The organism is Flindersiella endophytica (assembly GCF_054779015.1).
In genome coordinates, this window is record NZ_BAAGYY010000019.1 from 448,659 (window position 1) to 505,038 (window position 56,380).

At 70.1% G+C, this 56,380-nt stretch carries 54 protein-coding genes (2 of these 54 only partly in view); 33 read left to right on the plus strand and 21 right to left on the minus strand.

What is annotated here, in order from left to right:
* The 4 genes in view from ACYVF6_RS22745 to ACYVF6_RS22760 are tightly spaced (at most 14 nt apart) and all read left to right on the plus strand, a layout consistent with a single transcriptional unit that may run on beyond the window.
* Nucleotides 1–36: the final stretch of an ABC transporter permease gene (locus ACYVF6_RS22745; protein ID WP_460524488.1), read on the plus strand. The gene continues 996 nt to the left of window position 1, outside the view; 36 of the gene's 1,032 nt are visible here — the last part of the coding sequence; the start codon falls outside the window, past its left edge; it ends in the stop codon at nt 34–36.
* The gene (locus ACYVF6_RS22750) at nt 33–848 is read left to right on the plus strand and encodes a sugar ABC transporter ATP-binding protein (RefSeq protein ID WP_460524489.1); all 816 of its coding nucleotides are present in this window, start codon (nt 33–35) and stop codon (nt 846–848) included. Before ACYVF6_RS22745 ends, ACYVF6_RS22750 begins: the two co-directional genes overlap by 4 nt.
* 14 nt (nt 849–862) lie before the next feature.
* Complete coding sequence (locus ACYVF6_RS22755; protein ID WP_460524490.1) at nt 863–1,741, plus strand: IolE/MocC family protein; 879 nt, start codon at nt 863–865, stop codon at nt 1,739–1,741.
* A 9-nt stretch (nt 1,742–1,750) separates the two neighbouring features.
* Nucleotides 1,751–2,782 carry a Gfo/Idh/MocA family protein gene (locus tag ACYVF6_RS22760; RefSeq protein WP_460524491.1) on the plus strand — a complete coding sequence of 344 codons (1,032 nt, stop codon included), beginning with the start codon at nt 1,751–1,753 and terminating at the stop codon, nt 2,780–2,782.
* A gap of 23 nt (nt 2,783–2,805) precedes the next feature.
* On the opposite strand, the gene ACYVF6_RS22765 is transcribed toward ACYVF6_RS22760, so the two are convergent.
* The gene (locus tag ACYVF6_RS22765) at nt 2,806–3,195 is read right to left on the minus strand and encodes a RidA family protein (protein ID WP_460524492.1); all 390 of its coding nucleotides are present in this window, start codon (nt 3,193–3,195) and stop codon (nt 2,806–2,808) included.
* Nucleotides 3,196–3,259: 64 nt separating this feature from the next.
* Here ACYVF6_RS22765 and ACYVF6_RS22770 point away from each other — a divergent pair, with 64 nt between their 5' ends.
* Both ACYVF6_RS22770 and ACYVF6_RS22775 read left to right on the plus strand, forming a co-directional pair.
* A complete protein-coding gene (locus tag ACYVF6_RS22770) occupies nt 3,260–4,129 on the plus strand; it encodes an endonuclease/exonuclease/phosphatase family protein (protein ID WP_460524493.1) in 870 nt (289 codons plus the stop codon).
* A 60-nt stretch (nt 4,130–4,189) separates the two neighbouring features.
* On the plus strand, nt 4,190–4,588 hold the full coding sequence (locus tag ACYVF6_RS22775; RefSeq protein ID WP_460524494.1) for a VOC family protein: 399 nt from the start codon (nt 4,190–4,192) through the stop codon (nt 4,586–4,588).
* Here ACYVF6_RS22775 and ACYVF6_RS22780 read toward each other — a convergent pair.
* On the minus strand, nt 4,534–5,574 hold the full coding sequence (locus ACYVF6_RS22780; protein ID WP_460524495.1) for a helix-turn-helix transcriptional regulator: 1,041 nt from the start codon (nt 5,572–5,574) through the stop codon (nt 4,534–4,536). The genes ACYVF6_RS22775 and ACYVF6_RS22780 overlap by 55 nt on opposite strands.
* Nucleotides 5,575–5,673: 99 nt before the next feature.
* Here ACYVF6_RS22780 and ACYVF6_RS22785 point away from each other — a divergent pair, with 99 nt between their 5' ends.
* Genes ACYVF6_RS22785 through ACYVF6_RS22805 form a run of 5 tightly spaced genes read left to right on the plus strand, consistent with a single transcriptional unit; the run spans nt 5,674 to nt 11,138 of the window.
* A complete protein-coding gene (locus ACYVF6_RS22785; RefSeq protein WP_460524496.1) occupies nt 5,674–6,702 on the plus strand; it encodes a LacI family DNA-binding transcriptional regulator in 1,029 nt (342 codons plus the stop codon).
* Nucleotides 6,703–6,710: 8 nt separating this feature from the next.
* Complete coding sequence (locus ACYVF6_RS22790) at nt 6,711–8,033, plus strand: ADP-ribosylglycohydrolase family protein (protein WP_460524497.1); 1,323 nt, start codon at nt 6,711–6,713, stop codon at nt 8,031–8,033.
* Between the two features lie 23 nt (nt 8,034–8,056).
* Nucleotides 8,057–9,421, plus strand: coding sequence for an ABC transporter substrate-binding protein (locus tag ACYVF6_RS22795; protein ID WP_460524498.1), 1,365 nt, complete (start codon nt 8,057–8,059; stop codon nt 9,419–9,421).
* A 2-nt stretch (nt 9,422–9,423) separates the two neighbouring features.
* Complete coding sequence (locus tag ACYVF6_RS22800) at nt 9,424–10,290, plus strand: carbohydrate ABC transporter permease (RefSeq protein WP_460524499.1); 867 nt, start codon at nt 9,424–9,426, stop codon at nt 10,288–10,290.
* A complete protein-coding gene (locus ACYVF6_RS22805) occupies nt 10,287–11,138 on the plus strand; it encodes a carbohydrate ABC transporter permease (protein WP_460524500.1) in 852 nt (283 codons plus the stop codon). Before ACYVF6_RS22800 ends, ACYVF6_RS22805 begins: the two co-directional genes overlap by 4 nt.
* A gap of 11 nt (nt 11,139–11,149) precedes the next feature.
* Here the strand turns inward: ACYVF6_RS22805 and ACYVF6_RS22810 are convergent, their stop codons facing one another.
* Nucleotides 11,150–11,599 carry a hypothetical protein gene (locus ACYVF6_RS22810; protein ID WP_460524501.1) on the minus strand — a complete coding sequence of 150 codons (450 nt, stop codon included), beginning with the start codon at nt 11,597–11,599 and terminating at the stop codon, nt 11,150–11,152.
* 47 nt (nt 11,600–11,646) lie between these two features.
* Nucleotides 11,647–12,081 carry a DUF2000 domain-containing protein gene (locus ACYVF6_RS22815; protein ID WP_460524502.1) on the minus strand — a complete coding sequence of 145 codons (435 nt, stop codon included), beginning with the start codon at nt 12,079–12,081 and terminating at the stop codon, nt 11,647–11,649.
* Nucleotides 12,082–12,174: 93 nt separating this feature from the next.
* Here ACYVF6_RS22815 and ACYVF6_RS22820 point away from each other — a divergent pair, with 93 nt between their 5' ends.
* Complete coding sequence (locus ACYVF6_RS22820) at nt 12,175–12,990, plus strand: TrmB family transcriptional regulator (RefSeq protein WP_460524503.1); 816 nt, start codon at nt 12,175–12,177, stop codon at nt 12,988–12,990.
* A gap of 19 nt (nt 12,991–13,009) precedes the next feature.
* Here the strand turns inward: ACYVF6_RS22820 and ACYVF6_RS22825 are convergent, their stop codons facing one another.
* A complete protein-coding gene (locus tag ACYVF6_RS22825) occupies nt 13,010–13,900 on the minus strand; it encodes a hypothetical protein (RefSeq protein ID WP_460524504.1) in 891 nt (296 codons plus the stop codon).
* 2 nt (nt 13,901–13,902) lie between these two features.
* On the minus strand, nt 13,903–14,724 hold the full coding sequence (locus ACYVF6_RS22830) for an alpha/beta hydrolase (RefSeq protein WP_460524505.1): 822 nt from the start codon (nt 14,722–14,724) through the stop codon (nt 13,903–13,905).
* Nucleotides 14,725–14,869: 145 nt separating this feature from the next.
* Between ACYVF6_RS22830 and ACYVF6_RS22835 the strand changes: the two genes are divergently transcribed.
* The 4 genes from ACYVF6_RS22835 (at nt 14,870) to ACYVF6_RS22850 (ending at nt 19,453) form a co-directional block, all read left to right on the plus strand.
* Complete coding sequence (locus ACYVF6_RS22835; RefSeq protein WP_460524506.1) at nt 14,870–15,676, plus strand: lysophospholipid acyltransferase family protein; 807 nt, start codon at nt 14,870–14,872, stop codon at nt 15,674–15,676.
* A gap of 6 nt (nt 15,677–15,682) precedes the next feature.
* Nucleotides 15,683–16,870, plus strand: coding sequence for a MacS family sensor histidine kinase (gene macS / locus ACYVF6_RS22840; RefSeq protein WP_460524507.1), 1,188 nt, complete (start codon nt 15,683–15,685; stop codon nt 16,868–16,870).
* Between the two features lie 796 nt (nt 16,871–17,666).
* A complete protein-coding gene (locus tag ACYVF6_RS22845) occupies nt 17,667–18,338 on the plus strand; it encodes a response regulator (RefSeq protein WP_460524508.1) in 672 nt (223 codons plus the stop codon).
* A gap of 89 nt (nt 18,339–18,427) precedes the next feature.
* Nucleotides 18,428–19,453 carry a 6-phosphofructokinase gene (locus ACYVF6_RS22850; RefSeq protein WP_460524509.1) on the plus strand — a complete coding sequence of 342 codons (1,026 nt, stop codon included), beginning with the start codon at nt 18,428–18,430 and terminating at the stop codon, nt 19,451–19,453.
* Between the two features lie 11 nt (nt 19,454–19,464).
* Here the strand turns inward: ACYVF6_RS22850 and ACYVF6_RS22855 are convergent, their stop codons facing one another.
* Nucleotides 19,465–20,118, minus strand: coding sequence for a transcriptional regulator (locus ACYVF6_RS22855; protein ID WP_460524510.1), 654 nt, complete (start codon nt 20,116–20,118; stop codon nt 19,465–19,467).
* Complete coding sequence (locus tag ACYVF6_RS22860; RefSeq protein ID WP_460524511.1) at nt 20,115–21,293, minus strand: sensor histidine kinase; 1,179 nt, start codon at nt 21,291–21,293, stop codon at nt 20,115–20,117. Before ACYVF6_RS22860 ends, ACYVF6_RS22855 begins: the two co-directional genes overlap by 4 nt.
* A gap of 120 nt (nt 21,294–21,413) precedes the next feature.
* Between ACYVF6_RS22860 and ACYVF6_RS22865 the strand changes: the two genes are divergently transcribed.
* Nucleotides 21,414–22,436 (plus strand): DUF418 domain-containing protein, encoded by a 1,023-nt coding sequence (locus ACYVF6_RS22865; RefSeq protein WP_460524512.1) that lies wholly within the window; start codon nt 21,414–21,416, stop codon nt 22,434–22,436.
* Between the two features lie 274 nt (nt 22,437–22,710).
* The gene (locus ACYVF6_RS22870) at nt 22,711–23,253 is read left to right on the plus strand and encodes a hypothetical protein (RefSeq protein ID WP_460524513.1); all 543 of its coding nucleotides are present in this window, start codon (nt 22,711–22,713) and stop codon (nt 23,251–23,253) included.
* A gap of 16 nt (nt 23,254–23,269) precedes the next feature.
* Here the strand turns inward: ACYVF6_RS22870 and ACYVF6_RS22875 are convergent, their stop codons facing one another.
* A complete protein-coding gene (locus ACYVF6_RS22875) occupies nt 23,270–25,795 on the minus strand; it encodes a DEAD/DEAH box helicase (RefSeq protein ID WP_460524514.1) in 2,526 nt (841 codons plus the stop codon).
* Between the two features lie 66 nt (nt 25,796–25,861).
* Between ACYVF6_RS22875 and map the strand changes: the two genes are divergently transcribed.
* Together map and ACYVF6_RS22885 are read left to right on the plus strand one after the other, a co-directional pair.
* Nucleotides 25,862–26,641: a type I methionyl aminopeptidase gene (map, locus tag ACYVF6_RS22880; protein WP_460524515.1), complete on the plus strand. Its 780-nt coding sequence runs from the start codon at nt 25,862–25,864 to the stop codon at nt 26,639–26,641.
* Nucleotides 26,642–26,653: 12 nt separating this feature from the next.
* Nucleotides 26,654–27,988 (plus strand): 3-deoxy-7-phosphoheptulonate synthase class II, encoded by a 1,335-nt coding sequence (locus tag ACYVF6_RS22885; protein WP_460524516.1) that lies wholly within the window; start codon nt 26,654–26,656, stop codon nt 27,986–27,988.
* A 31-nt stretch (nt 27,989–28,019) separates the two neighbouring features.
* On the opposite strand, the gene ACYVF6_RS22890 is transcribed toward ACYVF6_RS22885, so the two are convergent.
* Nucleotides 28,020–28,436, minus strand: coding sequence for a MerR family transcriptional regulator (locus tag ACYVF6_RS22890; protein ID WP_460524517.1), 417 nt, complete (start codon nt 28,434–28,436; stop codon nt 28,020–28,022).
* 81 nt (nt 28,437–28,517) lie between these two features.
* Between ACYVF6_RS22890 and ACYVF6_RS22895 the strand changes: the two genes are divergently transcribed.
* Both ACYVF6_RS22895 and ACYVF6_RS22900 read left to right on the plus strand, forming a co-directional pair.
* Nucleotides 28,518–29,537 carry an aldo-keto reductase family protein gene (locus ACYVF6_RS22895; RefSeq protein WP_460524518.1) on the plus strand — a complete coding sequence of 340 codons (1,020 nt, stop codon included), beginning with the start codon at nt 28,518–28,520 and terminating at the stop codon, nt 29,535–29,537.
* A 13-nt stretch (nt 29,538–29,550) separates the two neighbouring features.
* Nucleotides 29,551–30,261 (plus strand): SDR family oxidoreductase, encoded by a 711-nt coding sequence (locus ACYVF6_RS22900; RefSeq protein WP_460524519.1) that lies wholly within the window; start codon nt 29,551–29,553, stop codon nt 30,259–30,261.
* On the opposite strand, the gene ACYVF6_RS22905 is transcribed toward ACYVF6_RS22900, so the two are convergent.
* Entirely contained in the window at nt 30,262–31,518 is a 1,257-nt protein-coding gene (locus tag ACYVF6_RS22905) for a PQQ-binding-like beta-propeller repeat protein (RefSeq protein ID WP_460524520.1), read from the minus strand. It lies immediately after the preceding gene.
* Nucleotides 31,519–31,566: 48 nt separating this feature from the next.
* Nucleotides 31,567–34,698, minus strand: coding sequence for an AfsR/SARP family transcriptional regulator (locus ACYVF6_RS22910; RefSeq protein WP_460524521.1), 3,132 nt, complete (start codon nt 34,696–34,698; stop codon nt 31,567–31,569).
* Between the two features lie 326 nt (nt 34,699–35,024).
* Between ACYVF6_RS22910 and ACYVF6_RS22915 the strand changes: the two genes are divergently transcribed.
* The 3 genes from ACYVF6_RS22915 (at nt 35,025) to ACYVF6_RS22925 (ending at nt 41,062) form a co-directional block, all read left to right on the plus strand.
* Nucleotides 35,025–36,065, plus strand: a complete 1,041-nt coding sequence (locus ACYVF6_RS22915) for a threonine aldolase family protein (RefSeq protein ID WP_460524522.1) — start codon at nt 35,025–35,027, stop codon at nt 36,063–36,065.
* A 296-nt stretch (nt 36,066–36,361) separates the two neighbouring features.
* Complete coding sequence (add, locus tag ACYVF6_RS22920; RefSeq protein WP_460524523.1) at nt 36,362–37,378, plus strand: adenosine deaminase family protein; 1,017 nt, start codon at nt 36,362–36,364, stop codon at nt 37,376–37,378.
* A 12-nt stretch (nt 37,379–37,390) separates the two neighbouring features.
* Nucleotides 37,391–41,062: an ABC transporter ATP-binding protein gene (locus tag ACYVF6_RS22925; protein WP_460524524.1), complete on the plus strand. Its 3,672-nt coding sequence runs from the start codon at nt 37,391–37,393 to the stop codon at nt 41,060–41,062.
* A 338-nt stretch (nt 41,063–41,400) separates the two neighbouring features.
* On the opposite strand, the gene ACYVF6_RS22930 is transcribed toward ACYVF6_RS22925, so the two are convergent.
* The 6 genes from ACYVF6_RS22930 to ACYVF6_RS22955 form a co-directional block, all read right to left on the minus strand.
* On the minus strand, nt 41,401–42,060 hold the full coding sequence (locus tag ACYVF6_RS22930; protein WP_460524525.1) for a molybdopterin-dependent oxidoreductase: 660 nt from the start codon (nt 42,058–42,060) through the stop codon (nt 41,401–41,403).
* A gap of 67 nt (nt 42,061–42,127) precedes the next feature.
* The gene (locus ACYVF6_RS22935) at nt 42,128–43,090 is read right to left on the minus strand and encodes a DMT family transporter (protein ID WP_460524526.1); all 963 of its coding nucleotides are present in this window, start codon (nt 43,088–43,090) and stop codon (nt 42,128–42,130) included.
* A complete protein-coding gene (locus ACYVF6_RS22940) occupies nt 43,087–43,947 on the minus strand; it encodes a deoxyribonuclease IV (RefSeq protein ID WP_460524527.1) in 861 nt (286 codons plus the stop codon). Before ACYVF6_RS22940 ends, ACYVF6_RS22935 begins: the two co-directional genes overlap by 4 nt.
* Nucleotides 43,948–43,949: 2 nt before the next feature.
* Nucleotides 43,950–45,920 (minus strand): Stk1 family PASTA domain-containing Ser/Thr kinase, encoded by a 1,971-nt coding sequence (pknB, locus tag ACYVF6_RS22945; protein ID WP_460524528.1) that lies wholly within the window; start codon nt 45,918–45,920, stop codon nt 43,950–43,952.
* Nucleotides 45,921–45,994: 74 nt separating this feature from the next.
* On the minus strand, nt 45,995–46,777 hold the full coding sequence (locus ACYVF6_RS22950; protein ID WP_460524529.1) for a class I SAM-dependent methyltransferase: 783 nt from the start codon (nt 46,775–46,777) through the stop codon (nt 45,995–45,997).
* Between the two features lie 9 nt (nt 46,778–46,786).
* A complete protein-coding gene (locus ACYVF6_RS22955; RefSeq protein ID WP_460524530.1) occupies nt 46,787–47,386 on the minus strand; it encodes a pyridoxamine 5'-phosphate oxidase family protein in 600 nt (199 codons plus the stop codon).
* A 47-nt stretch (nt 47,387–47,433) separates the two neighbouring features.
* Here ACYVF6_RS22955 and pdxR point away from each other — a divergent pair, with 47 nt between their 5' ends.
* Nucleotides 47,434–48,789 carry an aminotransferase-like domain-containing protein gene (gene pdxR, locus ACYVF6_RS22960; protein ID WP_460524531.1) on the plus strand — a complete coding sequence of 452 codons (1,356 nt, stop codon included), beginning with the start codon at nt 47,434–47,436 and terminating at the stop codon, nt 48,787–48,789.
* Here pdxR and ACYVF6_RS22965 read toward each other — a convergent pair.
* Entirely contained in the window at nt 48,779–49,060 is a 282-nt protein-coding gene (locus ACYVF6_RS22965) for a hypothetical protein (protein WP_460524556.1), read from the minus strand. The two genes, pdxR and ACYVF6_RS22965, sit on opposite strands and share 11 nt — an antisense overlap.
* On the opposite strand from ACYVF6_RS22965, the gene ACYVF6_RS22970 reads away from it, so the two are divergent.
* The 6 genes from ACYVF6_RS22970 to ACYVF6_RS22995 all read left to right on the plus strand — a co-directional run bounded on the left by ACYVF6_RS22970 (nt 49,059) and on the right by ACYVF6_RS22995 (nt 53,731).
* Nucleotides 49,059–49,193 carry a hypothetical protein gene (locus ACYVF6_RS22970; protein WP_460524557.1) on the plus strand — a complete coding sequence of 45 codons (135 nt, stop codon included), beginning with the start codon at nt 49,059–49,061 and terminating at the stop codon, nt 49,191–49,193. The two genes, ACYVF6_RS22965 and ACYVF6_RS22970, sit on opposite strands and share 2 nt — an antisense overlap.
* Before the next feature lie 174 nt (nt 49,194–49,367).
* The gene (locus ACYVF6_RS22975; RefSeq protein ID WP_460524532.1) at nt 49,368–50,354 is read left to right on the plus strand and encodes an ABC transporter substrate-binding protein; all 987 of its coding nucleotides are present in this window, start codon (nt 49,368–49,370) and stop codon (nt 50,352–50,354) included.
* Nucleotides 50,351–51,241 (plus strand): sucrase ferredoxin, encoded by an 891-nt coding sequence (locus tag ACYVF6_RS22980; protein ID WP_460524533.1) that lies wholly within the window; start codon nt 50,351–50,353, stop codon nt 51,239–51,241. The genes ACYVF6_RS22975 and ACYVF6_RS22980 overlap by 4 nt, the downstream gene beginning before the upstream one ends.
* 25 nt (nt 51,242–51,266) lie before the next feature.
* Nucleotides 51,267–52,442 (plus strand): NAD(P)/FAD-dependent oxidoreductase, encoded by a 1,176-nt coding sequence (locus ACYVF6_RS22985; protein ID WP_460524534.1) that lies wholly within the window; start codon nt 51,267–51,269, stop codon nt 52,440–52,442.
* Between the two features lie 5 nt (nt 52,443–52,447).
* On the plus strand, nt 52,448–52,804 hold the full coding sequence (locus tag ACYVF6_RS22990; RefSeq protein ID WP_460524535.1) for an Rv2175c family DNA-binding protein: 357 nt from the start codon (nt 52,448–52,450) through the stop codon (nt 52,802–52,804).
* Between the two features lie 99 nt (nt 52,805–52,903).
* A complete protein-coding gene (locus ACYVF6_RS22995) occupies nt 52,904–53,731 on the plus strand; it encodes a membrane protein (protein ID WP_460524536.1) in 828 nt (275 codons plus the stop codon).
* 85 nt (nt 53,732–53,816) lie between these two features.
* Here the strand turns inward: ACYVF6_RS22995 and ACYVF6_RS23000 are convergent, their stop codons facing one another.
* On the minus strand, nt 53,817–54,875 hold the full coding sequence (locus tag ACYVF6_RS23000) for a polyprenyl synthetase family protein (protein WP_460524537.1): 1,059 nt from the start codon (nt 54,873–54,875) through the stop codon (nt 53,817–53,819).
* Between the two features lie 178 nt (nt 54,876–55,053).
* Here ACYVF6_RS23000 and metF point away from each other — a divergent pair, with 178 nt between their 5' ends.
* Complete coding sequence (gene metF / locus ACYVF6_RS23005) at nt 55,054–55,977, plus strand: methylenetetrahydrofolate reductase (protein ID WP_460524538.1); 924 nt, start codon at nt 55,054–55,056, stop codon at nt 55,975–55,977.
* On the opposite strand, the gene dapA is transcribed toward metF, so the two are convergent.
* A protein-coding gene (gene dapA, locus ACYVF6_RS23010; RefSeq protein ID WP_460524539.1) for a 4-hydroxy-tetrahydrodipicolinate synthase family protein crosses the window boundary here: on the minus strand, nt 55,974–56,380 show its end. 460 nt of this gene lie beyond the right edge of the window; 407 of the gene's 867 nt are visible here — the last part of the coding sequence; the start codon falls outside the window, past its right edge; it ends in the stop codon at nt 55,974–55,976. The two genes, metF and dapA, sit on opposite strands and share 4 nt — an antisense overlap.

Here is a 56,380-nt window from a genome sequence, read left to right on the forward strand (position 1 = left end):
ACGTTCGTCCGCAAGCAGGCGGAGGTGAGCCGATGACCGCGGTGCTGGAGGCGCGCGGGCTGTCCAAGCGGTACGGCAGCATCTCCGCGCTCGAGGACGTCTCGACGACGGTCGAGAGCGGGCAGGTCACCTGCGTGCTCGGCGACAACGGCGCCGGCAAGTCGACGTTCATCAAGATCCTGTCCGGCGCGCACCAACCGTCGAGCGGCGAGCTGCTGCTCGACGGCTCGCCGACCACGTTCAGCAGCCCGAGACAGGCGCTGGACAAGGGCATCGCGACGGTCTACCAGGACCTGGCCGTCGTACCGCTGATGCCGGTGTGGCGGAACTTCTTCCTCGGAAGCGAACCCACCAAGGGATTCGGGCCGTTGCGGCGGCTGGACGTCCGGTCGATGCGGCTCACCACGCACGGCGAGCTGGCGAAGATGGGCATCCACCTGCGTGATGTGGACCAGCCGATCGGCACGCTGTCCGGCGGTGAACGTCAGTCGGTGGCGATCGCGCGGGCCGTCTACTTCGGCGCGCGGGTGCTGATCCTCGACGAGCCGACGGCGGCGCTCGGCGTCAAGCAGTCCGGTGTCGTGCTGAAGTACGTCGCCGCCGCCCGCGACGCCGGTCTCGGCGTCGTGCTCATCACGCACAACCCGCACCACGCGTACCTCGTCGGCGATCGGTTCGTCCTGCTGAAGCGCGGGCGGATGGCCGGAGCGTACGAACGGGCGGACCTGGCGCTGGACGACCTGATCCGCGAGATGGCGGGTGGCGCGGAGCTGGAGGCGCTCGGGCACGAGCTGCGTCAGGTCGCGCCGGAACAAGTAGTTACAGAAGTAACAGGAGAAAGCAGTTGAGCACCTTAGGACCATTGGCAGGACGGGTGGCGGGAGCACCGATCTCGTGGGGTGTGTGCGAAGCGCCCGACTGGGGTTACGAGCTCACCGCCCAGCGCGTGCTCGCCGAGATGGCGCGGCTCGGCCTGCCGGCGACCGAGCTCGGTCCCACCGGCTACCTCGGTCCCGATCCGCTGACTGTACGAGAAACCCTGGCGGCCAACGACCTCTCGCTGGTCGGTGGGTTCCTGCCGGTCGTCCTGCACACCGCGGAGCAGGCCGACCTGACGCAGGCGGAGTACGCCATGCGTACGCTCGCCGACGCCGGTGCCGAGGTCGTCGTGCTGGCGGCCGACGCCGGACCTGCGGGCTACAACGAGAAGGTCGTGCTCGGCGACACGCAGTGGCGGTGGTTGCTGTCGAACCTCGACCGCACCCGCGAGCTGGCCGCGGAGCTCGGCCTGGCCGCGTCGCTGCATCCCCACGTGGGAACGGCGATCGAGGCCGCCGACGTCGTGTACCGGCTGCTGGCCGACAGCGACGTACCGCTGTGCCTCGACACCGGTCACCTTGCGATCGGGGGAGCGGACCCGCTGGAGCTGGTGCGGAAGTACGCCGACCGGGTCGGTCACGTCCACCTCAAGGACGTCCGGCTCGCGGTGGCGCAGGCGGTCGCGGAGGGGACCGAGACGTTCATCGACGGCGTGCGCAGCGGCCTGTTCGTGCCGCTCGGCGACGGTGACCTCGACATCGCCGGCATCGTGCGGGCGCTGGAGGACAGCGGCTATCGCGGCTGGTACGTCCTGGAGCAGGACGCCACGCTGGACGAGGTTCCCGAACCCTGGACCGGGCCGATCGACGACGTCCGGCGCAGCATCGCCTATTTGAGCCAAGACAGCCTGGCGAAGGTGTGAGCGGCGCTTATGAACGACATGGTGAGGATTGGTGTGATCGGCACAGGCGTGATGGGTGCCGATCACGTACGCACGCTGGCGACCGCGGTCGCGGGTGCTCAGGTGGCGGCGGTGTCCGACCTCGACACCAGCCGCGCGGAGGCCGCGGTCGAGGCGGCCGGGCTGACCGGCGTACGGATCCTGGACGATCCGCTGAAGGTGGTCGAGGACCCCGACATCGACGCGGTGGTCGTGGCGTCGGCGGACAGCACACACGAGGAGCTCGTGCTGGCCTGCGTACGTGAGGGAAAGTACGTGCTGTGCGAGAAGCCGCTCACGCCGACGGCTGACGGCTCGCTGCGCATCGTCGCGGCCGAGGTCGACCGCGGGCGACGGCTGGCGAGTGTCGGCTTCATGCGGCGTTACGACCCTGGGTACGCGTCGCTGAAGGCGAGCCTGTGTTCGGGCGCGCTCGGCGGGGCGTTGATGCTGCACTGCGTGCACCGCAACGCGAGCTCCCGGCCGGACACCGCGAGCGAGCAGCTGATCAACGGGTCGGCCGTACACGAGTTCGACGTCACGCGCTGGCTGCTCGACGACGAGATCACCCGGATCACCGTCCACCACGGCCGGCGCTCGTCGCTCGTCGTCGGAGGCACCGACGACCCGATGCTCATCGTCGCCGAGACGGCATCCGGCGTCCTGGTCGACGTCGAGGTGTTCGTCAACTGCCGCTACGGCTACGACGTCCGCTGCGAGCTGGTGGGAGAGACGGGCACGCTCAGCCTCGACCGCGCCGTGGGGGTGGTCGGCCGGGGAGCGGGCGGAGTGGCGGCGGAGATCGCGACCGACTGGCGCGACCGCTTCGCCGACGCCTACCGCCTGGAGCTCCAGGACTGGGTCCGCGGCGCGGCAGCCGGCGACCAACGCGGCCCAACCGCCTGGGACGGCTATGCGGCGACAGCGATCGCCACCGCCGGCGTCGACGCGCTGGAGACCGGCCGCCCGGCAACGGTCAGCCTCGCCACCCGCCCCGATCTCTACGCCACCTCTTCGGACTAGGGCAGAGGGCCACGGCGGACGGCTCAGGCGACCGCGACGGCTTCGATCTCCAGCAGCCACTCCTCGGCGTAGATGCCGGTGATGATGATCGTCAGCGCGGGCGTATGGTCGCCCAGGATCTCGGCGCGGATCCGGCTGTTGGCCGCCCGGTGCTCCCGATCCGCCAGGTAGATGGTGACTTTCGCCAGGTTGCGCAGCGACATTCCCGCCTCGGTGAGCACGCGCTCGACGTTGCGCCACGCCAGCCGGCACTGGTCCTCGAACGACTCGGGTAGCGGCAGGTCCGCCGACCAAGGCGGCTGGCCGCTGACGAACACCATCCGCTGGGCTCCGCTGACGGCGGTGCCGTGCGTATAGGCCGCCGTCGACTCCGGTAGGCCCGCCGGGTCGATCGGCTCGATGCTGAACGTCATCCGCACTCCTGCCAGTCGGCTCTGGTCCAATGTGGCCGTCCACCTCGGCCTGCCATCATCCCCCATGTCGCGTCGGCGGGTTGTCGTAACCGAACGCTTCCACGACATCAGCCCGGCGTTCGTGGCCGGCGAGCAAGTCGATCCAGAGGCCACGATCAACATCGTCCCGGTCGACTCGGTGGTATCCGATTCCGGACCTCGCCCGGATCGTTCGCAGGCGACCGATATAGCGTTCTGGTTCGTGCCAGAGATTCGTGTCCTGTCCTACAACGTGCGTGGCCTGCGCGACGACGTGGCCGCGCTCACCCGTGTCGTACGGCACTGCCGGCCGGACGTCCTGGTGGTACAGGAGGCGCCGAGCGTGCTCCGCTGGCGGTCGCGGTGTGCGGCGTTCGCGCGCGAGTGCGAGCTGCTCTACACCGCGGGCGGGCGGACGGGTGGCGGCAACCTGCTGCTGGTCGCGCCCAGGATCGACGTCCATGACGTACGCGAGTCGCGGATCTGGCAGCCCTGGCGCGACCCGATCCGGGGCGTGGTGTCGGCGCGGCTGGGCCTGGACGAGGGCCGGTTCGGCGTCGTGGGCTTCCATCTCGGCCTCAACCCGAGACGGCGGGCGGCGGAGGTACGCAAGGTGGTCGCCGCCGGCCGCTCGTTCGGCGACGAGCCCACGCTGATCGCCGGCGACTTCAACGAGACGCCCGAAGCCGCCGGCTGGGCGGCGTTCGGCGAGGCCGGCTTCACCGACCCGCTGGACGGCGCCGACCGCCCGCCGACGTTTCCGGTGGGCACGCCGAAGGCCCGGATCGACGCGATCCTGCTGACGAAGCACTTCGAGGTCAAGGAGTACGGCGTGCCGGACGCGCCGTCGATCCGCGCCGACCTGCTGCGGGCGACCGACCATCTTCCGGTGCTGGCCGTCGTCGAGGTTCCCTGACAGAGGATGGCAGTGAGCGCGGTCTAGCGTCGCAGCCTCGACCCGAAAGAGGAGGTTGCGATGGAGAATGGCGCGCACTGGGGTGGCGTCGTACTGGACTCGACCGATCCGCAGCGGCTGGCCAGGTTCTGGGCCGCGGTGCTCGGCTACGAGATCGTGGACGACTCGCCCGGCTGGGTGGAGATGCAGGGCCCGGGCGGCGCCTGGCCGCTGCTGGTGTGCCAGGGCATCAACCAGCACGTCCAGCACGGCGCGGCAAGTCCGCAGGGCAACCGGTTCCATCTGGACGTGGGCTTCCCACCGGACCAGAAGCCGACCCGCGAGCAGCTCGAGGCGGTGACCGCGCGACTGGAACGGCTGGGTGCCCGCCGGGTGGAGCGGATCGACGCGCCCGGCCAGCCGGTTCACTGGGTGATGGCCGATCCCGAGGGAAACGTGTTCTGCGCCCCTGGCGTGTGACTGGCGCCGTTGGCGTCGAGGAAGGCCTGCGCCATCGCGATCGCCTGGTGGCGCAGACCTTCCGGCTCGACGACGATGACCTCGTCACCGAGGACGCGGATCACGGTCAGCGCGTTGTCGGCGTCTTCCAGAACCAACTCGACGTCGGTCCAGCCGTCGCCGTCCGGCGCGCCGATCGTCCGGGACCGGGCCTGCACCCAGGTCGCGCGGTCCAGCGCACCGCCGCGTAGCCGCAGCCGCACTGTCGTACGCGCGAACGTCTCGGCATAGGCCTGCGACGCGGCCCGCCAGTGCGTCGCGAGGTCGAAGCCGTCCGGCCGCCTGAACGTGCGGTCGTCGAGCGTGACCTCTCCCAGCCGCGACACACGATAGGTGCGCGGCTCGCGCCGGCGCAGCGCGAGGAGGTACCAGCTCGCGCCCTTGCACACCAGGCCGAGCGGCGCGATCGTGAACGGTTTCGGTGACGTGCCGTAGCGTACGCGAACCAGCCGGTCGTTCCAGACAGCTTGGTGGAGCAGGGGGAGCGACGGCTCGGGATCGGCGACCTCGCCCCACGGCGTCGGGTCGAGGTGGACCCGCTCGGCGTGGTCGCGGCCGGTCGCCGGCACCGCCGCCAGCAGCTTGAGCCTCGCGGCGTTGGCCTCCGTACCGAGGCCGAGGGCCGCCGCCGCGGCAGGCACGCCGGCCAGGAACAGCGTGCGGACCTCCTGCTCGGTGAGCCCGGTCAACCGCGTGCGATAGCCGCCGACGAGCTGGAACCCGCCATCGCGACGCGGCGTGCCGTAGACCGGCACCCCGGCAGCGCTCAGGGAGACGATGTCGCGGTAGACCGTGCGCTCGGAGGCCTCGAGCGCCTCGGCGAGGTCGCGCGCGGTCATCCGCCCGCGCGCCTGTAACAACAGCACGATCGACACCAGCCGGCTTGCTCGCATACCGAACAGCTTCGCCGAGACCACCGACATCGCAGCCTCGAAGTCGGCCGACACCGGCCACGTCCCGCCAGGTCACCTTGACGCTGCTCCGGATCGCGTTCCAGGGTGGGGTTCTACTGGAGTAGACAACTCGTGTAGAAGCTGGAAGTGCACGTGGTCACCCGAGACGACGTGGCGCGGCTCGCCGGCACCTCGACGGCGGTCGTGAGCTACGTACTGAACAACGGTCCACGCCCTGTGTCCGAAGCCACCCGACAGCGCGTGCTCGCAGCGGTGGAACAGCTCGGCTACCGGCCCAACGGCGTGGCCAGATCCCTGCGCGCACAACGAACCCGCGTGCTCGGGCTGATCGTCCCGGACATCTCCAACCCCTACTTCGCCCAGCTGGCCCGCGACATCGAAGACGTCGCGTTCGGTCAGGGATACACCGTCGTGCTCGGGAACAGCGTCGGCGACACCGCGCGCGAGCTGGTCTACGTGCGTACGTTCGTCGAGAGCCGCGTCGACGGCCTGCTCTACATCTCGGCCGGCCAGCCAGGCCACTGCGTCGACGAACTGGTCCGCTCCGGGATTCCCACCGTCGTACTCGACCGGAGGGTACGAGGATTCAACGCCAGCAGCGTGACCGCCGACAACCGAGGCGGCGCGCGGGTGGCGACGCAGCACCTGATCGAGCACGGCCACCGGCGGATCGCGTTCCTCGGCGGACCGTCGAAGTTCTCCCCGGCCGCCGAACGCCGCCGGGGCTGGTCCAGTCAGCTACGTCAAGCCGGGCTCGCCTCGGATCGTTCGCTGGTCGTCCGGGCCGCGTTCGACCGCAACACCGGTTACCGAGCCGCGCTCGACGTCCTGTCCACGGCGGACCGCCCGACGGCGTTGTTCGCGGCCGCCGACGAGCAGGGGATCGGCGCGCTGCGCGCCGCCCACGAGCTCGGCCTGCGGGTGCCGGACGACCTGGCCATCGTGTCGTTCGACGGCGTGGTCGACGCGGCGTACACCGTTCCGTCCCTCACCGGGGTCCGGCAGCCCGTCCGTGCGATGGCCGCCAGAGCTCTTTCGATCCTGCTCGGGCTGGTCTCCGGCGACGACGCCGAGCCGGTCCATGAGGTGTTCCCTGTCGAGCTGATCCTTCGAGGCTCGTGCGGCTGTCCAGAACGGTCCGCCGAGCAACCGTCTGACTAGGAGGCCACATGCCCCATGACGCCATCCAGCTGAGCGACCTGATCGAGAACGAGCTCGACCAGCGCCGCGAGACGGGATACGACGTCACCGCGCAGGAAGCCGCGTTCGCCGCAGTCGACCGCGAGGACCCGGCCGCGCTTGCCGCGTTGCTCGACGAGTTGGACGCCCTGCCCGCGCCGCAAGGCTGGTCGTACGACGAGCCGACGGCCTGGGACCAGCTCGAGGCGAAGCTGGAGCTGCCGGCGGCGACCATCGCGCTCAGATCCCTTCCGGACAAGGAGCTCGCTGAGAAGGTGCATGGCGCCTGGGCGGGGCGGGTCGCCGGCAACATGCTCGGCAAGCCGGTCGAGTGGGGCGACCACTGGACGCCGGCGCACCTGCGCTCGTACCTCCAGCTGGCCGGCGCCTGGCCGCTCGACGACTACTTCCCGGTGATCGACCCGATGCCGGACGGCTACGAGCTCAGGGACAACTGGGTCGGCACCACCCGGGGCCGCGTCGACGGCAGCTCCCGCGACGACGACGTGGACTACACCGTGCTCGGCCTGCACCTACTCGAGACCCACGGGCCAGGCCTGACGCCGGAGCACGTCGCCACATCGTGGCTGCACCTGCTGCCGTACGGCCAGACCTACACCGCCGAACGCGTGGCGTACCGCAACCTGATCCATGGGCTCAGGCCGCCGCAGACCGCGACCTACCGAAACCCTTACCGGGAATGGATCGGCGCGCAGATCCGCGCCGACATCTTCGGTTACGTCTATCCTGGCGACCCGGTGTCGGCGGCCCGGCTGGCCTACCAGGACGCGGCGCTTTCCCATGTGGCCAACGGAATCTACGGCGAGATGTGGGCAGCGGCGTTGGTCGCCGTCGCGTTCACCACGAGCGACCCGCGTGGTGCGCTGGAGCAGTCGCTGATCGTCGTACCTCCGCTGTCCCGCCTCACCGAGGCGCTGCGCGACGTGCTCGACATGCACCAGCGCGGGCTCGACTGGGACACGGCGATCGCCGAGATCCACGAGCGTTACGGCTACTACAGCTGGGTGCACACGATCAACAACGCGGCCGTCATCGCGGCCGGGCTGTTGTGGGGCGAGGGGGACTTCACCAAGACGATCACGCTGACCGTCCTCGGTGGGCTCGACACCGACTCCAACGGCGCGACGGCCGGTTCGGTGGCCGGAATCTGGGCCGGGCGCTCCGGCATCCCCGGCAACTGGGTCGACCCGTTGCACGACCGCCTGCGCAGCGCTTTGTTCGGCTTCGACGGCTCGCGGATCTCGGAGCTCGCCGAGCGCACGATCAAGCTCACACAGAACTTCGCCAACTAGGGAAGCAGTTTGGAGGCATCGCGATGCCGAGCTCGACAACCCGTAGGGGATTCCTCGCGTTGGGTGGACAGGCGCTGGCGCTCGCGGCGGTTTCCGCGTGCTCGCAGGGATCGGCCACCCGCCAGGACGAGAACACGATCTCGCTGTGGACCTCGTACCCGTCGGACGAGGAGCGGAAGTACCACACGAAGAACTTCGTCGACGCGTTCAACCAGGACCACCCGTTCAAGGTGAAGCTGACCGTCAAGGACAACGCGAACCTGGAACGCCTGCAGCAGACGGCGATCGCGTCCGGGCGCGGGCCGGACATCGTGTTCACCAGCGGGCCGTCGTACGCACTGGAATACATCGACGCGGGCAAGCTCACGCCGCTCGACGCGTACGCCAAGAAGTACGACTGGTCCGGCAAGGTGCAGGGCTGGGCGTTCGAGTCCGGCAAGGTCGAAGGCAAGCTCTACTCCCTGCCGAACTCCTTCGAGACGATGGCGATGTTCTACAACAAGAACACGCTCGACAAGCACGGCTGGAAGCCACCGGCGAACCGGTCGGACTTCGAGGCGCTGTGCACCGAGGCCAAGGGCAAGGGCCTCGTACCCGTGCTCGCGGGCAACGCCGACTGGAAGCCCGCGACGGAGTGGTACGTCTCCATCTTCTTCACCCACTTCGCCGGGCCGGAGGCGGTCTACTCCGCCCTGAAAGGCGAAACCCCGTGGACCGATCCCGTGTTCGTCGACGCCATCACCCTGCTCGACAGCTACTTCCAGAAGGGCTGGTTCGGCGGCGGCGTCAAGACGTACTTCACCAACCGGTTCGACACGCTCAACGCGAGGCTGGTCAAGGGCGAGGTCGCGCTCGACCTGACCGGCTCGTGGGCACTGAACGAGATGAAGCGCTTCTTCGGCACCAGTGGTGCGAAGGCCCAGGCATGGGACTGGGCGCCGATCCCCTCGTTCGGGAGCGACGTGCCGGACGGCACCTACGCGCTGGCCGTCGGCGGCACGTTCTCCATCAACGCCGACTCCGAGCACAAGGACCAGGCCGCGGAGTACATCGACTGGCTGTTCTCCGATCCGAAGCGGCAGGGCAAGGCGGTAGCCGCGGTGGCAGCCCAGCCGTACCCGCTGAACTACGCCGACGACGACTTCCCGGCCGACGTCGATCCGCGGATCAAGCGGCTGTACGTCGCCCTGACCGAGGCCAAGCACTTCGGCTACGTGACGTGGACGTTCTGGCCGCCGAAGTCGGACGTCTACATCTACGAGCAGATGGACCGCGTCATCACCGGAGCGCTGACGCCGAAGGAGTACTGCGCCGGCCTGCAGAAGGTGTTCAGCGAGGAGTTGAAGGCCGGCAAGGTCCCGCCCATCCCCAAGCCCTCGAGCGAGTGACCATGGCCGCCAAGAACCCAGCCGGGGCAACGCTGAGCCGCAGAAGGGCCCTGGTGGCCTGGCTGTTCATGCTGCCGCTCCTGGTCGTCAACGGGCTGGTGATCGCCGGTCCGGGCGTGGCGAGCGTGTACTACTCGTTCACCGACTGGTCCGGCGTGGGTGCGGCACACTGGACCGGTTTGGCCAACTACCGAAGGCTGTTCAGCGACCAGGCGTTCGCGACGGCGTTCGTGCACAACGTCTGGTGGACGGTGTTCTTCCTCATCGTCCCGATGGCGATGGGCCTGTTCGGCGCCTACCTGCTGTCGCGGATCCGGAAGTTCCAGATGCTGTTCCGGATCGCGTACTTCATCCCGTACATCGTCGCGACCGTCGTCTCCTCGGCCGTGTGGGAGAACCTGCTGTCGCCGGACCACGGGCTGCGCGTGAACTTTCTCGGCGACGGTTCGCTGGCGCTGCCGTCGGTGGCGTTCGTCAACAACTGGCAGTGGTGGGGCTTCCTGGTCGTGGTCTACCTGGCCGCGATGCAGGGCGTGAGCCCGTCGCTGTACGAGGCGGCCCGGCTGGACGGCGCCGGCGCGTGGCAGGAGTTCCGGTACGTCACGCTGCCGTCGATCCGGCCGACCGTGGTCTTCCTCGCGTTGATGACGATCATCTGGTCGTTCCTGATCTTCGACTACATCTACATCCTGACGCAGGGCGGGCCGGGGGGCGCGACCGAAGTGCTAGGCACGCTGCTCTACAAGTCGGCGTTCGCCGAGCACGAAGCCGGCTACGCCGCGACGATCGGCGTGGTGATGGCCGGCATCAGCCTGGTCGTGGTCTCGGCGTACCTGTTGCTGAAACGGACGCGGAGGTGGGAGGTATGAGTGCTGCCGGTGCCGGCGTTCGGGTGAAGCGGCCGATGAGTGGCGTACGTTATCTCGTGCTGAGCCTGCTGGCCGCGTTCTCCCTTGGACCGTTGGTGATTTTCGCGTTCAGCGCGCTGAAGTCGCAGGCCGAGCTCGGCTCCAACCCGCTCGGCTTTCCGACGAGCTGGCGGTGGTCCAACTTCGTCGATGCCTGGCAGACCGCCAACATGGGCGTGGGATTCGCCAACAGCGCGCTGATCGTGTCGGGCACGGTCGCCGGCGTCTGCGTGATCTCGGGTTGCGCGGCGTACGCGATGGCCCGGCTCGACCTGCCGGGCTCTGGCGCCGTGCTGGTCTACCTGCTGGTGGGCGGCTCGCTGCCGATCCAGCTGTTCCTGATCCCGCTGTTCTACCTGTGGACCAAGCTGAGGATCTACGACACCCCGATCGGGCTGATCGTCATCTACTGGGCGGTGTTCTCACCGTTCGCGACGCTGCTGCTGCGTTCGTTCATGGTGGCGATTCCGCGCGACTTCGAGGAGGCCGCGCGGATCGACGGCGCCCGGGAGTGGACGGTGCTGTTCCGGATCGTGCTGCCATTGTCGTGGCCGGGCTTCCTGACGATCGCGCTGACGACGGCGCTGTCGGCGTACAACGAGTTCCTGCTGGCGGTGACGTTCATCCAGAGCGAGGAGTACCTTCCGGTGGCGACCGGCTTCTACTCGTTCCAGCAGGGGTTCAGCCAGAACTATCCGCTGATCAGCGCGGCCGGGCTCATCATGCTGGCGCCGATGCTGCTGGTGTTCCTGGCGCTGCAGCGGCGATTCGTGGAGGGCATCACGGCGTCCGGGCTCGGCGGCATCTAGCGGACGACCGTCTACAGGCTTGTCGCCAATCGTGTCACGAACATTGTCGCCAATCCTGTGCTGAGGATTGTTGACGGGATTGTTGACGGGGTTCGTCGGCGGGGTTCGTCGGCGGGGTTCGTCGGCGGGGTTCGTCGGCGGGATTGTTGACGGGGTTCGTCGGCGGGATTGTCGGCGGGATTGTCGGCGGGATTGTCGGCGGGATTGTCGGCGGGATTGTCGACGGGATTGTCGACGGGATTGTTGACGGGATTGTTGACGGGATTGTCGGCGGGATTGTCGGCGGGATTGTCGACGGGGATCGTTGACGATCGCGTCGCGCGGATGGTCGACAAAATTGGCGACAATCGCCTGGCCAGATGCGCCCGGCTGGAGCGCGTGGAGCCCCGGCGGGAGCGTGACCAGGCCAGGACCGAGTTGGCGAACAGCGTCGAGGCGGCGACGCCCCGGAAATGGAGCATCGAGGAGATGCGGCGGTACTGATCTCAGGACTGAGCGACCTGGTGTCTCAGCGCAGCAGCGGCAGGCTGCCGGTCAGCTTCTGAATCGGCTTGCGTGGGCCGAACAGCGCGATGCCGAGGTAGCTGAGGTCTCCCTCGCCGGACGCTTCCAGCTGTTCGGAGTAGTCGTCGTAGGTGCGACTGCGTTGCGCGCAGTCGGGAAAGTCGACCAGCAGGATGTCGTCCGCTGCGTCGTGCGCGCGGCGGCGGAGCTGTTTCAACTCCGCCTGGTCGGTGACCAGCACCGGGATCGGCAGCGTGGTGATGCCGAGGTGTGGACTGCCGTCGGCGTCCTTCAGGTCGGGGCCGATCACGTGCTCCAGCCGGCTGCCGAGGCTCATCGCGAGGACGGCCGCGGTGTTGGCGACCAGCCCTCCGGGAAGCTCCCGGTCGATGACGATCGCCAGCTTGTGCTCTGGACCGGACACGCGTACCTCCGTCACTGGAAAGGTGGCTCCTTTGACGTAGCCACCTTTGTGGTTACGGATGAGAGAGTAGGGTAGTGCCCCAGCAACGTCAAGCCGGAGGACAACGCGTTGACGACGACCGTCGAACACCTGCAGGCGCTCGGGATGACCGAGTGGGAGGCGCGTGCCTACCTCACCCTGCTCGAGGAGTCCCCGTCGTCCGGCTACGGCGTGGCCAAGCGGTCCGGCGTCCCGCGGGCGAAGATCTACGAGGTGCTGGCGTCGCTGGAGAGCAAGGGTGCGGTGCACGTCGCGAGTTCCGAGCCGAAGCTGTACGGCCCGGTTCAGCCGAGCGAGCTGATCGAGCGCTGGCGCGACGAGCTGAGCGGCCGGATCGACGCCGCGGAGGTGGCGCTGGCCAACCACGCGGTCCAGGTCGGCGGCGACGCGGCGATCTGGGACATCCAGGGCCGTGGGCCGATCTTCGACCGCGCCCGGCAGCTGGTGCGGGACAGCTCGCAGCGCCTGATGCTGGAGATCTGGGCTCCGGACGCCGACGAGCTACGTGCCGACCTCGCCGAGGCGGCGGGCCGAGGAGTACGGATCACGGTCGTCGCGTACGGCGATCCGCGGCTGCCGTTCGCCGAGGTCTACCCCCACCCGTCGACCGACGAGGTGACCGCCGGCCTGGGCGGCCGGTGGCTGGTGCTCAGCGCCGACAACAGCGAGGTGGTCGCCGGCATCGTGTCCAGCGGCGTCGACAGCCGCGCGGCCTGGACCAGCCATCCGGCGCTGGTCGTACCGATCACCGAGCTGGTGAAGCACGACCTCTACAAGCTGGAGATGCTGGCCGCTCACCACGACGTGCTGGAAGCCACGTTCGGGCCCGGCCTGATCAAGCTGCGGACGAAGTTCGGCACGCCCGGCCAGAGCGAGACGCACTAGGCGCGTACTCGGACCCGGCCTAGACGACGGCGCCGTCGTCGGACTCGTCGGGTGGGCCGCCGCGCATGCGGAAGACCAGGGCCACGAAGCCGCCGACGAACGCCACCACGCCGAGCGGCAGGAACCAGGCCGGCACGTAGCCGCCGGCGAAGGCCGCGAGCAACATGAGCACCGGGCCGGACAGCGTGACACCCCAGCACAGCTTCGTGATCGGGTCGAGCTTGGGCAGCGGCGGCGGCGGGGGAGGGACATAGCGTTCCTGCTCCACAGTCGTGGCCGTCTCGCTGTCGGCGGCCTCCGTCTCGGCCTCGGTCGAACCCGCGGCGGAGTCCGAGCTGTCGCGACCGCGGGCCGTCCCGCCGCCCGAGTCGTCGGAGCCTTCGGAGTCGCCGTCGTCGTCGGTGTCCTCGACCGCGGGCCAGGGGTTGACGGGGTCCTTCGACTCGCGTTCGTACGCCTCGACGATCTGTGCCCAGATCAGGTCGTCGTCTTCGGGAGTTCGGTCTCCGGCCGGTCCAGCCGCGCCGGCCGTGTCGACGCGAGCCTCGAGCTCGGGGTCGGGGTCGTCCCCGGCGCCGGCCTCGGCGGTCGGACGTTCCGGCTTCGCCGTCTCACCGGATCCGGTGGACACCGATCCGGTCCCGGGTGCGCTCCCGGACTCGCCCGATGCGGCCAGCAGCTCGCGCAACATCTGCCGGGCCCGCAGCGCCTCCTCGCGGTCGACGTGCAGCCGGTCCAGCGGCGCCGGCGGCAGCGTGACCTCGAGCAGGAGTCCTTGCTGAGGCAGGCACGGCTCGGCGTAGGCCGCCACGCCGGCTTCGCGAAGTATCTCGAGCATGTTGTCGGCGACCCGGGGATCCAGGTCGGCGATCGCGACGTATGACGATGCCTCGAGTCCGTTGCCGCGCATCTCTACCTCCCTGTCGCCTGGGTGCCTGGCGCCTGCGGCACGACCGTCGCTGGTGCGCTGTCGGCCGCTCCCGTTCGTTCCTGACGCAGCCGGGCGATGAACCGCCGGGTCTCGGCGAAGATCGTCGGCGCGTCGTAGTCGAGCGTGGCGACATGGTAGCTGTCGGGCAACGCGTGCTCCTCGATTTGCCGGGAACCGACCCGCGACCGCAGCAGCCGCAGGCTGGATCCGTCGACCACATGGTCCTGCGGCGAACGGAAGACCAGCAAAGGCTGCTTGACGTCGGGCAGCTCCCCGGCAACCGTCCTCCACAGCCGGGTCAGGGACAGCAGCGCCGTGAGTGGCGTCCGGTCGTAGGCCGACTCGACGGTCGCCGGCTTGTGGATGTCGCCGCCGATCGCGGCGACCGAGGGTACGAATCGGTGGATCAGCGGCAGCGCGAGCAGGCGCAGGTCGGTGCTGCCCAGCGACGGGTTGACCAGCACCACGCCGTCGAGCCCACGGCCGTAGCGGGCCGCCAGGTGCAGGACGAGGCCGCCGCCCATCGACTGCCCGCCGGCGACAACGACGTCGCACTCCTCGCGCAGCCGGAGGTAGGCGCGCTCGACCGAGGAGTACCAGTCCTGCCATCCGGTGCGGTTGAGATCGCGCCAGTCGGTGCCGTGACCCGCCAGCCGCGGCACCGCGACGCGATAGCCGGCGGCGAGGAGGTCGTCGGCCCATGGCCGCATCGAGGCCGGTGAGCCGGTGAAGCCGTGCGACAGCACCACTCCGGTCGGGCCGGAACCGGCGAACAGCGGCTCGGCGTGTGGCTGGATCCGCACGGGAACACTCCCTCGCGTTTGCGCTGTCCTGGGTGGCACCGAGATTACCGGACCGCTCCATTTTGACCGCCGGAACAGGTGCGGGGACGTTGCCCTCCGCCCGATCGCGGCTTAAGGTTCGCAACAGATACGAAAGGACTACACGTTGCTGTACTGGTTCCTCAAGGTCTTCGCCCTGGGCCCGCTGCTCAAGGCGATCTTCCGGCCGTGGGTCGAGGGGTTGGAGAACATCCCCACCCAGGGCCCGGCGCTCCTGGTCAGCAACCATCTTTCGTTTTCCGACTCGGTGTTCTTGCCGCTGGTCGTCAAGCGGCGGATCACGTTCCCGGCGAAGATGGAATACTTCACCGGCCGGGGCATCAAGGGCCGGCTCACCTCGCTGTTCTTCCGCGGCATCGGGCAGATCCCGATCGACCGTTCCGGCGGGCGGGCCAGCCTGGCGGCGCTCAACTCCGGGCTCAAGGTGCTGCAACGCGGCGAGCTGTTCGGCATCTACCCCGAGGGCACGCGCTCGCCCGACGGCCGCCTCTACAAAGGCAAGACCGGCGTGGCCCGGCTCGCGCTGGCGTCCGGCGCACCGGTGATCCCCGTCGCGATGATCGGCACCGACACGCTCCAGCCGCCGGGCAAGGCCATCCCCAAGCTGATGCGTCCTGGCGTGCGGATCGGCAAGCCGCTCGACTTCTCGCGGTACGAAGGCATGGAGGACGACCGGTTCGTGCTCCGGTCCATCACCGACGAGCTGATGTACGAGCTGATGGAGCTGTCGGGGCAGGAGTACGTCGACGTCTACGCCCAGTCGGCCAAGGACGGTCAGTCCGGCAAGCGCTCGCTCACGTTGCGGGGCCTGACCTCGGCGAAGTCCGACTCCTCGGCGGGCGGTCCGGACAATCCGGACGCGCCCGGGGGCCCGGACGCGGACGCCGCATCCGGGGCGCGCAAGGCCGGCTAGCGGCCGATGGCCTCTCCTCCCGAAGAACTCCGCCACTCCGACGAGGCTGATGTAGCGGGCACGATGTGGCGCGCGCTCGCCGTCCTGCGGTTCGTCACGCTCGCGCACGCCGTGATCATCGACACGATGAACTGGCGCGCCTTCTCGCGTCCGCTGACCGGCTGGATGGTGCTGTCTGCCGTCGCGGTCTGGACGCTGGTCGTGACCTGGGCGTACGACTCACCTGGCCGGCGGCGCTGGTGGGTGCTGAGCCTCGACTTCGTGATCGCGGTCGGAGCGCTGGTCGTCACGCCGTACGTCGAGAGCGGGGCGTTGCGCGGCACCCAGGCGACGGTCGCGTCGTACTGGGTGATCGCTCCCGTGCTGGCCTGGGCGATCCACAAGGGCTGGCTGGCGGGCGCGATCTCCGCCGTGTTGCTGGAGATCCCTGACATCTGGATCCGTACCGACCGCGACGCCACGGTGCTGGGCAACTCGTTCCTGCTGCTGATGGCCGGCACGGTCGTTGGCTACCTCGCGACGTTGCTGCGCGAGACGGCGGCCGAACGCGCGTACCTCGCCGGCCTGGCCGCCCGCACAGCCGAGCGCGAACGCCTGGCGCGGGCGGTGCACGACGGGGTGCTGCAGGTGCTGTCGTACGTCCAGCGGCGAGGGCCGGAGCTGGGGCCGGCGGGTGCCGAGATGGCACGGGCGGCTGGGGAGCAGGAGTCGAAGCTGCGGGCGCTGGTGCAGGGGAAACCGCAACAGACCGAGGGCGAACGCGAGACCGACCCGGGCGGCTTGGTGAACGTGGGACGGTTGTTGTCGGAGCTCGCGAACTCCGCGGGCTCGGCGGGACCCTCCGTGTCGATCGCGGCGCCGGCGGGACCGGTTCTGCTGGAGTCCGCGGTCGCTTCTGAGCTGGTCGCGGCGGTCCGGGCAGCCCTCGACAACGCGGCGCAACACGCGCCGGGAGCCAAGGTCTACCTCCTCCTGGAGGACGAGGGCGCCGCTGTCACCATCAGCATCCGCGACGACGGGCCGGGCATCGCCTCCGGGCGCCTGCGGGAGGCGGCCGCGTCCGGCCGCATGGGAGTCAGCCGCTCCATCCGCGGCCGCATGGCCGACCTCGGCGGAACGGCGACGCTGCACACCTCGGAGGGGGCCGGCACCGAGTGGGAGCTGCGCCTTCCGCGCAGCACCCCCCGCTCCTGAGAGGCCACCGCTGTGGCGCGCGCGCCCGCGTGCCGCCCGCTCGAACCCGCCGTCGCTGGGGCCCGGCTTGAACGCGCCGTCCTGCGCCGGCTGGTTGCGGCCACCGCCGCAGCACCGCCAGCTTGAGCCGCTATCGCTGTGGCGCCAGCTTGGCCTGTCGACCTGGGCCGGCCGTTGCCCCACCGCGGCGGCTCGTCGGCCCGCGCCTCTGCCTGCCACCGCCGAGGCACGCCCGCCGCGCGTGCGCCCGCCTGAGCCGGCCGCTCGAACCCGCTATCGCTGCCCCGGCTTGCACCCGCCGCCCGGCGCCGGCTGGTTGCGGCCATCGCCGCAGCACCGCGGGCCTGTACGTGCCCCACCGCCCGCCGCCCGGCGTCGCCCGCCTGAGCCGGCCGCTCGAACCCGCCACCGCTGCATCCGGCTTGCCCCGCCGGCCGGTTGCGCCTATCCCCGCAGCCCGCGGGCCTGCGCCGCCGCCCCGGCGTGCCAGTTTGAGCCTGCCTTCCTGGCCCTCCGCCCGAGCCCGCCATCGCGTCGGCCTGTGCCCGTCGGCCCGCCCTCGCTGGCCTCCGCGGGTCGCTGGTGTGTCCCTCCAGCGTGAGCGCGCGATCGCTGCGGCGCCGGCCTGAGCCGCCGGCCCGCGCCTGCCGCTGGCGTCCGCCATCCTGGTTCCGCCACCGCAGCCCGCCTCCCGGTTGCTGATGGGGCGATGTTCTGATCACTGTCGGCGACAAGAGCGCGGTTGGGGAGGAGCTGATCTTGACGGACAGGCTTGCGCGATGCGTAAGGTTCTGGCATGACGCGCGTGATGGTGGTTGACGATCACCCGATGTGGCGGTCGGCTGTTGTCGCGGACTTGACGGCAGCTGGTTTCGAGGTGATCGCCGAGGCCGGTGGCGGTCAGGAGGCGTTGCGTCGCGCGCAGGCGACCAAGCCCGATGTGGTCGTGCTCGACCTGCAGATTCCCGAGATCGGCGGCGTCGAGGTGACCCGGCAGCTGGTCGAGTCGGGGCTGGGCGCTCGCGTACTGATCCTATCGGCCAGTGGCGAGCACGAAGACGTCCTGGCCGCGGTCAAGGCCGGAGCGACCGGCTACCTCGTGAAGTCGGCGTCGCGGGAGGAATTCCTCGAGGCCGTGACGCGTACCGCCGAGGGCGATGCCGTCTTCACTCCCGGTCTGGCCGGCCTGGTGCTGGGGGAGTTCCGCCGGCTCGCCGAGGCGCCCAAGACCGAGGAGCCCGAAGCTCCCGGCCTCACCGAACGTGAGACCGAGGTGCTGCGGCTGGTCGCCAAGGGCCTGTCGTACAAGGACATCGCCGCGCGCCTCGTGCTGTCGCACCGCACCGTGCAGAACCACGTACAGAACACGCTGCGCAAGCTCCAGCTTCACAACCGTGTGGAACTGGTCAGGTACGCCCTGCGTGCGGGGCTGGACGACCCGAGCGATGAGGACCAAGGTCCAGCCTGATCGGGGTCCCGCCCACCTGCACTCTCGTTACTCGGCGCCGCTACGCTCGGAGCCGTTGAATTCCCTTGCGGTTCTTGAAAGGGCTGTCCATGCGTGTAGGTGTGCTCACCGGTGGTGGAGACTGCCCCGGCCTGAACGCGGTGATCCGAGCGGTCGTCCGGAAGGGCACCTCTGAGTTCGGGTACGAGTTCCTGGGTTTCCGTGACGGCTGGCGCGGTCCGCTGGAGAACGTCACGATGGAGCTCGGCGTGCCCCAGGTGCGCGGAATCCTTCCGCGCGGTGGAACCATCCTCGGCTCATCGCGTACCAACCCCTTCAAGGTCGAAGGCGGCGTAGAGAAGATCAAGGAAAACCTCGCCAGCAACGGCGTCGACGCGCTGGTCGCGATCGGCGGCGAGGACACCCTCGGCGTCGCGACCAAGCTCTCGGAGCTCGGCGTGCAGGTCGTCGGTGTGCCGAAGACCATCGACAACGACCTCGGCGCGACCGACTTCACGTTCGGTTTCGACACCGCGGTCAACATCGCGACCGAGGCGATCGACCGGCTGCACACGACGGCTGAGTCGCATCACCGGATCGTGGTCGTCGAGGTGATGGGCCGGCACGCCGGCTGGATCGCGCTGCACTCCGGCATGGCCGGCGGCGCCAACGTGATCCTGATCCCCGAGGTGCCATTCGACCTGGACAAGGTTGTCGAGCACGTCGAAAGCCGCTTCCGTACGAACTACTCGCCGATCCTCGTGGTCGCCGAGGGTGCGCTGCCCAAGGAAGGCGCAGAGGCGCTGCAGAGCCAGGAGCTCGACTCGTTCGGCCACGTCCGGCTCGGCGGCGTCGGTGACCTGCTGGCCAAGGAGCTGGAGAAGCGCACCGGCAAGGAAGCGCGCGCGGTCGTGCTCGGCCACACCCAGCGCGGCGGCACGCCCACCGCGTTCGACCGCTGGCTGGCGACCCGCTTCGGCCTGCACGCGATCGAGGCCGTACACGACGGCGACTGGGGCAAGATGGTCGCGCTGCGTGGCACGCACATCGTGCGCGCGCCGCTGTCGGACGCCACCAAGGAGCTCAAGCTGGTCACGCCGGAGCTGTACGCCGAGGCCGGTGTGCTCTTCGGCTGAGCCTGAGCCCGTCAGGTCATCAGCTGGTTCTCCCAGGCCCAGGCCGCGATCCCGACGCGATTACGGGCGCCGAGCTTGGCCTGGATACCGGCGACGTGACTCTTCACTGTGCTCAGTGAGATGAACAGCTCGGCTGCGATCTCCTGGTTGGTCCGGCCCCTGGCGATCGAACGGACGACCTCGGTCTCCCGTTCGGTCAGGGGCCGGGCCAACTGCTTTGTGGGCGCCTTCGCCGCGGTCAGATGACGCAACAACCGCAACGTGATCGACGGCGAGATCAGCGCGTCGCCCGTGCTGGCCGCACGGACTGCCTCGACCAGCAGAGCTGGGCCGGCGTCCTTCAGTACGAAGCCGACGGCGCCGCCGCGCAACGCGCCGTAGACGTACTCGTCGAGGTCGAACGTGGTCACCACGACCACCCGCAGCGGATCCGCGACGTCCGCGCCCGCCAGCGCCCGCGTGACCTCGATGCCGTCGAGGCGTGGCATCCGGATGTCGACCAGGCAGACGTCGGGCCGCAGCCGGCGGGCCTGCTCGATCGCCTCGACACCGTCAGCCGCCTCGGCCACCACGGTGATGTCGGGCTGGTTCTCGAGGATCAGCCGCAGCCCGTTGCGCACCATCGCCTGGTCGTCGGCCAGCAGAACCCTGATCGTCGTGCTCATCTGTCGCGGCCGCCCGCGCTCAGTTCAGCCGCGGCTGCTGGTGCGCGGGCGGCCGGCTTGGGGCGTTCGAGCCGGGGCAACGTCGCGACGACGGACCAGCCCGCCTGGCCGGCCAGTGGCCCGGCCCGCAGTGTTCCGCCCAGCACCTCGAGCCGCTCGCGCATGCCGATCAGTCCGTAGCCCGAGGCGCGGTGCAGCGCGGTCGTTCCCGTTCCGTCGTTGGTCACTTCCACGGTGACCCCCGGGCCGGTCCGGGCGACGCTGACCACGACCACGCCGGCCTGCGGCGCGTGCTTGGCGATGTTGGTCAGTGCTTCCTGGACGACCCGGTAGATCGTGCTGGTCACCTCCGCCGGCCAGTCCGAGGTGTCGTCGCCCGGAAGCCGGAGGGAAACCTCGCGGCCGTTGCTTCTGAAGCGTTCGACCAGATCGCTGAGCTGCTCCGGTTCGGATGAGGAGGGCACGGCGTCGTCGGCGTCGCGGAGCAGTCCTACGACCTGGCGCATCGCGGCCAGTGCGTCGGTGCCCGCGCGAGCGATGGCGTCGAGCGCCTCGTCCAGCTGGCCCGGCTGCGACGTCTGCTTCCGGGCGGTCAGTTGCGCCGCCTGCGCCTGGACGACGATCCCGGTGATGTGATGGGCCACCACGTCGTGCAGTTCGCGAGCCAGGACGAGGCGCTCCTCCCTGCGAACCCGATCGGTGGCGGCCCGCCGCCGGACCGCGAGCAGCCGCAGCCCGAGCCCACCCACGATCGCGGCCGTCCAGGCCAGCGCGCTCAGCGTCGGCACCGCGCTGGACGAGGGCGGCCAGGCCGTGGCGAAGCTGCCGGCGACCACCGTGAGTCCGCCTGCCGCGACCGCGCCGGCGGGCCAGGGCCGAAGCCACCGGACCGCCGAGCCGGTGAGTACGGCCAGGCCGAGCGCCGTCGCGGGCCCCGGTTCGGTCGGGAGCCCGGCGAGCTGGGCGGTCACGATCGCGGCCGCCGCGACCAGGAGCCCAGCGGCCGCCGTACCGGCCAGGTGACGTCCGCGTGCCAGGGCGAGTGCGCACACCACCGCGGCCACGGCACAGTCGAAGATCGAGTACGCGCCGCCCCAGCTCGTCGCGATCGCGACGGCCTGTACGGACAGCACGACGGCGAACGCGGCGCCGAGCAGCCAGTTCCTCACGTTCACACCGCTCAGGCTACGAGATGCCCGGTCTGCGCAGAACCAGCCGAAAGTATGGTCCTGCCAGGTGCCAACCCTGCTTTCGCCCGATGCCGCGCGCCTGGCGGGATCCGCACGCTGGGCGCCATGCCAGAACGAACAACCTCCGCCGACCGCCCGCGGATCGCAGCGCTCGACGTGCTCCGCGGCTTCGCCCTCGGCGGGATCCTGCTCGCCAACATCCAGCCGATCGCCAACCGGGGCGTCGCCATCGTGACCGACTCGCCGGTCGAATACCCCTGGAAGGGGATGTTCGTCGACCAGCGGTTCTTCCCGATCTTCTCGCTGTTGTTCGGGATCGGCTTCTCCCTGCTGCTCGACTCGGCTTCCACCCGGACGCCCCGGCCGAGGCTGCTCCTGCTGCGCCGCCTTCTCGTACTCCTGGGTCTCGGAGCCCTGCACCACCTGGTGCTGTGGCAGGGCGACATCCTGGCCATCTACGCGGTCGTCGGTCTCGTGGTCCTGTTGCCGTCCACCTGGCTGCCGCGTTGGGCGGCCGTGGGCCTGACGGCGGTCCTGCTCGCCGTGCCGTTCGCCGTCGGCGGTGGGTACGTCGCGCTGGTACCGGGCCTGTTCCTGCTGGGTTCGACTCTGACCCGATACGGCGTGATCGAGCGGATCGAGCGCCCGACCTGGATCCCGGCCATCGTGGGGCTGCTCCTGCTCGCCGGTGCGATCCCGCTCGGATGGCTCCAGGGCCACACAGCCGACCAGCGCGTGTTCGGTGCGGCCGGGCTGTTGACGGCCGGCGTCTACGTCTGTGCGCTGCTGGTCCTGCTTCAGTCACCGCTCCGGGCCGTGCTGAGAACGATCTTCGAACCACTCGGCCGGATGGCGCTGACCAACTACCTCACCGCAACGGTTCTCGTCCTGGCGATCACGCGCTTCCTCGACGGCCGGCCGGAGACCTGGCCGTCGGCGACCATCTTCCTGATCGCCGGCGCGGTCCTGACCTCCCAGTGGGTGTGGTCCACGCTCTGGCTTCGGCGCTTCCGGCAAGGGCCCCTGGAGTGGCTCTGGCGCTGGGCGACCTGGGCGCGCCGCCCGGCGTTCCGCAAGCGCTCCGGACAGGAGGTGATCGCCTGGTCAGCCGCTGGGACCACTCCCTGACCGGCACCGGCATGCTGGGCGGATGCGTAAAGTTCGCGCGACTCGTCGTGACCCGGCAACCTCGCGTCCCGGAATCGTCGTCGCGGGCCTGATCATCCTCGCCGCCGGCGGCCTGGCCGCAGGTTGTTCGGGGCCGGAGCGGGATCAGCCTTCGCGCCTTCCGGCAACGGCCACCCGGTCCTCGAGCTCGAGGCCGTCGCTCTCGCCGTCTCCTACTCAGTCGCCGACGCCGCATCCGTCGCCCACTCCGGAGGCGCTGAGTGTCGGGAAGGGGATGACGAAACCGGGAACCGTCCTTACGTTCGGGCAGAAGGCGATCGTGCCCACGCGCGAGCTTCATCTGGCCGAAGGGATCTACGTCTACGGCGTCATGGGGATCGTGGTCGACCGGATCCAGCAGGCACCCGGCTCCAAGGTCGAGGGAAACTTCGACTCCGAAGCCAGGAAGCGGCTGAAGTCCGCCACGGCCTACTACGCCAAGGTCACCTTCACCAACGAGAGCGGAGATCCGCTGTCTCCGCACCTGCCGGAGTTCGACGCGCTGGCCCGCGGCGGTGAGAGTCCCGGCTTCGTCCTGTCCGGCGGCGAGTTACCTGGATGCCCGACCGAAAGCGATCTCGGGCCGGAGGAGTTCGGTCACAAGGGTGCTCACTGGGAAGGTTGCGTGCTCGGGCTCTCGACCAAGGACGTGCCGATCCGCGAGATCCAGTACAAGGAACCGCCGTACGGCATGGACGTCGAGGTCTGGGACTGGGAGAAGACGCCCAAGCCGAGCCGCGACGACTACATCGGGCCCGGGCCGATCGTCTGGCGATGACCGCTCGGCCCGTGGCTCACAGCCGCCCGAACGTGATCGACTCCAGTACGGCGTGGCCCTCCTCGTCGGACGCGTCGAGGTTGACCACGGCGTTGATACCCCAGTCGTGGTGGCTGTCCGGATCGTCGATGATCTGCCGCGCCTTCCAGCGCCGGGCCGTGGCATCCTCCTCGAGGATCAGCAGCGCCGGGCCGCGGGCGTTCGGGCCGGTCGGGATCTCGTCGTGCTCGTCGAAGTACGCGTCCAGCGCCGACGGCCAGTCGACGTCGGGCGCGAGCTCCGCCAGTTCGGTCTCCTGCTCGCGCGCGGCGAGCTCGACCAGCCGGAACAACGCGTTGCGCACCAGCACCCGGAACGCTCGCTGGTTCGCCGTCACCGGCGGCTGCCGGTCGTCGAGGACGGTGGCCTCGTTCAGCTCGTGCTCCGCGGGGTTCTGCAGCTCCTCCCACTCGTCCAGCAGCGAGGAATCGACCTGCCGGACCAGCTCTCCGAGCCACTCGATTAGGTCCTGCAGCTCCTCGGTCTTCAGCGAGTCCGGCACGGTCTGGTTGAGCGTGCGGTACGCGTCGGCGAGGTAGCGCAGCAGCGTGCCCTCCGATCGGGCCAGCTGGTAGTGCATGACGTACTCGCCGAACGTCATCGCCTGCTCGTACATGTCGCGCACGACCGACTTCGGCGCCAGCGCGTAGTCGCCGACCCACGGATGGCCCTGCCGGTACGTCTCGTACGCACCGAACAGCAGCTCGTCGGCCAGCGGCATCGGGTACGTGATCTCGGCGAGCTGCGCCATCCGCTCTTCGTACTCGACCCCGTCGGCCTTCATCTGCGCCACGGCCTCGCCGCGCGCCTTGTCCAGCTGCGCGCGCAACACCGGCCCCGGGTCGTCGAGTGTCGACTCGACGATCGACACCATGTCGAGCGCGTAGCTCGGCGAGTCGGGCGCGAGCAGCTCGAACGCCGCCAGCGCGAACGTCGACAACGGCTGGTTCAGCGCGAAGTCGGATTGCAGATCCACGGTCAGCCGGGCAGTCCGCCCGGACGCGTCCGGATGCGGCAGCTGCCGCACGATGCCGCCCGCCAGCAACGAGCGGTAGATCGCGACAGCGTGGCTGATGTGCCGCCGCCGCGCAGCCGGTTCCTCGTGGTTGTCGGTCAGCAGCTTCTTCATCCCCGCGAAGCAGTCGCCCGGCCGGGCGATCACGCTGAGCAGCATCGCGTTGCTCACCTTGAAGCGAGACTGCAACGTCTCCGGCTCCGCGCCCTGCAGGCGCTCGAACGTGGCCTGCCCCCAGCCGACGAAGCCCTCGGGCGGCTTCTTGCGTACGACCTTCCGCCGCTTCTTCGGGTCGTCACCCGCCTTGGCCAGCGCCTTCTCGTTCTCGACGTCGTGCTCGGGCGCTTGGCAGACGACGTACCCGATCGGGTCGAAGCCCGGCCGCCCGGCCCGTCCGGCGATCTGGTGGAACTCACGTGCCCGCAGCAGCCGCACCCGTCGCCCGTCGTACTTCGACAGCGCCGTGAACAGCACGGTCCGGATCGGTACGTTCACGCCGACGCCGAGCGTGTCGGTGCCGCAGACCACCTTGAGCAGCCCTGCCTGGGTGAGCCGTTCGACCAGCCGCCGGTACTTCGGCAGCATCCCGGCGTGGTGCACGCCGATCCCATGCCGGACCAGCCGAGACAACGCGCGCCCGAACCGCGTCGTGAACCGGAAGTGCCCGATCAGGTCGGCGATCGCCTGCTTCTCCTGCTTGGTGCACATGTTGATGCTGGTCAGCGCCTGCGCCTGCTCCATCGCCTGGGCCTGGGTGAAGTGCACGACGTAGATCGGCGCCTGAATGTTCTCCAGCAGCTCGGTGAGCGTCTCGTGCAAGGGTGTCTTGACGTAGGAGAACCGCAGCGGCACCGGTCGCTGGGCGTGCCGCACCACCGCGGTCGGCCGGCCCGTACGGCGGTTCAGGTCCTGCTCGAACCGTTCGACGTCGCCGAGCGTCGCCGACATCAGGATGAACTGCGTGTGCGGCAGCTCGAGCAGCGGGATCTGCCAGGCCCAGCCGCGGTCGGGCTCGGCGTAGAAGTGGAACTCGTCCATCACGACCTGCCCGACGTCGGAGCTCTCGCCGTCGCGCAGCGCGATGTTGGCCAGCACCTCGGCCGTGCAGCAGATGATCGGCGCCGTGGCGTTGACCGCGGCGTCGCCCGTCATCATGCCGACCTTCTCGCTGCCGAACAGCGCGCACAGGTCGAAGAACTTCTCCGAGACCAGCGCCTTGATCGGCGCGGTGTAGAAGCTGCGCTTCCGCTCGGCGAGTGCCGCGAAGTGCGCGCCGGCCGCGACCAGGCTCTTCCCGGAGCCGGTCGGCGTGGAAAGGATCAGGTTCGCACCCGACACGACCTCGATCAGGGCTTCTTCCTGCGCTGGATACAGCGTCAGGCCGCGCTGCTTGTTCCAGTCGGCGAACGCGTCGAACAGCTCGTCGGGATCGGAGCTTTCCGGAAGGCGGTCGGTGAGCCGGTCTGGGCGGTGGTCGGTGGAGGGCACCGCTCCATCCTGCCGTGATCCCGCCACTGCGGCAGCGCTGGCCACCAATGCGGTATAACTATACCGATGGTTGAGCTGAAGACGCCTGCTGAGATTAAGCAGATGCACGTGACGGGCCAGTTCGTCGCCCAGGTACTGACCGAGCTGGCCGAGATTGCGGCGGTCGGCGTGAATCTCCTCGAGCTGGAGCAACAGGCCCGGCACAAGATTCGCGAGCGCGGCGCCGAGTCCTGCTACTGGGACTACGCGCCGTCGTTCGGCAAAGGGCCGTTCCGCAATGTGATCTGCCTGTCGGTCAACGACGCCGTGCTGCACGGGCTGCCGCACGACTACGTCCTGAGCGACGGCGACGTGCTCAGCATGGACCTGGCCGTCTCGATCGACGGCTGGGTGGCCGACTCCGCGATGACCGTGATCGTCGGCACCGCCGCGGAGGAGGACGTCCGGATCGTCCGCGCCACTCAGATCGCGCTGGAAGCGGCGATCGAGGCCGCGCAGCCCGGTAACCGGCTGGGCGACGTCTCGGCCGCGATCGGATCGGTCGCCGAGCAGTTCGGATACCCGGTCAACCTCGAGTTCGGCGGCCACGGCCTCGGTCACACGATGCACGAGGACCCGCACCTGCCCAACAACGGCCGCGCGGGCCGCGGGCTGAAGCTCCGCCCGGGCCTGACGTTCGCCATCGAGCCGTGGTTCTGCCGTACGACCGACCGGATCGTCTTCGACGACGACGGCTGGACGATCCGTTCGGCCGACGGCTCGCGTACGGCACACTCCGAGCACTCCGTCGCGATCACCGAAAGCGGCTCGCTCGTGCTCACCCGGCGGGACGGCGAGCGGCCCTGAGTCCGTAATCTTGTGGCCGTGAACGATCTCGACGCCTGGCGGACCCTCCCGGCCGCCCAGCAGCCGGAGTGGCCGGATCCCTCGGCGCTCGACGCCGCCACCGCTCAGCTGCGGACGTTCCCGCCGCTGGTGTTCGCCGGAGAGTGCGACCGGCTGAAAGCCAAGCTCGCCGACGTTGCCGCGGGAAACGCCTTCCTCCTGCAGGGCGGTGACTGCGCCGAGACGTTCAACGGCGTGGGTGCGGACGCGCTGCGTAACAAGCTGCGCACGATTCTGCAGATGGCGATCGTCCTGACCTACGCCGGCAGCCTGCCCGTGGTGAAGCTCGGACGGATCGCCGGCCAGTACGCCAAGCCGCGCTCCAAACCGATCGAGACCCGCGGCGAGGTGACGCTCCCGGCCTACCGCGGCGACGCCGTCAACGGCTTCGACTTCACCGAGGACTCCCGCCGGCCCGACCCCGACCGGCTGGTCCGCGTCTATCACCACTCCGCCGCCACGCTCAACCTCGCCCGCGCGTTCGTCGTCGGCGGCGAGGCCGACCTGCGCCAGGTGCACGCCTGGAACACCGACTTCGTACGCGACAGCCCGGTCGGCGAGCGCTACGAGCGGCTGGCGCGCGACATCGACCGTGCGATCTCGTTCATGCACGCCTGCGGTGCCGAGCCCGCGGAGTTCCAGACCGTCGACTTCTACTCCAGCCATGAAGCGCTGCTGCTCGACTACGAGTCGGCGCTGACCCGCATCGACTCCCGGACGGGCCTGCCGTACGACACGTCCGGCCACTTCCTGTGGATCGGCGAGCGCACCAGGCAGCTCGACGGCGCGCACATCGAGTTCGCCCGCCACATCCGCAACCCCGTCGGCGTCAAGCTCGGCCCCTCCTCGACGGTCGAGGACGCGCTGCGCATGATCGAGCTGCTCAACCCCGACAACGAGCCCGGCCGGCTCACGTTCATCACGCGGATGGGCGCGGGCACGATCCGCGAGGCGCTGCCGGAGCTGGTCGAGAAGGTCACCGCGAGCGGCGCGACCGTCGGCTGGGTCTGCGACCCGATGCACGGCAACACGTTCGAGACCGAGAACGGCTACAAGACCAGGCGGTTCGAGGACGTGCTGGACGAGGTGCGCGGCTTCTTCGAGGTGCACCGCTCGCTCGGGACGGTGCCCGGCGGCATCCACATCGAGCTCACCGGCGACGAGGTGACCGAGTGCCTCGGCGGCGGGTACGAGCTGTCGGAGGCCGACCTCGTGAGCCGTTACGAGAGCGCCTGCGACCCGCGGCTCAACCGCACCCAGTCGCTGGAGCTGGCGTTCCTCGTCGCGGAGATGCTGCACCGCTCGTAGCGGCTCGGCGACCGGCCCGATCGGACGCCGGCTACTGGTCTGGGGTCTCCACGACGACGCACGGCTCGTCGACCGAGCCGCGCACGAGCTCGCTCTCGTAGTAGCCGATCTTGTACGTGATCAGCTCCAGGCACGCCTCCAGCTGCCGCATCTGCGCGTGCACGCGCTCCCGGTGCTCGTTCAGCACCTCGAGCCGTTCGCGCTCGTTGCCGGCGCCGTGGCGAACCAGCCCGGTGTAGTGCCGGATCCGTGCCAGCGGCATGCCGGTCGCACGCAGGTTCGTGCACATCGTGAGCCACTCGACGTCGTTGTCGGTGTAGACGCGCCGGCCGGCCGAGTCGCGGGTGACAGGGATCGGCAGGATGCCTTCGCGCTCGTAGAAGCGGAGCGTGTGGATGGAGAGCCCGGTCTTCTCCGCGACCTGCCCGATGCTCAAACCCTGCGACATGGCTCCAGAGTAGGTGGTCATGGCGCGGTCGCCTGCGCAGCGCTTGACCTAGAGTGCCCTCTAGCTCCTACTGTGCCGCGCATGATCGAAACCCAAGCGATCGGCGACGATCGCCTGCGCCTGCCGGTGAGCCGGCTCTGCCTCGGCGCGATGAACTTCGGCACCCGCGTCGACGAGGCCACCTCGTTCGCGATCCTCGACCGGTTCCGCGAGGCCGGCGGGAACTTCGTCGACACCTCGAACAACTACAACCAGTGGCTCGGCGGCGGCCAGGGCGGCCAGAGCGAGGAGCTGCTCGGGCGCTGGCTGAAGGCGCGCGCCGGCGCGTCCGATGAGGTGGTGATCGCCACCAAGGCCGGCGGCCGTACGACCGTGCCCGACGACCCGAGCCGGGAGAACTACGAAGGCCTGTCCAGCAAGGCGATTCGCACCGCCGTGGAGGGATCGCTGCGCCGGCTGGGCGTCGAGCGGATCGACCTCTACTACGCCCACACCGATGACCGGTCGGTCCCGCAGGAGGAGACCGTCGGCACGTACGCGGAGCTGGCCGCCGAGGGCGTCGCCGGCGTGATCGGCTGCAGCAACCACGCGACCTGGCGACTGGCCGAGGCCCGCCGGATCGCGAACGAACGCGGCTGGGCGCCGTACACCTGCGTCCAGCAGTTTCACACCTACCTCTGGCCACGGCCAGGCCACCAGACGGTCTACGCCGTCGGCGACGAGTTGCTCGACTACCGCGCCGCCGGCAACGACGACTTGACGGTTCTCTGCTATTCGCCCCTGTTCGCGGGCTACTACGCGCGCCGTCACCAGGCGCCGAGCACCGCGACCGACTACGTGTCGACCTGGCGGAAGCTCGAAGTCCCGCGTACGCAGTGGGATCACGCGTCGAGCTGGCGCCGCCTGGACGTGCTCGACGAGGTGGCCGGCGAGCTCGGCGCGACGCCGAACCAGGTCGTGCTGGCCTGGATGCTCGGCGGCGACACGCCGTTCATCCCGATCTTCTCGGCCAGCTCGCTGGAGCAGCTCGACGAGGTGCTCGGCGCGACCGACCTGAAGCTCGACGCGGAGCTGCGCGAGCGGCTCGACAACGCCGGTTGAGAGGACCGAACTCATGACCGACACTCGTGTCGCCTTGATCACCGGCGGATCCAGCGGCATCGGAGCCGCGGCGGCCCGTCAGCTGCTGGAGCAGGGCTATCGCGTCGCGGTGACCGGCCGTAGCCAGCAACGGCTCGACGAGCTCGCCGCCACCCTCGGCAAACCGGCGGAGCTGCTCACGCTCCAAGGTGACGCCGCCGACCACGAGGCTGTTCAGGCGGCGGTCGACGCGACGGTACGCAAGTTCGGCCGCCTCGACGCCGCCATCGCCAACGCCGGCTACGCGACCCACGACGACCTGGCCGACGGCGACCCGGCCGGCTGGCGGGACATGGTGCTGACCAACGTGCTCGGTCCGGCACTGCTGATCCACGCCGCGCTGCCCGCGCTCAGGCGTACCAAGGGCCGGATCGTGCTGGTGGGGAGCGTGGCCGGCGTGATCCACACGCCGGGCAACATCTATGGCGCCACCAAGTGGGCGGTGACCGGCCTGGCCGAGAACACCCGGCTCATGGTCGCGGCCGACGGTGTGGGCGTGACGCTGGTCGCTCCGGGCGCGACGGACACCGCGTTCTTCGACCCGGTGGGCGGCCCGCCGGCGGACCGCCCGGGCGGCTACATGACCGCCGGCCAGCTCGCCGCCACGATCGTGTGGGCGCTCGGCCAGCCACCGAACGTCGACGTCAACACCCTGGTCGTACGCACGGTCGGCTCACCGCGCTGATCAGCTGATCCGGTGGGCTGCCACCCTGCCAGGCCCGGTGACGACGTAGGCGCGTCGCCCGTCGGCGAGCCACGTGCCGGGCTGGGCCGGGTCGATGTCCAGCAGGTGGCTGAGCGGCGTCCCCTCGCCGGTGAGGGGGTTGAGGCGGAGCACGGCCATCTTCCCGGGCTTCCCGGACTTCCCAGCGCGGGTTGCGGCCGTCACCAGAACGCCCTTCCCGCTCGTCCTGACGAGACCGCTGGCGGTTGCCTGATCGCCGTCGACCTCGGCGGTGATCCGTGCGCGTCTCCAATGGTCCTTGCCGCCGTTCAGATCCCAGGTCGCCCAGCCGCCGGCTTCGGTCGTCACGACCATGAAGCGGTGGTCGATGACGTCGGAACGGTCGCCGATGCGCTGGCCGGGATGGGCTTTCACCCGGAAGTACGTGGGACTCCAGGCCCCCGGCACACCGTCGACGACCTGGACGAGGCCTTGTACCGAACCGGATTCCGGCGCGCCCGTGGGATCCGCCACGGTCTGGTACACCACCAGTGGTGCCGCCGACAGGATCTGGGCGTCCGAGTCCTGGCTCTGGAGCTGGAGGCTGTAGATCAGCCGGCCAGTCACCGCGTCGAGCATGCGAACCTCGTTCGGCTGGTACGCGCCAGCCCCGCAGCGGCCGGCGAACGCGATCCGCTCCCGGCCGCCGACGAAGCCGTCGTCGGAGGTTCGGAGCTTCATGCCGTGACACTCCGACTCGTACGCCCAGCGCCGATCGCCCGCGGCTGCGTCGAACCCGGCAACGACGTCTATGTTCTGCCGGTCGTAGTTCCGCAGCGCGCCTACGACGTGGCCGCCTGCGACCTCGACCGCTGAGAGGTCGCCTGGCGGCGTCACGTCCCACCTCGGTTCGCCGCTGCCGAGGTCGAGGAGGAGAAGCCCCTCACAGCTGTCCTGCCGGGCACCGTCAGCTCCGTAGGCCAGTGCCACGGCGCCGTTCAGGACGCCCCGGCTCGCGGCACAGATCACACCGTCCGGCAGGTCGTACGTCCAGCGGACCGAACCGTCGGACTTGGTCTGGGCGACGATCTGGCCGGCGCCCTTCGCTGTGGAGACCACGAGATCGTCCGTCGCCCATGCCAGCACTTCGCCTGCAGGGGAGCCCGCGGGCGGCGGCCGCACGACGGAGTCCGCCATGAGCCTCGCGACCACGATCGAGCCCCCGGACACGCAAACGATCAGCGCGGCGATCAGCAGAACCTTCCACCGGCGGCTCATGGCGGGGCACTCTAGTCAGTCACCGCTGGCGTGGCGCTGGCGTGCGAGTCACCCGGCGTTGTGTTCCGCGGCCGACGCGTCCTCCAGAAGGGGTCTGATCTGCTCGGCCTGCGGGTTGCCGTACTCCCGTAGCCGCTCGTACGCCTCCCGCAGGAACCATTGCGCCCGCTGCGGCTTGCCGCCCTCCAGCAGCGCCTCGCCGAGTCGCCAGTGGACGATCGCCTCCTCGAAGGGCATCGTGCCGGCGCGGCAGGCCACGAGCCCCTGCTCGCCGTGGCGGATGGCCAGCGACACCCGGCCGGACAGGCGCAGCGCGCGGGCCAGGTCGGCGTGCAGCTCGGCCTTCAGCCGGACGAACCCCAGCTCGTCCGCGATCGTCATCGCCTGCTGGAGCAGCTCGATCGCCTCCGCCGGGCGGCCGCGGGACAGTTCGGCGCTGCCCAGCGCAGCCAAGCTCACCGCCTCGCTACGAGAGTTGCCGATCGAACGGTTGATCGCCAGCGCGCGCCTGGCCGCCTGCGCCGACTCGTCCAGTGAGCCCTTCAGCAGCAGGGCGTACGCGAGGTTGTTGAGCGTCACCGCCTGCCCGACCGCGTCGTCGCGTTCGCGGGCGTTGGCGAGCGAACGTTCGAGGGTCGAGATCGCCTCGTCGTAGCGGCCGACGAAGGTCAGGCAGGTGCCGAGGTTGAACAGCGCGATCCGCTCGCCGTGCCGGTCGCCGAGCTCGCGCTTGATGTCCAGGACCTCGGCGAGCATCGAGATCGCCCGGTCGTACTGCGCCCGCTGCGACAACAGCGAGCCGTAGTTGTTCAGCGCCACACCCTCGCCGTGCCGGTACCCGATCCGGCGGCAGATCTCCAGTGAACGCTCGTACCACTCCTCGGCCTCGTCGAGCTTCGACTGCGAGGTCAGCCCGTAGGCCATCCGCTCGGCGTGGTCGGCCTCGGCCCGCTCGTCGCCGAGCTTGCGGGCGACCGCGAGCGCCTGCTCGAGGCAGTGCCGGGCGTCCAGCCGCAGCGTACGGATGTCGAGGAACGGCCCGAGCGCGGTCACGACCAGCATCGTCGTACGCGAGCTCTCGTCGTCGCGGGCCGCGGCCTGGTAGACGATCGCGAGCAGGTTGGGGTACTCCTGCTCGGTCCAGGCCAATGCCTCCGCGCGATCCGCCAGCGGCAGCGCGCCGGTCGTGTCGAGCTTGGCGTTCCGCGGGCCCGACCGGATCAGCTGGGAGGCCCGTGCGGCCGTCGCCGTCCAGCAGGCCCAGGCCCGGTCCAGCGCCGCCCGGCGCGCGTCCACCGTCTCGTGCTCGTGCGCCATCTCCCTGGCGTAGTCGCGTACGAGGTCGTGCATCTGGAACCGGTCGGGGGCCGGGCTCTGCAGGAACTGCGCGTCGGCCAGCCGGTCGAGGGCGTCGGCGGCCTCGCGTTCGGGCAGGTCGAGCAGCCGGGCCGCGATCGGTGTGGCGATGTCGGGCCCGTCGAGCAGGCCGAGGAAGCGGAACGCCCGCACTGCCTGCTGGCCGGCGAGGTCGTCGCTGTCGGCCAAGGTGCGGTACGTGATGTCGAAGCAGGCGCGGACGTCCAGGTCGGCGTGGCCGAGCTCGTCGAGCCTGCGCCGCCGGTCCTCCAGTCGTTCGACGAACGCCGAGACCGGCCAGGCCGGCCGTGACATTACCCGGGCCGCCGTGATCCGCAACGCCAGCGGGAGGTGGCCGCACAGCTCGGCCAGGCGCAGCGTCAGCTCGGGTTCGGCCGCGCACCGGCCCGTCGCGTCCAGCTGGGTGAGCACCGCGGCCGCGTCGTCCGGGGACAGCACATCGAGGCCGATGTGCACGGCGTCGTCGAGCGTCGTGAGCGGTGTCCGGCTGGTGACCAGCGCCGCACAGTCGATGCCGGCCGGCAGCAGTGGGCGTACCTGCGCGGCCGTACCGGCGTTGTCGAGTACGACGAACAGCTGGCGGTCGGCGGTCAGCGAACGGAACAGCGCGGACGCTTCGTACGGATCGGCCGGCACCGCGCCGCTGTCGACGCCGAGCCCGCGCAGGAAGCGGCTCAGCACCTCCAGCGTGCCGGTTCCCGGCCGCCCGGCGCCGGCCCCGGCGCCCGCCTGCAGGTCGGCGTAGAGCTGGCCGTCGGGGAACGCCTCGACGACGGAGTGCGCGATCTCCGACGCCAACGCCGACTTGCCGATGCCACCGGGGCCGTACACCGCGACGACCGCGCAGCCGCCGGTGTCGGCGCGACGCAGGGCGGCCTGTGCGGCCGCCAGTTCCGGCGTCCGCCCGACGAAGCTGCCGGCCCGGCGGGGAAGCTGCCGGGGAACGCTGGTGGCCGGAGCCGGTCCCGATGCCGACGCCGCGCCACCTGCCGAAGCGGCCAGAACTGCCGGACCCGCGGCCGGCGGCTCGGCTGCCGGAGCCGGCTCGACCGGCGCCTCCAGCGTCGGGTCGCGGCGCAGGATGCGCTGGTGCAGCCGCTGCAGCTCGGGGCCGGGCTCCTCGCCCAGCTCGTCGGCGAACCGCTCGCGGGTACGTGCGTACAGGTCGAGGGCCTCGGCCCGCCGTCCCGTCCGCGCCAGGCAGCTCAGCAGGCGGGCGATCAACGGCTCCGAGTGGGGGTACTCCTCGACCCACCCGGCCAGCTCGTCGACCAGCGCGGCCTCGCGGCCGAGCGAGATCTCCAGCTCCGCGAGGTCGGTCAGTACGCCGAGCCGTTGTTGCAGCAGGTTGTCGCGGGTCCGGACGGCCCACTCGCCGGCCAGGTTGACGAACGGAGCGCCGCGCCAGAGCGCGAGCGCGGTGCGCAGCAACGTGGCCGACTGCTCCGGCTCGGTGCCTCGGGCCTGCTTGGCCTGCTTGGTGAGCTGCCGGAATCTCGCCAGATCCACCGCTTCGGCCGAGACGTCGAGCAGGTATCCGCCCGACCGCCGGATGATGTCGACGCCCTCACCGAGCGTCTTGCGCAGCCGGGCGACGTAGCTGTAGAGCACTCCGCGTACGTCGGAAGGCAGGGACTCGCCCCAGACCCGGTCGACCAGAACGTCGATCGGGACCAGGTGACCCGGTGTGAGCGCCAGCGCGGCCAGCACGCAGCGTTGCTTGGCCGACGTGACGGCGATCTGCTGGTCACCGGACCACAGCTCGACCGGGCCAAGCAGCCGGATCTGTACGTCCTGACTCACCGACCGCCACCCTCCGTGTTGCTTGTCAAAGCCTGTCCGAGTCCCATTTCACCAGAACCGGTCGTCGCAAGATACGCGACAAGCTTTTTGAAAGGTTCGCGACAACTCCGGCATCGCATGCTCGTTCCGGTGGTTCCGAGGGGCCAGGCGCCGAAACGGGGGTGCTGGCGGGGGAGCCCAAAGGAAACCGGCGCTGACGGTCTCTCGGAACCGCCGTCCAACTGGCGGACGTTCTTGAACGGGGCAAGGGGTGAGTCGCACGATGCGCGGAATCCACGCACCAAGCACCAGTCGGTAACCCATTGTTTTGCCGTAGGTTTGTACGCGTGACGGCTCTGATCGATCTGCGTAGTGACACCGTGACGAAGCCCGGGGAGGGCATGCGTGCCGCGATGGCGCGAGCCGAAGTCGGCGACGACGTCTACGGCGAGGACCCGGGGTGCATCGCACTCGAGGAGCGGGTCGCCGCTCTGCTCGGCAAGCCCGCCGCGCTGTTCACCGTCAGCGGCTCGCTGGCCAACCTGCTCGGCGTACGCGCGCTGGTGCGGCCCGGCCAGGAGTTGCTGTGTGAGGCGCAGGCTCACGTTGCCCGGGCCGAGCTCGGCGGGCACGCGGTGGTCTCCGGCGTCACCACCCGCACCTGGTCCGAGCCCCGCGGGCTGGTCGATCTCGATGCCGTCCGCGCGCTGCTGGCACCCGACGCCGGACCCTACTTCGTATCGACCGCGGCGGTCGCGGTGGAGAACACCCACAACTTCGGCGGCGGGTCGATCCAGTCCTACACCACTCTGCGCAAGCTGCGCGAGATCACCGGCGAGGCCGGCGTCCGCGTCCACCTGGACGGCGCCCGGCTGTGGAACGCCTCGATCTCCAGCGGAGTCGGGCTCGGCGACTACGCCGACCTGGCCGACACCGTGTCGGTCTGCCTGTCCAAGGGCCTGGGGGCGCCCGTCGGGTCGTTGCTGGTCGGTAGCGCCGAGGTGATCGCGGAGGCACGGGTGTGGCGCAAGCGGCTGGGCGCGGGCTGGCGGCAGGCGGGCGTGCTCGCGGCCGCGGGCCATTACGCGCTCGACCACCACATCGACCGCCTGGCCGAAGACCACGCCAACGCCAGGTTGCTGGCCGAGACCCTGGCCGACGCGGTGCCGGGCGTCGTGGAGCCGGCCGAGGTCGAGACCAACATCGTCGTGATCGACGTGTCGACGACAGGACGTACCGCCGACCAGGTGGCCGACCACGCCAAGCGCGAAGGCGTGCTGGTCGGCGCGCTGGGCTCGCACCTGCTGCGGCTGGTCACCCACCTCGACGTCGACCGGGCGGCCTGCCACCGGGCGGCCCACGTACTGATCGAAGCCGTCCGGGGCTGAGGAGCGCGTCGCGAATGACCACGTTAACCACGTAATTAGCTGGTGAACCACGCCCCGGGTCGTGGCGAAGGTCCTACTGGCGTGGTTAACGTGGTCATTCGCAAGCCAGCCTGTTACGGTTTTCGCGATACCAGACCGACTGGAGCTAAGCTCGACGCATGGTTGGCCTCGTGATCGACAGGACCTTCCCCTTGTACGGGATGGACCACGAGCGCGGCGACCTTGCGCCCTAACTTTCGGCGGATCTCTGCACAGCTGTTGTCTTCCTGTCAGCATCGATACCGCCGAGGTTCTCCATGTCCGCACTTCGTTCGTTCATTGCTGCCCTGCCCAAGGTCGAGCTCCACCTGCACCTGGTCGGCTCCGCGTCCGCCGAGACGGTGCTCGAGCTCGCCCGGCGCCACCCCTACGCCGGTGTGCCAACCGACGCCGAGGAGCTCGCGAAGTTCTACGAGTTCCGCGACTTCCCGCACTTCCTTGACGTCTGCCACCTCGTCGACGGCCTGATCCGTACCGGCGACGATGTGGTCGCGCTGGTCACCGGCCTGGCCCGGGACGCCGCGCGAAGCAACGTGCGGTACGCCGAGGTGACCGTCACCGCGCTGTCGTTCCTTTCGACCGGCGTCGAACCGGACGAGCTGACCGACGCGCTGGCCCGCGGCCGGCAGCTCGCGCACGCCGACCACGACGTCCGGCTGAACTGGATCATCGACATCCCCGGCTCGCGCGGCCAGGAGGGCGCCTGGGAGACGCTGGCCTACGCGCTCCGGCATCGTCCCGAAGGCCTGGTGGCGTTGGGACTAGCCGGCCGCGAGGTCGGCCGCGCCCAGTTCCGCCGGCAGTTCACGATCGCGCGCGAGGCCGGCTTGCGTTCGGTCGTGCACGCGGGCGAGACCACCGGCCCGGCCAACGTCTGGTCGGCGATCAACGACCTCGGCGCGGAACGCATCGGCCACGGGATCGGTGGCGTCACCGACCCGCGGCTGCTGGACTACCTGCGCGACCACGCGATCCCGGTCGAGGCCTGCCCGACGTCCAACGTCTGCACGCGCTCGGTCGACCGGTTCGACGTGCACCCGCTGCCGCGGTTCCTCGACTTCGGCGTACCGGTCACGCTGTCGACCGACGATCCCGGCATGTTCGGCATCACGCTCGACGAGGAGTACGCCAAGGTCGCCGAGACGTTCGGCCTCACCCGTTCCGAACTGGCCGGCATCGCGCGTACCGGCATCGATGCCGCCCTCTGCGACGAGCCGACCAAACGCGGACTCCGTGCCGAAATCGACGCACTGATGAGCGGGCCGCACGGCTAGGATCGCTTGCCGATGGAGTCCAGCAGCGAGTCCTGGTTACGTCGTCTCGGCGGTTACTGCTGGCGGTTCCGAAACTCGCTGCTGCTCGCGATCGTCGGCATCGTCGTCGGCGGTGTCGTAGCCGCGCTGATTCCGCTGATCGCCCGCGAGGTCGTCGACGAGGTGATCCTCGGCAAGCGGCAGCCGCTCGCACCCTGGCTGCTCCTGCTGCTCGCCGCGGGCACGATGCGCTTCCTGGCCAGCTTGGTCCGCCGTTACTTCATCGGCCGCGTGCAGATCGGTGTCGAGTACGCCTTGCGTACCGACGTGTTCGCCGCACTGCAGCGGCTGGACGGCGACCAGCAGGGCCGGCTGCGTACGGGCCAGGTCGTGAGCCGCACGATCTCCGACGTGACCGCCGTGCAGCGTGCGTTGCAGGTCGGCATGGTGACCACGAACCTGCTGATGTTCGTGGTCTCACTGGTCGTGATGGCGGTCCTGTCGCCGCTGCTCACGATCGTCGCGCTGGTGACGCTGCCGCTGCTGTACTTCGCGGCCCGGCGTGGCAGCCGCGTGCTGTTCCCGTCGTTCTGGGACTACTCCCATCGGACCGGCGAGCTGGCCGGCGTCATCGAGGCAGCTGTCACGGGCGTCCGCGTGGTGAAGGGCTTCGGCCAGGAGCAGCGCGAGCAGGAGAAGCTCGAGGCCGCCGCGACCGAGCTGTACGGCGCGGGCATCCGGCGCACGCGCTTCGCCAGCCGGTTCGTGCCCACGTACAACGCGATTCCCGCGCTCGGGCAGATCTGCGTGCTCGCCCTCGGCGGCTGGCTCGCGCTGCGCGGCGAGATCACGATCGGCACGTTCCTGGCGTTCGCGACCTACCTCGCGTCGATGGTCGGGCCGGTCGTGGGGTTCGTCGGGCAGCTGGAGTTCCTGCAACAGGCGCAGGCCGCACTGCTGCGGATCTTCGAGCTCGTCGACGCGCGGCCCACGATCACCGACCGGGCCGACGCCCGTCCGGCGCCGGACGGCTCGCTGTCGATCGAGCTGGACCACGTGACGTTCGGGTACGACGACGGGCATCCCGTCCTGCGCGGCGTGTCGTTGCGGGTCGAGCCCGGCGAGACGCTGGCGCTGGTCGGTGGGACGGGATCCGGCAAGTCGACGGTCGCGTTGCTGTTGGCGCGCTTCCACGACCCGCAGTCCGGCGTGGTGCGGATCGGGGGGCAGGACGTCCGCGAGCTTTCGCTTGTGTCGTTGCGGAAACGGCTCGGGATGGTGTTCGAGGAGAGCTTCCTGTTCTCCGACACGCTGGGCAAGAACATCGCCTTCGGCCGTCCGGACGCGACGTCCGAGGAGATCATCGATGCCGCGCGGGCGGCTGAGGCGGACCGGTTCATCCGTAACCTGCCGGACGGCTACTACACCGAGATCGGCGAGCGTGGGCTCACACTCTCCGGCGGCCAGCGGCAGCGGGTCGCGCTGGCCCGGGCGTTGCTGCTGCATCCACCGATCCTGGTGCTGGACGACGCCACGTCGGCGGTCGACGCGGGCATCGAGGCCGAGATCCACGCGACGATGCGGCAGGTGATGCACGGGCGTACGACGTTGCTGATCGCGCACCGGCGTTCGACGCTGCACCTGGCCGACCGGATCGCTGTGCTGCACCACGGCGAGGTCGTCGACGTCGGCACGCACGAGGAGCTGCTGGCGCGATGCGCCCGCTACCGGCTGCTGCTCTCGGGCCACGACGAGGAGATCGAGGGCGAGTCGTCGGCGTCGGTGTCCGCGTCCGCGCCGGAGCTCACGGCGAGCCTGTGGGAGCATGCGCCGCCGGAGGAGGGCACCGGAGCGTTCGGCACGGTCGGGCTGCCGCCGGAGAAGGCGCAGCTGGTCGCCCGGCTGCCACCGCTCACCGAGACGCCTGGCGTCTCGATCTCCGAAGCCAGGCAGCCGGACACCGATTTCCAGATGCGGCGGCTGTGGAGACCGTTCCGCGCCGGCCTGCTGCTGACGATGGGCCTGATCGTGCTCGACGCGGCGTGCCAGCTCGCCGTACCTTGGCTGGCGCGACACGGCGTCGACCAGGGCGTGCAGGCCCACGACACGGCGGTGCTGTTCGGCCTGTCGGCGCTGGCGTTCGGCACCGTCGTTCTCGACTGGGGCGTACGCCGGTGGCAGGTCCTGGTGACCGGCCGGACGGGCGAACGGATGCTGTTCTGGTTGCGCGTGAAGATGTACGCGCACCTGCAGCGGCTCGGCCTCGACTACTACGAGCGCGAGCAGGCCGGCCGCCTGATGACGCGGATGACGACCGACATCGACTCGCTGACGACGTTCATCCAGACCGGCTTCGGGCAGGCGGCGGTCGCGGTGCTGTCGTTCTTCGGCGTGCTCGGCGTGATGTTCGCGATCGATCCGGGCGTGACGCTGGCGCTGTTCGCCACGATCCCTTGCTTCGTCGTCGTGGTGTTGATCTACCGGCGATACTCCAACCGGGCGTACGAGCTCGCGCGCGACAAGCTCTCGCTCGTCAACGCCAACCTGCAGGAGAACGTCGCCGGCATCCGCGTCACGCAGGCGTACTGCCGTGAGGGACGCAACATCGCGAAGTTCGAGCGGCTGGCGCGCGACCACTACGACGCGCGGATGCGGTCGCAGACGTATCTCGCGGTGTTCTTCTCGTTCATCGAGTTCGCCAACGAGCTGGCCGTCGCGATCGTGCTCGGCGTTGGCGCGTGGCGAGTGGCCGACGGCAGCTTGACGGCGGGCGGCATCACGGCGTTCCTGCTCTACATCGCGTTGCTGTTCTCGCCGATCCAGCAGATGTCGCAAGTGCTCGACGGCTACCAGCGCGCGGCGGTCGGCGTACGGCGGATCAGCGAGCTGTTGTGCACGCCGACGTCCACGCCGGTCGCGGCGGCGCCGGTGCCGGCCGGTGCGTTGTCGGGCTCGCTTTCGTTCTCCGGCGTGCGGTTTCGCTATGGCGGCGCGGACGCCGAAGAGGCGTTGCGGGGCATCGATCTGCGGATCGCGCCCGGCGAGAACGTCGCCGTGGTAGGCGAAACGGGCGCCGGCAAGTCGACGTTGCTGAAGCTGCTGGCGCGGTTCTACGACCCGACGGCGGGCGCGGTCCTGGTCGATGGCGTCGACCTGCGGACGCTGGACCTCTCGGGCTACCGCCGGCAGCTGGGCCTCGTACCGCAGGAGGCTTACCTGTTCTCGGGCTCCGTGCGGGACGCGATCGCGTATGGACGGCCGTCGGCGTCGGACGCGGAGGTCGAGCAGGCGGCGCGTTCGGTGGGCGCCCACCCGATGATCGCGACGCTGCGGTACGGCTACCGGCATCCGGTGGGGGAGCGGGGACAGACCTTGTCGGCCGGGCAGCGGCAGTTGCTGGCGCTGGCGCGGGCGCAGCTGGTAGACCCCGCGATCCTCTTACTGGACGAGGCGACGGCGGCCCTGGACCTGGCGACCGAGGCCGCCGTAGCCGCGGCGACGCAGCGCCTGATCCGGCGGCGTACGACGTTGGTGATCGCGCACAGGTTGACGACCGCGCAACAGGCCGACCGAATCCTCGTACTCGACGGCGGCCAGGTGATCGAGACCGGCACGCATGACGACCTGCTGGCGGCTGACGGTCGTTACGCCTCACTGTGGCGGGCGTTCACAGGCGAGGCCGCGCGAAGCCCTGCACCTGGTTGAGCACAGCGCGCTCAGCCGACGGCCGAGGACGCCGAATGGCGTAGCCTACGAACCGTGGTTCGTTGTGCCGTCTGACCAGCGCGCGGGGTGACCGATGGGTGGTGCGTTCGATCGTCCGGGCAAGGCCCCGGACGTCCCCGACGAGGCCGGCGATGCCCCGACCAGCCCGCCGTCGCGCGCCGAGACCCGGCTCAACCTCGACAACGAGAGCGACGAGCAGCTGATCTGGACTTGCTCGAAGGCGACACCGTCGATTTCGCTGGTGCGACCTGGAAGATCACCAAGGTCTACGAGCCATCGACCAGCACACGAGGGCCTGTGGCGACGCTGACGAGGGTCTAGAGAGGTGGGCCGTCTCCGCTGGATTCTTGGTAGGAGTAGCGGGACTCGGCCCAGGGGTCGGCGACGTTGTGGTAGCCGCGCTCTTCCCAGAAGCCTCGGCGGTCTTCGGTGAGGTACTCCACGCCGCGGAGCCACTTGGGGCCTTTCCAGGCGTACAGGTGGGGGAGTACGAGCCGGGCGGGACCGCCGCGGTCGGGGGCGAGGAGTTCGCCGTTGACGTGGGTGGCGATGAGCGTCGTCGGCGCCTCGAAGTCGGAGAAGGGGAGGTTGGCGGAGTAGCCGTACTCCGCCCAGGCCATGACGTAGCGCACGTCCGAACGTGGAGGGGCCAGCGACAGCAGCGCCGACGTCGAGATGCCTTCCCACAGCAGGTCCATCACGCTGAAGCCGCTCACGCAGTGCAGGTCGGCGCGGACCTTCTGGCGGGCGCCGCCGGCGGCCAGAGCAGCCAGGTCGAACGTGACTTCCTCGCCCGACGCCGTCGCACCGAAGATGGTGATGTCCCAGCGTACGTTGACTTTCCGCCGCGGCACCGGACCGTAGTGCACGATGCGCCACTGCTCGGCCGGACGCTGGCCGGGGGGAAGTGCCCGGCGAGCATCAAGCTGCGGGGACACCGACGTGGTGATGTCGTTGTCCTGGTGGCTGCCCTGCACGAAACCCAATCCTCCCACACGCGGCGGAGCCGCATATATCTGCACCGGGGCGCCAGCCGTCCGGCGGCTACCCGCCAACCGCCCCACCTGCGGAACCACCGGCAGAACCAGCGGAACGACCAGCCACGTCTCCCGTTCGCCCCCGCGACGGCGTCAGTTCAGTTACGTACATCGCCGCCAGGATCAGCCCACCACCGAGCAACAGACGTAGAGTAACCGACTCGCCACCGAGCAGCACTGCGAACACCGCCGCCCACACCGGCTCCATGCACATCACGATGGCGGCCCGCGTCGGCGGCAGGTGTGCCTGCGACCACGTCTGCATCACCAGCGCGAACGCCCCCGCCACCAGCGCCATGTAGACCACAGACAGCCAGTCGCCACCGCCGGCGGGCAGCACGAACCCACCGGGCACCGCCGCCACGCCGCAGACGACGGCGATCACCCCCATCTGGACGACTGCCAGCCCCAGCGCGTCCTTGCCGCTGCTCCACGCACCCAGCCCCACGATGTGCAGGGCATACAGGCCGGCCGACGCCAGCGTCAGCAGCTCGCCGTATCCGAACGCGAACCCCCGCAGCGCCAGCAACCCCAACCCAAAGGTCGCCAACACAACCGCCACCCAGGCCGGCAGCCGTACGCGATGCCGTAGCAGCACAGCCGCGAACAGCGGTGTCATCACGACGTACATCCCCGTCACGAACCCCGACACCGACGCCGCCGTGTGCTCGAGCCCGGCCGTCTGCAGGATCTGCGCCAGCCCGTACAGCAGCCCGAGCACCACCCCGCGCCACCGCGCGGCGGTGGACAGCCGCAGCACCGCCCGCGGCACGATCAACGCCAGCACCACCGCCGCGATCGCGAACCGGATCGCCAGGAAGTCAGGCACCGGCATCCGCAGCAGCAGGTCCTTGATGAGGAAGAACGTCGAGCCCCAGACCGCCGTCACGGCCAGCAGCCCGAGCATCGCCAGCCTGGTGTGGTCACGAGCAGCGGTGGCGGGTGCGGGGGCGAGTGGATCGCCGGTCATCCGCGCAGCTTCTTCAACAGCGCGATGTCCTCGGCGTACGCGTCCTTGCCGCCGGGAGTCTCGAGGATGATCGGCACGTCGCGCATCGCCGGGTGGACGAACAGCTCCGAGAATGCCTGCTCGCCGATGCGCCCCTGCCCGATCCGCTCGTGCCGGTCGCGGTAGGAGCCGCGCGGGTCCTTGGAGTCGTTCCCGTGCACGAGCCGCAGCCGACCGGCGCCGGCCAGCGAGACCAACGAGTCGAGCGTCGACGACATACCGCCGGGCTCGTCCAGCGGAGCCCCGGCCGCGAAGACGTGACACGTGTCGAGGCAGATGCCGACCCGCGGATGCCAGTCGAGCGCCGAGAGGTACGCCGGCAGGTCGTCGACCCCGGCGCACAGCGACCGCCCCTGCCCGGCCGTCGGCTCGAGCAGCAACGCCGGCCCCGAGTCGCCAAGCGAGTCGAGTACGGGCAGCAGCGCCTCCCGCACCTGCCGCAGCGCAGCGTCGTAAGCCCCTTCGGACACACACGATCCGGTGTGGACGACCACCCCGAGCGCACCGATCGCAGCGCCACGCGCGAGGTTGTGCCGGATCGAGGCGACCGACCGTTCGAGCGTCGAAGCGGTCGGCGACCCGAGGTTGACCAGATAGGGCGTGTGGACGTACGCCCGCACGCCATGCTCCGAGCACAGCGAACGAAACGCCTTGTCCTGTTCGGGATCCCCGGCTGTCAGCGCCCATCCGCGCGGGTTGCCCGCGAACACCTGCACGGCCTCCGCGCCGATGTCCTGCCCGAACGCGAACGCACCGCGAGCCAGCCCACCGGCGGCCTTGACGTGCGAACCAACAGGGGAGCCAGGGGACAACGACAAGGTCATACGATCTCGAGCTTGATGACCGAGCCCGTGGGCGCCATGGTGTTGCCGACCGGCGTCTGCGACACGACCGCGTTGAGCCCGACGTAGACGTTCGAACGCGTGGTCTCGACCTGGAAGCCGAGCTCTCGCAGCTTCTTCTCGGCGTCGGCGACGTTCCAGCTCAGCACGCTCGGCACCTGGGTGAACTCGGGCCCCTTGGACACCGTGAGCGTCACCTTGTCGCCGCGATGCCCCTGCCCCGCCGGCGGATCCTGTGCCGTCACCTGTCCCTTGGGAGCGGTGTCGTTGAACTCCTCGTTGACCGAGGCTTCCAGGCCGAGGTTGTCGAGGGCGGTGCGTGCCGCGTTGACGTCCTGGCCGACGACCGACGGGATCTGGACGGGTTCGGGGCCCTTGCTGAGCACCAACCCGACGGGAGTGTCGCGGCGCAGCAGCTTGCCGGCGGCGGGTGAGGTGCTGATGACCCGCCCCTCCGGAACGCCGGCGCTGTATTCGGTCGTCGTCTTGTCGACCGCCAGCCGGTTGTTGGTGAGCAACCGCCGCGCGTCCTCTTCGCTGAGCCCACGCAGGTCTGGGACCTTGTAGCGCTCCGGTCCCTTGGACAGCCAGACCCGCACCTTGGCGCCCTTGAGCACCCGGTCCGACTGCTCGGGATCGGAGCGCATCACCAGTCCCTTGGCGATCGACTCGCTGAACTCGCGCCCGGCCACCTCGAACTGCAGCCCCGTGCGCTCGCCCAGCGCGGACAGCTGCGCCGGATCGGTCTCGAGCAGGGAGGGAACGTGGGTGTAGCGGGCGATGCCGAGCCACCAGGCGCCGGCCCCGCCGAGCAGGATGATCGCCAGCACCAGCCCGAGCGTCGCCAGCCCACGCGGGCTGCGGATCGGGTTGCCGGGCGCGGCGGCGGGAGCGGGCTGGCGCTGGACCGACACCTGCTGCCGGAACGGATGCGCCGGCTCCACCGTCGCGGTGCGGTCGGTCTCCTCGTCGACGTAGATCGGCGTGAGTGGCGCGACCACCGTGTGCTCGACCTCGAACTCCGGGTCGGGGACCCGCCGGAACGACAGCAGGTCCTCGGCCAGGTCGGGGTCGTCGACGCCCTGCAGGAGGGCGGTGTGCGCGCGCCGCAGCTGCTGCAGGAGCACCTGGGCGTCAGTAGGTCGTACGTCGGGGTTGCGGGCCGTCGAGCGCAGCACCAGTCCGTCGACGAACCGCGGGATGTCGGGCACGAGCTCCGACGGGGCCGGAACATCGGCGTTGACGTGGAGGTAGGCGACCTGGATCGGCGTCTCGCCGTCGTGCGGCTTCTGCCCGGTCAGCATCTCGTAGAGCAGGATGCCAGCGGAGTAGACGTCGGCCCGCGCGTCGGCGACGCCGTTGGTGAGCTGCTCGGGCGCGAGGTACGACACCGTGCCGATCAGCAGGCCCTGCGTGGCCGTGCTGACCGTGGAGCCTCCGACCGCCCGGGCCACGCCGAAGTCGGCGACCTTGACCTCGCCGGAGTCGCTGATCAGGACGTTCTCGGGCTTGACGTCGCGGTGCACCAGCCCGGCCTGGTGGGCGGCCGACAGCGCCCGCAGGATCGGGTCGAGCAGCTCGAGCGCCTCGATGGGGGACAGCCGGCCGACCTCACGCAGGTGCTGGCGCAGCGTGCGGCCCGGCACGTATTCCATCGTGAGATAGACGGCCTCGTTGCCGTCGGTCTGGTCGAAGCCCTGGTCGAACATCGCGACGACGTTGGGATGCGACAGCTTGGCGGCAGAGCGCGCCTCACGCTGGAAGCGGCGGACGAACTCGGCGTCCTCGGCCAGCGCCGCGTGCATCACTTTGACCGCTACCGGACGCTGCAGCCGGGTGTCGCGGGCTTCGTAGACGGTGGCCATGCCTCCGCGCGCGATTCGGCGCTCGATGAGGTACCTGCCGTCGAGCAGGCGGCCGGCCATCGGGTCGGTCACGGTCACGTCCACGCGCACGAGTGTAGGAGGAGAAGGTGATAAACGCCGTCCGGCTCGCGGATGACCCCAGATGTGTCATAAGCCCGTTACGCAACGGCGGTGATCACGCCTGCATGTCCCTTGATCACAAAGGCGCCCGACCGCTGGACCCGCATCCGGACTCGCCGCTCGACGGCACCCATGAAGTCGTCCCAGGCCAAGCCCGCCGGCAGCAGCCGGGAGAGCCGGGACCGCGTGCTCTCGACGTACGCCAGCACGGGCTCGACCGCCGGCACGACCAGGCCGTAGCGGTGGTGGTGCACCTCGCAGCCGCCGAACACCTCGGCGATCAGGCGTTCGGCGACCACCAGGGAGAACCGGCGGTCCTCGAAGGGGTACGCCGGCGGGTCGAACACGCCGAGGTCGACCAGCGCCTCGCGCCACAGCTTGCCGTTCTCCAGCTTGTCGTCGTCGGCGTTGGTGCTGACCACGAGCCGGCCGGTGCCGGGCCGCAGCACCCGGCGCAGCTCGCCGAGCGCGGCCCGCGGGTCGGTGGCGTAGTAGAGCATGTGCATCGCGAGGACCGCGCCCGCCGAGCCCGTGGCGAACGGCAGCCGGTCGACCTCGCCGACGATTTCCGGCCGCATGCCGATCGACAGGTCGACGGGGATCACGCGCAGGTCGGAGCGCTCCGTGCGCAGCCGGTTCGTGAACGTTCCCGTGCCCCAGCCGACGTCCAGCACCGGCCCACCGATGTCGCTCAGCTGCCGCAACGCGAACCCAGGCAGGTCGAACGCCGGACGTTGGTGCTCATAGATCGACAGCCGGGCGGCCAGCGGGGCGTTGCTGGCGTACGCCTCGTGCTTCAGCACATCCTGGTCAACGCTCACACCTTGAACCTACGGCGCCGGAACGGGTTCGCCGAAGCTCAGCCTGGCCGGAATGTGACCCGCCCACACCGGCCAGTCGCGGTCGGCCTCCTCGCCGAGCACGCCTCCCGTACGCGACTTCAGCGACGCCTCGACGATCGGGACCCGCCACAGTCCGGTCTCGCGGATCTCGTCGCGGGTCGGCCGGCGGACCTTCTCCCAGCGGCCCGGCTCGACGTGCTCGATCAGCGCGCGGAACGCCTCCAGCGCCTCGTCCGAGTCCGTGATCGCGGCCGCTTCGCCGTGGATCGTCACCGAGCGGTAGTTCATCGAGTGCACGCGGGCCGCGCGGCCGAGCACCAGCCCGTCGAGCAGGGTGGTCGTGACGCAGACCCGGCTGCCGCGCCGGACGTCCCGGAACAGGCCCGCTGCGGGCGACCCGTGCAGGATCAGCTGGTCGCCGAGCCGGGCGTGCGCCATCGGGAGCACGACAGGGAGCCCGTCGCGGACGGTGGCGACGTGGCTGACGTACGCCTCGTCCAGAACGGCGTGGATCGACTCGTGGTCGTACCGGGCCCGGTACGGCTTCCTCCGCACCTGGGCCAGCTTCGAGGGACTGCTGCTCGTCATGTCAGGGAGGCTATGCGACAACTGGCCTAGTCGTATGATCCAGTTTGATGGAAGATCTTTGGGCCAGTCTGGATCGCTCACAAGGCGTCAGCCGCGGCATCGAACACGTGCTGCGGCAGGCGATCCGTGCCGGGAAGCTCGGCCTGGGCGAAGCCCTGCCCTCCTCGCGGGTGCTGGCCCACGAGCTCGGCGTCGCACGCGGCACGGTGAGCGCGGCGTACGAGCAGCTGGCAGCCGAGGGCTATCTCAGCGCCCGGCAGGGCGCTCCGGTCCGGGTCTGCTGGTCGCTGAGCGGCGACCCGCCACCCGCCATGCCGGCTGCACCGGAACGCCCGCGATTCGACCTGCGCCCGGGCCTGCCCAGCGGCTCGAGCTTTCCCCGGACGCTCTGGTCCCGTGCGACCCGGCACGTCCTGGCGCACGCGCCCGACGAAGCGTTCGGCTACGGCGATCCGCAGGGCCAGCTGTCGCTGCGGACCGCGCTGGCCGGCTACCTGACCAGGGCGCGCGGTGTCGAGGCCGGGCCGGACGAGCTGCTGGTGTGCGGTGGCTTCACGCAGGCGCTGCGGCTGGCGTGCCACGTCCTGCTCGCGCGCGGCGCCACCACGGTCGCCGTCGAGAGCCCGTGCTCACAGCGCTATCCCGCGTTGATCGAGTCGACCGGCCTGCGCGCGGTCAGCGTGCGCTGCGACCGGGGCGGCCTGTGCGTGGAGGAGCTGCCGGCGGCCGACGCGGTGCTCGTGACGCCCGCCCACCAGTACCCACTCGGCGTCTCGCTGTCTCCGGCACGGCGCTCGGCGCTGATCGCGTGGGCGCGGGCGACGGGCGCGCTGATCATCGAGGACGACTACGACGGCGAGTTCCGGTACGACCGGCAGCCCGTCGGCGCGCTGCAGCAGCTGGATCCGGCCCGCGTGCTCTACACCGGGACGGCCAGCAAGACACTCGCGCCAGGACTCCGGCTGGGCTGGCTCAGCCTGCCCGGATCGCTGCGCCACGAGCTGATCGAGGCGAAGGAGCACGCGGACCGCAGCGCCGGCGTGCTCGACCAGCTCACGCTCGCCGCCCTGCTCGACAGCGGCGGGTTCGACCGGCACGTCCGGCGGATGCGGGTGACATACCGGAAGCGGCGAGCCGCCCTGCTGCGTACGCTCGGCGAGCTCGACGTCCGGATCGAAGGCATCGCGGCCGGCCTGCACGCGCTGGTCCACCTGCCGGCGGACGGCCCGACCGAGCGGGACGTACTCGACCGGGCAGCCGAGCGCGGAGTCGCGCTGGGCGGGTTGGGCGACTATCTCCGGGATCCGGCTGGGCGGCAGGCGATCATCGTCGGGTACGGCACGCCGCCCGAGCACGCCTACCGGCCCGCCCTGGCCGAGCTCGCGAAGGTTCTCAGCCCCTGACCTCGTCGAGGCGGGCGGCCAGGAAGGCGCGCTCCACGTCGTTGCCGGTCAGCGCGATCGCCTCCTCGTACGCCTCGGCCGCTTCGGGCAGGCGGTGCAACTGCCGGAGGAAGTCGGCGCGGGCGGCGCTGAGGTAGCCGTACGTCGCAAGTGCCGGGTCGGCCGACAGCGGCTCGAGGGCCTCCAGGCCGGGCCGCGGTCGGTCCCGGAACCCGATGGCCACCGCCCGGTTGAGCTCGACCACTGGAGACGGCCAGAGCGTACGGAGCATGCCGTACAGCGCGACAATCTCCGACCAGTCGGTGCCGGCCCAGCTGGGTGCCGCGGCGTGGACGGCGGCGATCGCCGCCTCGATGGGGTACCGCGTGGGCGGCTGCCGGCCCGCGCCTCGATCAGCAGGATGAGCGCGAGCAGGGCGCTGACCTCCGCCTCGGTCGGCATGAGCAGGTGCAGCACGCGGGCCAGGCCGACCGCGCTGTCGACCAGGTTGCGGCGAACTTGGTGGGCCGCCTGTTTCTATGACGAACTCGGACCAGCCCAGATCGACAGCCTGACCGATCGACGCGCTAAGGTTAGGTGTGCCTAACCTTAGCGTTCGTTCGGTGGTCGCCGCGGTCGCCGTCGCCGGCCTGCTCTCGCTCGCCGCCTGCTCGTCCGGCACCCAGACGACAGCATCGTCCGCATCGTCCGCATCGTCCGCTGCCAAACCGACACATGCCGTACGCCACGCGCTCGGCACGGCCGAGGCGCCGGTCAGCCCGAAGCGGGTCGTCGTGGCGGATCCGGACCTGCTGGCGACCGCGTTGCTGCTCGGCGTTCCCGTCGTCGGTACGGCCAAGCCGCAGTTCAGCGAGAACCTCCCGCCGTTCATCGACCGCGAGAAGCTCTCGAAGATCGCCGACATCGGCTGGCTGGCACCGAAGGTCGAGCGGATCGCCGAACTGCGGCCCGATCTGATCATCGGAACCAAGAACCAGCTCGGGGAGACCTACGACCAGCTACGGCAGGTGGCGCCGACCGTCGTGTTCGACCACGACGGCGGGGCGAAGTGGAAGCAGACGATGCGCGACATCGCATCGGCGCTCGGCAAGCGAGCGGCGATGGACCACGAGATCGGCGCGTACGAGAAGCGGATCGCGGCGTTCAAGGCGGGACCGGGCAAGCAGGCGCAGGGTGTCGACGTCGCGCTGGTGAACGTCCGCGACCTGAACGACATCCGGGTCTACACGCCCCGGTGGTGCTCCGGCCAGGTGCTGCAGGAGGCCGGGCTGACCCGGCCGGCTGCACAACAGAAGCCCGACAAGGACAAGTACTTCGTCAAGCTCAGCGCGGAGAACCTCCAGAAGGCCGACGCCGAGGTGATGTTCTATTTCGCCAGCAGCATCGGAACCAACCCTGACGAGGCGAAGCGAGCGGTTGACAGGCTGCGCGACACCGGCCTGTGGACCGGCCTGAACGCGGTGAAGCGCGGCCAGGCGCACCAGGTCGACGCGCGGTGGTGGTTCGTCTGCGGGACCGTCCAGTCCGCGAACCTGATCCTGGACGACCTGGAGAAGACCCTGTGACCCGGTACGTCGGGTGTTCGGCGATCTCCCAAGCATGCGGCGAGCAGCGGTTCGCCAAGGCCGGAGTGACCCGAGGCTGGATCCTGGTCGAGCAGCCCGGGCCGTGGGGACGGGAGCCGTTCGGTGCGTCCGGCGTCATCGGCCGGCTCCAGGAACGGCTCGGGTCCTGGCCGGTCAAGCTCCTGGCGATCCGCCGGCACGGCCGGTCGGCGGAGCCGCGCGGCCGGACGGCGTTCGTCTGTCACAGCGGGCCGCGGGAGCCGTGGATCGAGCGGATCGCACTGGACGACGAGCGGGTCCTGCTCGGCATCGATCCCGCCGGGTTGTGCGAAGGCGAGCCGGCGGGGATCGGCACGCCGCACCGGTCGCCGGTCTACCTCGTCTGCACGCATGGCAGCAAGGACGTGTGCTGTGCCGTACGCGGACGGCCGGTGGCGAAGGCCCTGACGGCGGCCCGGCCCGAGCAGACCTGGGAGTCCTCGCACGTGGGCGGCGACCGGTTCGCGCCCAACGTCGTGTGCCTGCCGCACGGCATCGTGTACGGGCACCTCGCCGCGGAGACAGCCGGCGCGGCCGCCGAGGCGTACGAACGAGGCGAGCTCCACCTCGGCCAGTTGCGCGGCCGCAGTGGCAACCCGCCGGCGGCACAGGCGGCCGAGCATCTCGTACGCCTGCGGAACGGGATCCGGGGCATCGAGGCCGTCGCGGCGTCGACGACCACCGATCTCGGTGACGGCCGGTTCGACGTCGACCTCGAGGTGGAGGCCGGCCGGCTCAGGGCCCGGGTCCGCAGGAGCGTTGCTTCCGAGGCTCGCCGGCTCACCTGCGAGGCGGCCGAGGCCACCGAGCCGCCGCACTGGGAGCTCGTGTCTGTGACGGTCGTCTGATGGAGGGCGTCTAACGTTGGGCGGCGTGGATCGCATAGTCGTGGTGGGCGCCGGCCTGGCCGGCATGCAGACCGTGCTGGCGTTGCGAAGGCAGGGGTACGACGGCTCGCTCGTCCTGCTCGGCGCCGAACACCATCCGCCCTATGACCGGCCGCCGCTGTCGAAGGCGATCCTGCTCGGCAAGGTCGACGACGTAGACCTTCCGTTCGACACCGAGGCGCTGAAGGTCGACCTCCGGCTCGGCACGGCCGCCACAGCCTTGCGGGACGGCGTTGTCGAGACGTCCGCCGGCGAGCTGCCGTACGACGGGCTGGTGATCGCGACCGGCTCCGAGCCGATCCGGCTGCCTGGGCAGGGCGCGCTCTACCTCCGTACTCGCGACGACTCGCACGCATTGCGGGAGAAGCTGCGGGCGGGCGGCCGGGTGGTGATCGTCGGCGCCGGGTGGATCGGTGCGGAGGTCGCGACGGCGGCCGCCGCGTACGGCTGTCAGGTGACGGTCGTCGAGCAGGCGGCCACGCCGGTCTCGCACGCGCTGCCGCCGGAGGTCGGCGGGCACTTCGCGGCCTGGTACGCCTCGGCCGGCGTCGAGTTGCTGCTGGGCGAACGTGTCGAACTGGTCCGCACCGATGGCGTCGACCTGGTGGGCGGGCGTTCGATCCCGGCCGACGTCGTGGTCGTCGGCGTCGGCGTCCGGCCCGCGACCGGGTGGCTGGAGGGATCGGCGGTCGAGCTCGATCGTGGCGTGCTGACCGGCCCGGACCTCGCGACGTCCGCACCCGGCGTCTTCGCGGTCGGCGACTCCGTCGCGCGCTGGTCGCCGCGGTACGACACGAGGATCCGTGGCGAGCACTGGGACGACGCGCTGCGTGCGCCCGCCGTCGCCGCGACGAACCTGCTCGGCCGTGAGCAAGCCACCTACGACCCGGTGCCGTACGTCTGGAGCGAGCAGTTCGGCCGGATGGTGACTTACGCCGGCCATCCGGCGGCTGGGGAGCGGCTGGTCTGGCGTGGTTCGCCCGGCGAGGCGAGCTGGGCGGTGTGCTGGCTGACCGCCGGCAACGAGCTCGCGGCGGTCCTCGCCGTGGACCGGCCGCGCGATTTCGTGCAGGGCCGCAAGCTGGCCGAGGCGCGTACGCCGGTCGATCCGGACAAGCTCGCCGACACCTCGGTCAATGTGCGGGCGTCCGTGGCAGGCTAAGGCCTATGAGCAACGACCTTGACGTGCTCGTTCCGGCTTGGCTGACGTACCGGGAAGTGGCCGAACGGCTCGGCCTTCCCGTCAACAAGGTTGGCCGCCTGGTCCGGGAACGCGAGCTGATCTCCCTGCCGATCGGAGAGCACAACGCGCCGCTGGTGCCGGCCGCGTTCATCGCCGACGGCCAGGTGCTGAAGGGTCTGCAGGGCACTCTCACCGTTCTGCACGACGCCGGGTTCGACGACGAGGCGAGCGTGCGCTGGCTGTTCACCACCGACGACAGCTTCGCGGGCACGCCGATCGGTGCGCTGGCCGCCAACCGGGGCAAGGAGGTACGCCGGCAGGCACAGGCGCTGGCGTTCTGAAGGTTCCCGCGAGTGCTCTGATGTCCTGAACTGGGCGTTTCTGGGCGTTCTGATCAGCTGAACCGGGGTAGGACCACCTTCAGCCAAGGAGGTGGTTCCATGTTGGATCAGGCGTGGTCGACGATTGCGACCTTCGTACCGAAATTCGTCCTGTTCCTGGTCATCCTGCTTGTCGGATGGTTCGTCGCACGGGCGATCGCCCGGATCGCTGACGTCCTACTTCGCCGAGTCGGTTTCGAGACCGCTGTGCAAAAGAGCGGCCTGGGCCGCACGCTGCAGAACAGCAAGTACGACGGCACCCAGCTCATCTGCAAGGTGATCTACTACTTGCTCCTGCTGGTCGTCCTGCAGTTCGCGTTCGGGATCTTCGGAACGAACCCGATCAGCAACGTGCTCGACAGCATCGTCGGCTGGCTGCCGAACGCCATCGTCGCGATCGCGATCGTCGTGGTGGTCGGCATGATCGCCAACGCTGTGCGTGACGTCCTCAGCAGTGCGCTGTCGGCGGTTTCGGCCGGCCGGCTGCTGGCGACGATCGTCTGGGCCTTCATCCTGGGCCTGGGCGTGATCGCGGCACTCAACCAGATCGGTGTCGCCGGATTCGTCACGAGCTCGGTGCTGACAGCCGTCCTCGCGACCATCGCCGGCATCCTGATCGTGGGTCTCGGCGGCGGGCTGATCAAGCCGATGCAGTCGCGCTGGGACCGCTGGATCAACCGGGTCGAAGAGGAGACCCAGCAAGCCTCGGTTCCCAAGGCGCGGCAGGCGCACGAGACCGAGACCAGGGCTCCTGAGCCGTCGGCCACGATGACGGGGGCTCGCCCCGGCCAGCCGATGGACCCGGGTGCTCAGATGAATCCGCCGTCCAACCAACCGACGAACCGGCCGATGGGTCCTCCGATGGACCCGCCTTCGAACCCGATGTAGGCCGGCCGTCGACGACCACGGGTGCTCGTTCCGCAGTGACCGGGCGCCCGTGGTTGTTGTCGGAGCCGATGGATCGCTGGGCGGTTCAGCCGCTGCGCTGCGTCGATGCGTACGCGAGTTCGGTGAGTGCCTCGCGGGCGGCTTCGTCGGCCAGCGGCGTCTCGGCGAGCGCGGCATGCGCGGTCTCGGCCAGCTCCGCGATCAGACGTTCGACCGCCGCCAGCGCGCCGGTCGCGACGATGATCTCGCGCAGGTCGGCCACGCCGTCGGCGTCGAGCTCCGGGTTGCCGAAACAGTGCCCGAAGCGTTCGACCTGCTCCGGCGCCGCCGCGTCGAGCGTCTTGGCGATCAGCACGGTCCGCTTGCCCTCGCGCAGGTCGTCGCCCGCGGGCTTCCCGGTGACGCCGGGGTCGCCGAACACACCGAGCACGTCGTCGCGCAGCTGGAACGCCTCGCCGAGCGGCAGTCCGAAGCTGGAGTACGCCGCGAGCAGCTCCGGTGGCGCGCCCGTCAGCGCCCCGCCGATGTGCAGTGGCCGCTCGATGGTGTACTTCGCGCTCTTGAAGCGCACGACCCGCATCGCCTGCGTCTGCGAGCTGCGCCCGGACGCCTGGCTCACCAGGTCGAGGTACTGCCCGGCCATCACCTCGGTGCGCATGATGTCGAAGTAGCCGAACGCCGGGAACAGCCGTTCGGCCGGCAGCCCGCACTCGCGCAGCATCTGGTCGGCCCAGCACAGGCACAGGTCGCCGAGCAGGATCGCGCCGCCGGCGCCGAACCAGTCGGACGGGCCTTCCCAGCCGCGTTCGGTGTGCATGCTCGCGAACTGCCGGTGCGCGGCCGGCTTCCCGCGGCGTAGGTCGGAGTTGTCCATGACGTCGTCGTGGACGAGCGCACTGGCCTGCAACAGCTCCAGCGCGGCGGCGGCCTGGATGATGCCGGGCTCGTCGGGCGCACCACCCGCACCGCGCCAGCCCCAGTAGCAGAACAGCGGGCGCAGCCGCTTCCCGCCGGCGGTCAGGTCGGCGACGACCTTCAGCTGCGGCGCCAGCTCGGCGTCGATGTCGGCGAGCTCGGTGCTCCGGCGCGCGAGGAAGGCTTCGAGCGCCTCGTCCACCCTGTGGCGGACATCGTCCTGTGACACGCCCGTCAGCCTAGACCCGCTGGGTGCGGGGCGACCACAGTCGGCCACCGGGGCGGTCCTGATCGCGCTGCTGAGGCTGCCCGGCCCGGCTGGTCGCGGCCACCCTCGGCCAGCTTCGGGTCCTGCCGAACGCTGCCTGCGGTGGACGGGTTACGCACCGCCCCAATAGGCTGGACGAATGGTTCTTGGACTGTCGTCGACGTCGCCTGCCGCCAACACGATCCGCGACCTGCTGTCCACGGGCACACCGTCGTACTCCTTCGAGTTCTTTCCACCGAAGAACGACGCGGGTGAACAGCAGCTGTGGCGCACGCTACGCGAGCTCGAAACGCTGTCGCCGACGTTCGTCTCGGTCACGTACGGTGCCGGAGGGTCCACCCGTGACCGTACGGTCCGGATCACCGGCAGGATCGCCTCCGACACGACGCTCACGCCGGTCGGCCACCTGACCTGCGTCGGGCAGTCGCGCGCCGAGCTGCGTTCGGTGATCGGCGCGTACGCCGGTGCCGGAGTCCGCAACGTCCTCGCCCTCCGCGGCGACCCCGAGGGCGGTGCGCAGCAGCCGTGGGTCCGCCACCCGGAGGGACTCGACCACGCCGACGAGCTGGTCGAGATGGTGCTCGGCCTCGGCGAGTTCTGCGTCGGCGTGGCGGCGTTCCCGGAGGGCCACCCCGAGTGCGTCGACCTCGAGAGCGACGCGCGCTACCTCGTCGCGAAGCAGCGCGCGGGCGCCGACTTCGCCGTCACGCAGTTCTTCTTCAAGGCCGACGACTACTTCCAGCTGCGCGAACGCGCCACCCGCCTCGGCTGCACGATCCCGATCATCCCGGGCATCATGCCGGTGACCAACGTCAAGCAGATCCAGCGGTTCGCCCAGCTGTCGGGTGCGGCGTTCCCGTCGGATCTCGCCGAGCGCCTGATGGCGGTGGAAGAGGACCAGGCCGCCGTCCGCGCGATGGGCGTCCAGGTCGCGACCGAGCTCTGTTCCACCCTGCTCGACGGCGGAGCGCCCGGCCTGCACTTCTACACGCTCAACCGCTCCACGGCCACCCGCGAGATCTACGCCAACCTCGACCTGGGCGCGAGCCGCAAGGCCGGCTAACAGCACCCGAGCGCGGCTTTTGTGGCCTCCGGGCTCGCTTCGAGCAACGGCAGGCGGACCCGCGCGCTCGGAATCCTGCCCTGAGTGGCCAGCACGGCCTTGATGACAACGGGATTGGGCTCGGCGAACAGAGCGCGCGCCAGCGGTACGAGCCGGTTGCCGAGCTGACGCGCCTCGTCGAGTGATCCGGCCCGCCAGGCGTTGACCAGCTCGGCGTAGGCACGAGTGGCGACGTTGGCGCAGGCCAGGATCGCCCCACTCGCGCCGAGCGCGAGCAGCGGCCCGGTGTAGAGGTCGTCGCCGCAGAGCACCGAGACGCCGGCCGGCAAGCTGCTCATGAACCCGATCGTGGCGTCGTCGATGCCGCCGGCCGCGTGCTTGAACCCGGCGACGTTCGGCAGCT

Bases quoted from the DNA above. Each gene is read 5' to 3' on its own strand.
- ACYVF6_RS22750 (WP_460524489.1), top strand. From the start codon at position 33: ATGACCGCGGTGCTGGAGGCGCGCGGGCTGTCCAAGCGGTACGGCAGC.
- ACYVF6_RS22760 (WP_460524491.1), top strand. From the start codon at position 1,751: ATGAACGACATGGTGAGGATTGGTGTGATCGGCACAGGCGTGATGGGT.
- ACYVF6_RS22765 (WP_460524492.1), bottom strand. From the start codon at position 3,195: ATGACGTTCAGCATCGAGCCGATCGACCCGGCGGGCCTACCGGAGTCG.
- ACYVF6_RS22770 (WP_460524493.1), top strand. From the start codon at position 3,260: ATGTCGCGTCGGCGGGTTGTCGTAACCGAACGCTTCCACGACATCAGC.
- ACYVF6_RS22775 (WP_460524494.1), top strand. From the start codon at position 4,190: ATGGAGAATGGCGCGCACTGGGGTGGCGTCGTACTGGACTCGACCGAT.
- ACYVF6_RS22790 (WP_460524497.1), top strand. From the start codon at position 6,711: ATGCCCCATGACGCCATCCAGCTGAGCGACCTGATCGAGAACGAGCTC.
- ACYVF6_RS22795 (WP_460524498.1), top strand. From the start codon at position 8,057: ATGCCGAGCTCGACAACCCGTAGGGGATTCCTCGCGTTGGGTGGACAG.
- ACYVF6_RS22800 (WP_460524499.1), top strand. From the start codon at position 9,424: ATGGCCGCCAAGAACCCAGCCGGGGCAACGCTGAGCCGCAGAAGGGCC.
- ACYVF6_RS22805 (WP_460524500.1), top strand. From the start codon at position 10,287: ATGAGTGCTGCCGGTGCCGGCGTTCGGGTGAAGCGGCCGATGAGTGGC.
- ACYVF6_RS22810 (WP_460524501.1), bottom strand. From the start codon at position 11,599: ATGCTCCATTTCCGGGGCGTCGCCGCCTCGACGCTGTTCGCCAACTCG.
- ACYVF6_RS22825 (WP_460524504.1), bottom strand. From the start codon at position 13,900: ATGCGCGGCAACGGACTCGAGGCATCGTCATACGTCGCGATCGCCGAC.
- macS (WP_460524507.1), top strand. From the start codon at position 15,683: ATGGCCTCTCCTCCCGAAGAACTCCGCCACTCCGACGAGGCTGATGTA.
- ACYVF6_RS22845 (WP_460524508.1), top strand. From the start codon at position 17,667: ATGACGCGCGTGATGGTGGTTGACGATCACCCGATGTGGCGGTCGGCT.
- ACYVF6_RS22850 (WP_460524509.1), top strand. From the start codon at position 18,428: ATGCGTGTAGGTGTGCTCACCGGTGGTGGAGACTGCCCCGGCCTGAAC.
- ACYVF6_RS22855 (WP_460524510.1), bottom strand. From the start codon at position 20,118: ATGAGCACGACGATCAGGGTTCTGCTGGCCGACGACCAGGCGATGGTG.
- ACYVF6_RS22865 (WP_460524512.1), top strand. From the start codon at position 21,414: ATGCCAGAACGAACAACCTCCGCCGACCGCCCGCGGATCGCAGCGCTC.
- ACYVF6_RS22870 (WP_460524513.1), top strand. From the start codon at position 22,711: ATGACGAAACCGGGAACCGTCCTTACGTTCGGGCAGAAGGCGATCGTG.
- map (WP_460524515.1), top strand. From the start codon at position 25,862: ATGGTTGAGCTGAAGACGCCTGCTGAGATTAAGCAGATGCACGTGACG.
- ACYVF6_RS22890 (WP_460524517.1), bottom strand. From the start codon at position 28,436: ATGTCGCAGGGTTTGAGCATCGGGCAGGTCGCGGAGAAGACCGGGCTC.
- ACYVF6_RS22895 (WP_460524518.1), top strand. From the start codon at position 28,518: ATGATCGAAACCCAAGCGATCGGCGACGATCGCCTGCGCCTGCCGGTG.
- ACYVF6_RS22900 (WP_460524519.1), top strand. From the start codon at position 29,551: ATGACCGACACTCGTGTCGCCTTGATCACCGGCGGATCCAGCGGCATC.
- ACYVF6_RS22905 (WP_460524520.1), bottom strand. From the start codon at position 31,518: ATGAGCCGCCGGTGGAAGGTTCTGCTGATCGCCGCGCTGATCGTTTGC.
- add (WP_460524523.1), top strand. From the start codon at position 36,362: ATGTCCGCACTTCGTTCGTTCATTGCTGCCCTGCCCAAGGTCGAGCTC.
- ACYVF6_RS22925 (WP_460524524.1), top strand. From the start codon at position 37,391: ATGGAGTCCAGCAGCGAGTCCTGGTTACGTCGTCTCGGCGGTTACTGC.
- ACYVF6_RS22935 (WP_460524526.1), bottom strand. From the start codon at position 43,090: ATGACCGGCGATCCACTCGCCCCCGCACCCGCCACCGCTGCTCGTGAC.
- ACYVF6_RS22955 (WP_460524530.1), bottom strand. From the start codon at position 47,386: ATGACGAGCAGCAGTCCCTCGAAGCTGGCCCAGGTGCGGAGGAAGCCG.
- pdxR (WP_460524531.1), top strand. From the start codon at position 47,434: ATGGAAGATCTTTGGGCCAGTCTGGATCGCTCACAAGGCGTCAGCCGC.
- ACYVF6_RS22970 (WP_460524557.1), top strand. From the start codon at position 49,059: ATGCCGTACAGCGCGACAATCTCCGACCAGTCGGTGCCGGCCCAGCTG.
- ACYVF6_RS22965 (WP_460524556.1), bottom strand. From the start codon at position 49,060: ATGCTCCGTACGCTCTGGCCGTCTCCAGTGGTCGAGCTCAACCGGGCG.
- ACYVF6_RS22990 (WP_460524535.1), top strand. From the start codon at position 52,448: ATGAGCAACGACCTTGACGTGCTCGTTCCGGCTTGGCTGACGTACCGG.
- ACYVF6_RS22995 (WP_460524536.1), top strand. From the start codon at position 52,904: ATGTTGGATCAGGCGTGGTCGACGATTGCGACCTTCGTACCGAAATTC.
- metF (WP_460524538.1), top strand. From the start codon at position 55,054: ATGGTTCTTGGACTGTCGTCGACGTCGCCTGCCGCCAACACGATCCGC.